This is a genomic window from Ulvibacter sp. 2305UL32-6 (assembly GCF_058148545.1).
In genome coordinates this window covers 1,152,748-1,210,418 of sequence record NZ_JBYVKA010000001.1, presented here as the reverse complement: position 1 = coordinate 1,210,418, position 57,671 = coordinate 1,152,748, and the positions used below count along the sequence as shown (strand labels likewise).

Below are 57,671 nucleotides of genomic sequence, written 5' to 3'. Positions count from 1 at the left end.
GCGATAGAAATAAAGAGCCATTGTATGGGTTTGATTTTTTCTTTAAGGAATAAATAGGCGAGTATCATGGCAAAGATGGGTGCGATATAGCGCAATGAAACTGCCGAACCCATGGGGAGTTCTTTTAAGGCCGCAAAAAAAAGACCCATAGAAATAAGTCCAGCCAAGCCTCTAAGGATCATGAGTGTTTTTTTATTTCCTAATGGAGATATGTTATGACGTATCAAGAATCCTATAGAAAAGAACAAAGAACCGGCAGATCTAAAAAAGATTATCTGCGAGACATCAAATTTGCCCAAGTGTTTTACAAATACATTGAGAAATGTAAAAGCAAAAGCACTAAGAATCATGTATTGCAAAGATTTTTTTAGCATATGATCAACTGCAAATCAATATTGTTTACTTGTACTGCCCTTAGTGACTAGATAAAAATTTAAGGACTAGGAAATTGCTGTAAGTAATTTTTTGAAAGTGAGAATACAAAATTTATCGAGATCATCAGTACTGGTCTTCTCTTTGCTTGACAAGGATACAATGGGAACCATATATTTTTTTGAGTTTACCTTGGTTCTTTTATCTGTAAATAAAATTACGCCATCAACACTTCCGTCACTGATAGTTTTTAAATGTTCTTCTTCTTTTTGAGGACACTCAAAAGATTGAAAGATCATTGTTTTATACCCGTGCTCGATCGCAATTTTTTGAAATTTTGATAAAATGGTACTGTAATGCTTTATGTCAATTTGGGGTAAAATAATGGCGATGGTACTACTTTTTTTATTTCGCAATCCTGTGGCAAAGCTATTTGGGATATAATTGTGTTTTTCTGCAACGCATGTTATTTTCCGCTTCGTTTTATCACTAATATCTACTTTATCATTTAAAGCTTTAGATACCGTGGAAATAGAAAAACCAGTTAGATGTGAGAGTTCCTTTAAGTTGATCGCGTTCATTGTGGGAGTCATTTTTTCAAGTCAGAAATTATCTTTAGAGACATTTTTGTGAGCTCCATAATTTTTGCATAATCATACATGCCCTGAGCATCTTTTACAATTAATTTTGAACCCATACCCACACAGGTGACACCTGCGTTAAACCAGCTTTCAAGGCTTTCTTTTGTTGGTGACACACCACCAGTTGGCATGATACTGGTCCATTGACATGGGCCTTTAATTGCTTTTACGAACTCAGGTCCATAAATTCCACCAGGAAAAAGCTTTACAATTTCACATCCTAGTTCCTCCGCTCGTGCAATCTCGGATAAGGAACCACAACCTGGTGACCAAAGCACTTTTCTTCTGTTACAAACAAGGGCAATATCTTCCCTTAGTACTGGGGTTACAATGAAATTGGCTCCTAGAGCCATATATCTTGATGCGGCTGCTCCATCGGTTATAGAGCCAACCCCTAGAATCATTCCTGGTAAGTTTGAGATCGCGTACTTGTTTATTTCTTTAAAGACCTCTTCGGCAAAGTCGCCTCGAGCAGTAAACTCTAATAATCTTGCGCCGCTATTATATAGGGCGTCTAATAATTTTTTACAAGTAGAAATATCACTTTCATAAAACAATGGTACTAAACCCGTTTTATTCATACTGTTTGCAACTTGAATTCTTGAGTATTGTGCCATTGTAATGTAATTTATCTTGATACTTTGCCAGATTCGGCTCCGCTTAATAGTTTTTCGATTTCGCTAAGGGTAATTAAATTATAGTCACCCGAAATGGTATGTTTTAGACAGCAAGCTGCAACGGCTATGTTTAATGCTCTTTGTTTATCGTTGCTGTCGTTCAGTAATCCGTAGATCAGTCCACCCATAAAGGCATCACCACTTCCAACCCTGTCAACCACGGGTGTTACTTCCTTTACATCTGCGTTATACAAGGTTTTACTATCGTATAAAATACCTCCAATTCGTTGATGAGAAGCACTAACAGAATATCTTAATGTAGTAGCTGCGATTTGTAAGTTGGGGCATAATTTAAAAATCTGATCGTAGAGAATAGGTAATGAGGTTTCATTTTGATAGTTAGGGTTCACTTTGTCTTTTCCCAACATAAATAATGCAGTATCAATATCTCCTAAAATAACATTACTGTATTTTAGAAGTTCTGGCATTACTTGATTTGGCTCTTTGCCATATTGCCATAGTTTAGATCTATAATTTAAATCTGAAGAAATTGTAACGCCTAATTTATGTGCAACCTTAATAGCTTCTAGGCATTCTTCTGCAGCAGATTGTGAAATAGCGGGAGTGATTCCACTCCAATGAAACCAAGTAACACCTTTTAATACAGATTCCCAATCAATAGACCCCTTGGGTATAGTTGCCATAGAGCTATTGGCTCTATCATAAACGACATTACTGCCACGAGTTCCGGCGCCAGTTTCGAGGTAATAGATACCTAATCTATCTCCCCCGTAAATAACGTTTTTAGACTCTACATTAAATTTACGCATTTCCTTTAGCGCACAAGCTCCAATCTCGTTCTCCGGTAATCTGGTTATAAACTCGACAGGAATTCCGTAATTAGCTAAGGATACGGCTACATTAAATTCTCCACCACCATAAGTAGCAGCAAATGTTTTTGCTTGAGAAAACCGTAAATGACGCTCGGTTGAGAGTCTTAACATGATTTCACCAAATGTGACAACTTTACTCATTATTTAAATTTTGTTACTAAACTTCACTTTATAAAAAGCCAAATAGCTTTATTTCTTTTATCTCTCCTAAATTAAACTTTAAAAGGGATACGTTAAAATAAAACTACTTGGCTATTCAATTTAAATTCCTAGAGCTTGTCCGCCACCAATTTGAATGGTTTCAGCAGTTATAAAAGCTGCATCTTCACTGGCTAAGAATGAAACGACTGAAGCTACATCTTCGGGTTGACCTAATCGTCCTAACATTATATTGTTTGCCCATGATGCAAAAACCTCTGGTTTTGTCGCTTTAATTTGGGCATGAAATGGAGTGTCAATGGTTCCGGGAGAAACGGCATTTACTCTAATACCGTATTCAGCTAGATCTTTTGCTAATGCTCTTGTGATTGCATGAACACCAGCTTTAGAGGTTCCGTAGATTCCTGCTCCAGGACCTCCAGCAGTCCATGCTGCATTTGATGTGTAATTAATAATAGAGGGGTGTTCTCCTTTTTTGAGGAATGGAATTGCGGCTCTTGAAGCAAAAAAGACTGAATCAAGGTTTAGGGCCATTACATTTCTGTAAAACTCGGTCGTCATTTCTTCAAACCTAGATCGGCCACCTAAGCCACCGGCATTGTTGACGAGTAGATCAATCTTTCCATGTTTTTTACCCATTGCCATTATGTTGGATGTGACGGCTTCTTCGTTGGTTACATCAAATCCGTAATATTCGGCAGTAATTCCTTCTGCAGTAAGCTCTTCAATTCTTTTGGCTCCTGCTTCATTGTCAATACCATTTAAAATGACTGTATATCCGTCATTTCCTAATCTTTTTGCTACTGCAAATCCAATACCTCCAGTTGCTCCTGTGATTACTGCTATTTTTCCTTTTGCTTTACTCATAATTTTTTATCGTTAATTATTTTTTCTTAATTGTCTGTGCTTACTACTAATTTTACTTTTTTAATTAAAAAGAAAATAGATAGAACGGCTAGTACTACAGACACAGTAATAGCTATAAATGCCGGCGTGTATGACGATCCTTGATCTGTTATTACACCGATAAACCAGTTCATAATTATTGGTGAAAATGCCGCAATTGTACCAGCTAATCCAGCTAATGTACCTACCGATGGGCCTCTAAATAGATCACTTGATAATGTTTGAATGTTACCTATGGCAAATTGAAATCCGAAAAGCGCTAACCCAGCTAGATATATAAAAGTCATATAGTTAGAGTCGTTTACAAATAATATAATGGAAACAAAACCAATTATTATTAAGAGACTTCCTAAAACGATACTTGCTTTTCTACCCACATCTACGGAAGTACGCTTAATGATTGCTTCAGTAAATAATCCTCCTAATATTCCGCCAGAGGCAGCCAATAGATAAGAGATCCACATTGTATTTCCAATCTCTTCAATGCTCATTTCGAATTTATTATGCAAGTATATTGGCATCCAACCTGCAAAGAACCACCAAATAGGTTCTATAAAAAATCTGCATAGTAAAACTCCCCACGGTTGTTTATAACTTAATATTTTTCCGACACTTAAACTTTTGGCGCCTTCAATTTCAACATCATTGTTTTTTATTCTATCATTCAGCAATAAATTTCTTTCGTCATCAGTAATCCAAGGATGAGCTTGTGGTTTTGATTTATTTAAAACAAGCCAAGGAATAACCCAAAGCAATCCTAATGCTCCTAATATTATGTATGTAGACTTCCATCCAAATTGTGCGTATAAAAAGACAATAACAACAGGTGCGATTACATTTCCTATAGAAGCTCCCGCATTAAATATTCCTTGTGCTAACGCTCTTTGTTTAACGGGAAACCATTCTCCATTGCTTTTTACGGCGCCGGGCCATAGTCCCGCCTCACCGAGCCCAAGGAGCCCTCGAACTATTGATAAGGAAATTACTCCTCTTGCTAATGCGTGTAATGCAGCTGCTGCAGACCATAATATGATAGACACAACAAAGCCCAATCGGGTTCCTATTTGGTCATATAATCTACCTGACAAAAATTTACTTGCAGCATAGGTAATCATGAAGACATTAAGCATTAATGCATAATCAGAATTATCCATTCCTAGATCTTCACCCATTTGAGGCCATAGTAAAGCAAAGGCTGTCCTATCTATATAATTTATTACGGTAGTCTATATAATTTATTACGGTAGCAATAAAGATAAGCCCAATAATCCACCATCTTAATCCTTTTACTTTCATGTTTTTTTAGTTCTATTATCTCAAGGGTATGGTTAGTTTGAGTAAAGAAATTTATATTCTATACTAGTTGCTCAAACTGTTCATTTAACTAGAGCATGGATAAGATTTAGGTTTTTAGAAACCTAAAAGGATCCAAAACAATATTATAAGTCCCTCCAAAGTTTTAATTGATTTAGAAATAAAGCGTGCAATTTATTTCTAATGTTATGTTTAGGCTACATTTTCACATTGTAGCAGTATCTATATAGTTCTTTAAAATGTTCTTTCATTTTCTGCTTTGCCAGTTGTGGTTCTCCCGCTCTTACTGCCTCATAGATGTTTGTGTGTTCCTCAATCCCTAAAAAGGCCGTGGTGTCATCACATACATGATATTTCTGAAAATTTGTAATAATTTCTGGAGTAATCATCAGCATAAAAGTGTTCATACTACTATTACCAGAGGCTTTTGCGATCGCCAAATGAAATAATAGGTCCTCTTGAACAGCATCCTCACTATTACGCACTTTGTTTGAATACGCGTCGAGAGCATCTTTCATTTGTTTTAAATCTTCGTCTGTTCTTCGTAAGGCTGCTAACCGTACTGTTTTTAATTCTAACAGTATTCTCGTTTCCACAAGGGATTTAAAATCGGGATCTTCAAGGCGTAAAATATCCTCAATCATACCGTTCATGGCAATAACACCAATATCGGCAACAAAAGTTCCACTTTGTGGGATAGAGTTTAGCAATCCATAGAATTCAAGTTTTTGTATTGCCTCGCGAATTGTACTTCTAGTAACTCCAAATTTTTCAGAAAGCGTTCTTTCTGAAGGTAACTTATCTCCCGGCTCCAAATTTTTGTAATTAATTAAATCTCTGATTTTTATAATTACTCCTTTTTGAAGCGTGTGTTTTTCATTTACATTAAGGATGTCTAATTTCATAAACGTAATATTCAACAATTGGTTAACCAAATAGATTTTTTTAAAGTTAAATAATTCTTATAAAAATTAAGTAACATCTCAATTCTTTATGGCAACAATATCAAGACTTTCTTTTGATAAATTTTACTGGTCATTGCTAATAGACCAGTAAAACGTATAATAAAATTTAAAGAATACTCAAATCATGGTCAATAGTTCTTAGTTTCCTTTGTCAATTAGTATCCAGAATTTTGAGTAATCACTCCGTCGCTCGCCAGAATTTCTGAAATTGGAATTGGGAAAATATAATAGTTTGGATTAACTGTTTCGCCCATTTCCGCATCAACGGTTCCTGTTCTAACCAGATCAAACCATCTTTGCCCTTCAAAGGCCAGTTCTAGTCTTCTTTCTTGTTGTATGGCCTGTCTAACCAAAGCCTGTGTATTCAAGACTGTATGATCAAGAGCAGCTAAACCAGCTCTTGTTCGTATGGGGTCTAAAAGATCAAGTACCATCTCGGGAGAAGATCCATTTTCATTTAATGTTTCTGCATATAACAGAATCATATCTGCTAATCTTAGTTCTATCCAATCGTGATCGGGACCACCCGTTTGAGGATATTTTGGAGACTTTAACTCTGTCTCATCAATAGTTACCGCTCTTCTTAAATCTCCCGGGCTTGCATCAAAAGCAGCAATTAGATCTGGGTCTAATGGCTCTAATGCTTTTGTGTCCTGCCCGAAGAACCATTCCCAAAACTCTGAAAAACCGTATTCATCTGATATGGAGCTTGATACTTGTGTTGCAAAGATGATTTCTGAATTCAAATCAGTAACAAAAATATCAGCAAAGTTTTCTTGTAAGCTAATTCCTGCAGCGGCAGATCCATTTACAACAGCAGCTAACTGTGGTTCGGCACTGCTAAAATTACCCATATGCATAAATACTTTTCCTAATAAGCCCTGTGCGGCAAGCTTTGAAGCTCTACCATTGACACTTGTGGTACTCAAAGCACTTATTGCGGCTTGTAAATCAGGTATGATAATATTGTTATAAATATCTGCAGCGGGTTGTCTTGTTAGGTCGAAAGTTGGAATGTCATCTATATTTGGTGTAGTTAGAATAACACTAACATCACCAAATGCTTGTACTAGTTTAAAATAAGACAAAGCTCTTAAAAATTGCGCTTCACCTACTTGTGTAACATCTGATGAATTTTCAATTACGTTATTCGTACTTAATATAGACTTGTATAAGGCTGTATAGAGCGGACCAAAAAACTGGTCTTCCATAACCGTTAATTCACTATTAAATCTATCAAATGCAGGATATGGTTCTTCGTCCATTAATGCATTGTCTGCTCTAAAGTCGCCCATTATAGCCATTGGCGTAACAGCGCCAAGTTGGTAGTAATATGCAGCGTTCAAAACTCCTTCAAAATCTGTCAGAGAATCTGAACTAGCAATATTGGGCGGAAATTCATCCAAATCGGTACTACATGATAGTGTCAAAAACAATGATCCTAAAAATAATATATATACTTTTTTCATTTCTTTCTTAATTTAAAAATTAACATTAAAACCAAACGTAAAGCTTCTAACTATTGGACTTGCACCTACCTGCACTCCGTATGTAGTAGGTCCTAAGTAATCAGGATTTGTCGTTTCTATACCTTCTGGATTAAAAGACGTATAATCATCGCCCCATAAATAAAGCAAATTAGTAGCTGCAACATATAATCTAGCCGAATTAACGCCAACCTTATTAATCCATTCTGGTTTAATAGTATATCCTACAGTTAGGTTTCTCAATGCGACATAAGAGGCGTCTTGTATCTGCGCGTCAAGTTGATTTCTCGATTGTGTATAATGCTCTCCATTATGATCAGCAATGCCGTCGTTGTCTGCATCAAAGCTATCTCGTAATCTTCCACCAAATTCTGAATTGTAGTAAATTGGGTCAATATTAAAGACATCACCTCCTTGAGCTCCTTGTAATTGGAATGACATGTCAAAATCCTTATAGCTCATTGAACTATTTAATCCCCAATAAAAATCTGGTGTGTTTTGTCCGATTTTCACTAAATCTCCACCTTCAGCAACTGTTTTTGTTCGATCAATTACTCCATCACCGTTTTGATCTTTGACATAGTATTCTGAACTATTAATACCAATGGCTCTCGTAGGGTCGGTTATGTATTTATCTTCAACTTTTCCAATGGTTTCTAATCCCCACATTTCACCAATTTCTCCACCTACATAATTTCTGAAAACAGGACCTCTACCGCTCTGGCCGTAAATTACTTGAGGTAATTCATCTAAACCACCTAGGTCGGTAATTTCAGTTTTCACTGTGGATAAATTAGCGCTAACATCCCAGTTAAAATTTTTCTTGCGTAAAATAGCTGCAGATAATTCAAGTTCTAAACCAGAACTTCTAACATCACCCGAGTTAAGTCTTATGGAAGTGGTACCAAAAACTTCGGAAACACTCTGATTAATTAGGATATCTTCAATATCAGAAGTATAATAATCTACACCCAATCTAATACGATTGTCTAAAAATCCTAAATCAATACCATAGTTAGTTTCTGTATTGGTTTGCCAGGTTAAATCTGAATTAGCTACTTCTGAAGGAATCAAAAATCCAGTCCCAAATACAGTTGGTTGAGGGTTTAAAAGACTCAATGAACTATAAGCTCCTAAATCGGAAGTAGTTCCTAAAGACCCCATACTAAACCTTGGTTTTAATAAACTCAAGAATTTTAAGTTATAAAAAGATTCGTTGTGTACATTCCATCCTAAAGACAGTGCTGGGAATGTGTTATATCTATTATTAGCTCCGAAACGTGAATCACCGTCTCTTCTTACCGATGCCGACAGTAAATAACGGTCGTCATAAGCATAGTTAATTCTTCCGAAAACACTCCATCTTGAGATAGTTTCGTCTCTTTCTGTTACCGTGATGTCTTCAGGATCTAATAGGTTGTAATTTATAATGTCGCTAAATGGAACATTTGTACCATTTAAAGATGTGCCTTTAAAATAGATCTTTTGAAATTCTATTCCAGCTACCGCAGAAATATCATGTTTTCCTATTTCTTTGGCGTAATTTAATGTCGTTTCACTTAGTGTAGAGGTTTGTTTTACGTTTGTTTGGTCTAAGGCCGTTTGATTACTACGTGCTCTAGAATCAAATTCAAGTCCTCTCCAGAAATAGTCTTGAGTATCTTTAAGGTCACCCCCAAGAGCAGTTTTGATGTTTAACCCCTCTAAAATGTTGTATTGTAAATATGTATTAACATTAGCGAAATACGTTTTTTGGTATCGGTCTGTGTTATCAAGCTTTGTTGCCGGACCAGCATCTCCCGTTCCGCCAATACCATTGCCACTTCTTCCATAGTGCCAGTCTTGTGCAGTATCACCAGGCTGTAGTGTATAAATACTGTTGTTAAAAGGTGCATCACCTCCTCTATAACCATCGTCAAATGGGTCAAGCCCTAGGTCTTGTGCTTGTTGGTCTAGTTGTTGAACAAATGCAATAGACTCTGCTGTATGGTAAATAGGGCTAATATTATACGATCTCAAGAGATCTCTCTGGTCATGACCTATAATATCTCTATCGGCTGCAAACCCATTAAAGCTTAAACCTGTTTTAAATTTGTCTCCCAATTCGGCATCAACATTCAAACGCGCATTCAGTCTTTCATAGCCTTCAGTTCTTACAATACCTTCGGTGTTTTGGTAACCAATTGAAGCAAAGTAATTGGCATTTTCTGTTCCGCCACTATAGCTAAAGTCATGGCTGGTAGTATTCCCGTTTTGAAAAAGCCAATCTTCAACGGCCAAAACATCTGGTGCATTTTTATAAGCATTTATCTTATAATTTAAAAAGGCCGGATCCAATTCAGAAACATCATACGTGCCATTGGCTATACCAGATTCCAGTTTGTTAGCCCATTCCGAAGCAGTCATATTGATATTGTCTCTCAAATATCTACTTGAGGTGCTATAGTATGTACTATATGTAAAACTTGGAGTACCTTTCTTTCCTTTTTTGGTTGTAACCAAGATAACACCGTTCGCTCCTCTAGAACCATAAATTGCAGCCGAAGCGGCGTCTTTTAATACCTCTATGCTTTCAATATCGTTCGGATTAACAGTGGCTAGATTCCCTGAAATAGGGTACCCATCTACAACAATAAGTGGATTTGAATTACCATTAATAGATGATGCCGCTCTTACTTGAATTTTAGGATCAGCACCTGGTGAGCCATCTTGATTTTGAATCAAGACACCCGCTAATTTACCAGCTAATGCGTCGTCTACACGAGTTGCTTGAATAGATGCAATATCATCTCCTCCTACTTTAGAAACAGCACCCGTTAAGTGACTCTTTTTTCTAGTACCATACCCAACAACAACTACTTGATCTAAAGTGTTGGTGTCTTCCGCTAATTCAACAACAAGTGTTTTTTGATTTGTTATTGTGATTGATTGTGATATATATCCTAAATAGGAGAATTTTACCACATCGCCCGTTTTTACTTCAATTTGGTAATTTCCATCAAAATCTGTTGATGTACCGGTTGAGGTTCCTTCAATAACAATGTTTGCGCCGAGAATGGGCATTTGATCTGCAGCGGAAGCTACTTTACCCGTTAAAAGGTAGTTGTCCTGGGCTACCATCATAATACTGCTGAAAAGCATAATTACTGCGGTTAGCGTTGTTTTTACATTCATAAGTTAGCTGTTTAGATTATTACTTGGACTTTCAAATAATGATTACTTAAAACAACATTCAATGCATCAATAATAAATAGTTTTATTACTTTTACAATACATGTTTATTAAGTTATTACGTGTATTATTACTTCCCTCCAAGGAGTAATTATTTAAAAGGATGGGCGTGCACCCGTCCTTTTTTTATTTGTTACAATGTGGTTTACCAAATTGGTTAACCAGACTGGTTTACCAAATATATTAACTTTTTGTTAACTTCCAAACTTTATTGTAAATAAATAGTAGTTATTCCATAAAATCCTCACGAATCGGACTGAATACGTCGATTAAAACGCCAGATTTCTTACAAATCGCTCCGTGTAGAACATGTGGCGGTATATAAAAAGCATCGCCGCCCTTCATGATTTTAGTTTCATCACCAATAGTTAATTCAAATTCACCACTTACCACATAGGTGACTTGAGAATGATAATGTTCGTGCATAGGGCCTATTCCGCCTTCGTCAAAATGGACATTGACTAACATGATCTTGTCGTCGTAACCCATAATTTTACGTTTTACGCCTTCTCCCACTACTTCCCATGGGATCTCATCTCCTAATAAAAATTCTTTACTTGCTCCAAATGTTTTCATACTGATATATTATTTAAAAAGATAAGCACCAGTCCATTGATGCTCTATATTATTTATGGTTATTGTGTGTTTTGCATTTTCTGAGGCATCATTATTTGCCATAATAAAAGTTTTAACCTCGCCAGATAGATCTGTTATACGAATCGCCAGATAGTCTTTTGTATCGAGAATAATTTTTACTTCGGAAATATTACTTTTCGCATTTTCTGAGAATTCTGATACAGCGCTATAGTGACCGTGTGATTCAATGGTGGATACAAAGACAGTGTTTTTAGTATTTTTTCGTCTGAAAATAATAGACGCATCTCTTCTTAAATTGAAATCTGGATCGTTGGCGCCTATTCGTGTAAATATAAGGTCATCTGTTTTTTCAGTTGCTGAAGTAAGGGTATAAAAGTGCCCATTGTTCAACCAAGAAAGCTTTGTGTTTTCTTCGGAAGGGCTGCCTAGTCCTTCCAAATACAAATGCTGATAGCCGTTTTTAGTGCCAAGTGCTTCAAGACTTTTCGGACTTTTATACTCGAAATTTGTGTCCATCATTTGTCCCATAAAATAATAGGGGAGGTCGTATTGATTGGCTGTGTTTGAAGTCAGCCTCATAATATCTAGTACAAAGGGCTTTTCAAAGTTTTTATCTGAAATAATCGCCATAGTACGATGCATCTCAGTACCCGGGTAGGCTGTTGTATCTTTTGCACTTACAACTTGTATCTTGTCATTATTCGTTTTAAAAAGATATAAGGAGGGGCAATGCTTGCTTCCAATTTCATATTTTCCTTGAAAATGAGAGGCTTCATTTATAGTAACCGTATTATGCGCAATACTTTGTTTTGCCCATGTGGTATTTTCTTTTAAATAATTACCGCCGCCTTTCTGTTCAATGTTGACAAAACGAGCCATTCCATAATCTTGAATGATCTCGTCACCATTTTCATAAAGTGAAAAAGATAATTTGTCATAGTGGCCATGACTAAGGCCTTGTGCAGAATATTTAAATACCAGAGAAATAGCTTCCTCACCTTGTCTCAAAATACCAACACCTCCCTGTTTCCCATCAGAACCATCCATGAGATTTATAGATTCCTTTTTAAATGGTTTTGAAGCTCCGTTTTTAACTCCGAGCGCCACAGACAAGCCTGTGTCATCTAAAAGGACGCGACCTTGTTTTTCGGCAATACTTAAAAGTTGAGGATCGTTTCCGCCGTAATAGTAAGCAATATCAACTGCTGTTACTAACTCTCTAGAATAATACGACATTCCTTTTTGGGCGTCGTTCAACGGGAAAAATTCACCATCTGCATCAGTAAGGTTAAGCAATGTATGAACCGATTTGAGTAAAACACTATCCTTGTGTTCAAAAATTTTCAGTTCTGGCTTTACATTTTGCAGTCCTTCAGCAAAGATCAAAAATGGATACATAGCATAACGCTGATAGTAAGGACCTTCGGTATAATAGCCGTCTGGAGAAAAGGGTTCCTCAAGGTTTGCTAAAAACCCGGCTTTGCCATCTTCATTTTTTATAAACCCACCGTCATTATCTTTCGCATTGGCCGCTAGGCCATCGTTCTTTATGCCGTATAAAGCACGATCAATTAGAACTTCATCTTTCATAACCAATCCGATCATTCCCACGGCTGCATTTCCCCAAGTGCTATGGTTGTGCACACGGTTGTAAAATTGTGGATTTTCTATTGAGATATAATCGGCAAAGGGTCTAAATAGGTTAGTCTCTAATTTTTCGCGTTCTTCCGCAGTTAAAAAATTATAGACACAATCATATGCCTGACTTACATAAACCAACCAATTGGAATCGTTTAAGCATTGCCAAAATAGCTTTCCTCTTGCATACGATCTCGTTTGGGGATGAACAGGTAGGGTTTTGTACATCGACTCATATTGTAATAACATATCGCGAACATATACAGCGTATTTTTCATCGTCTAAGATTTGATAGAGTACGCCTGCTTTCTGTAGTATTAAGAAATTGCGTTTATGGCGTTCGTGGGTATAGCCCCCAGAGAAATCTTTAGGTAGTGGGGTGTCAATTCCTAACGCGATCTCTGCGTCTACTTCTTCCTTTACAGTTTGAAGGGCATTATCGAAAAGGGGAATGCTTCCCAATTTACTTTTGATCTTTTCAACCCCAGCTTGCGTTAATATAAGAGAAGGGTGTTCACTAGATGTGACTTCTAAATTACTAGTAAGGGAAGTTTCCTTTTGATCACATGAAATGGCAAAAAAAAAGAGTAGTGCTAAAATAGTTCCGGATTTCAACGTTTTTACGTTTTTCATTAAAGTTTTTTTGTAACAACACCAAGGTTTAAGCCATCTGTTGCTTTACCTGTTAAGTTTGAATTTGGCATTAAGAAAGGAGTGCCCTCATTGAATTCTGGCGCAAGATTCCATTCGTTTTCAACAGTATATTTTTGGTCGCCTGTGACTTCCATTTTATCTGTATCATAAAAATCGTTATTTAAGATAGTAACGATGGGTTCACCCACAACCAAGTGCGTTTTAAGTCCTTTGGTTTTGTTTAGAATGTTGTTCTGAATTTCAATCACTTGAACACCATATAATGAAATAGCGGCATTGTATTTATTTCGTTGATCAAAACCTACATTGTTAAAGGTACAATGATCCATTTCTAAAAAGGGTCCGAAGGTACTTTCATCTTTTCCGCCTCTGTGCAGACGTAAGGCGGCACCACCAATATCTTCAAAATGATTGTTTTTCATTATTACATATTCGGCATTGTAAATTCCAATATCATCTGTCTCTCGATCTAGTGCAATTACATGCCCACTTACCGTTTTAAAGTTAGAGTTTTTAATACTGATGGTATCTGCAAATGTATTTTTATAAACTCTAAAGACATCAAAAGAATGATTCACATCGAGATTTACGAAGTCACAATCATCAACAAAAAGCTTGTAATTTTTGTTCATAGAGTATTTACTTGTTGTTACAACAGAGTTACCAGTTCTGTCAGGACAAGCTTCGCCATCGAACCGGATACCTTCAAGAGAGAGACTTCCACCGTTTTGAATTTCGAAGAGCGATTTCTTTTCAAATACAATTGTTGGTTTTTCTTCGGAATTGGACACAAAACTTAATGCGTGTTTGACAGGAATTGATTTTGAAAGGGAATATGTTTCCGAAGGGGTTAATTCAATAATATCTCCAGCCGAAGATCCAACTACTGCGTCATAAAGGGTATTTAATCCGGCTTCAACTTTGATTGTTTTTCCAGAATTTAAGGTCGGTGATGCTAGATCTTTAGAATACCATGAAACCCCTGTTTGTTCTTTCGTAAGAATAGTATCTGGAAGTTTGGCTCCTACATTTGAGAGAGCATCCTCTGGCACAAGTAATCCAGCGTTGTTTTTAACGAGCGTTAATTTTTGTTTTTTAAAGCCAGTAGGTGCGATAGGAACAATATTTTCACTTAAGATATTATTGTTAAAGGCTATTCCGCTTATATCATCATATACTGTAAAAAGATTGTCTTTGCTTTCATTGTAAAAAATATTGCTTTCCATCAATGAATTTACTGGGGGCGCATTTCTTTCTGCATCGGCTCCAGCACAAAGTTGTATATGGTCGCAATTAATAAAAGTATTATTTTTTACCACGGCGTCTTTTGCCTGATCGTAGCGATTGATGGGTGAATTATAAATACCATTCATGATAACAAACGCACCTCTAAATCTATATCCGGTTAAGCCAATTGCATAATTATTAGTTACGGTTTGCTCACCATTAATAATACGAATTCCGCCAGTGCTAGGTTTATTGTTTCCTATAAAAATATTACCATCAACCAATGTTCTATTTCCATGTCGCATGGTTAAGGTTCCGGTACATTCGTAAAAAACGTTGTTTTTATACGTATTCTCACATGACTTGTTAGAGATAATTTCGTGCTCTCCATTACAACGGTCAAAATAATTCGATTCAACAAGGGTATTTGAATTGGTTCTTGAATAATGACTTGTGCCTATTCGTAGTGTTTCACCACCATTAGAGCCCAAGTTTTGACGTGGACCGAAATAATTATGGTCAATACGATTATGGTTTTCTTGACTTTCCTTGGTATTCAATTTGACAATCATGGTAACACCTCTATTCTTTTTTCCCGCCAAATGATTATGATCCACGCGATTGTTCTTACCATAAATAGCAACCCAAGTATCGGGTTCGTGACGTTCAGGGTTACTAAAGTTGTCAATAACACATTCAGTTAAGCGGCAATTATTTGAAAGGGTTTCATTATCTTTTTTGAAGGTAATAACTTCGTTTGTTGGGGTAAAACCGTTTTTAAAAACAAGTCCCTTAACTATTAGATGATTTCCAGCGATGCGCAGATTAGAAGAGCCTTCCAAAGTTACTTTGCCTTTATCTTCTACTGTTAAAGTAATAGGTTTTTCAGCGGTTCCATTAGCCTCAAAAAGAAGTTCGGTATCTTTCCACACGCCGTTTTTTAAGATAATTATATCTCCAGGAACTGCATTGGCAATGGCTTGATCAAATTCGACTATGCCTTTTACGTATATACCCTCTTTTGACTCGGTCTTACAGGAAACAAAGGTTAAAAAAAGGGATACAAAGAAAACAACAAAAGATTTTAAAGACATAGTCGACTGATATAAATGGTTAGGTTATGGTGATATTTTTATCAACTGGTTAACCAGATTGGTTTACCAAATATAGAAATATTAACCTATCATACAAATTTTAGCTACTATTCTTTTTTAATTCATGGCGCAAATCAACAGTGCTATTAAGTGTTATAATGTTGTAAAAGTGCATGTTAACAGTATTTATGAAAAGCTTGCAAAGAAATAATCAGGCTAGATGATTTTGTTTCAAATTTGCTGAAATTACAGTATAAAGTGGTTTTTTTGCCACGATCTATGTCAATATTCTTCATAAATAAAACACGCATCAACAGAATTATCATCGTAAATACTGTCACTGAAAGACCAAATCAAAAATTTAAAAAGCTATGGAAGATGTTACTGTTTATAGATAATCAAAACCACACCCGCAAGGTTGTAAAGACTGGTTACTACCTATAAGCAGTCTTTTTTATGCGGTAAACTCTTTAAAAACTAGGAGTACTCAGTATTCAAGTTGTCCAGCATCACTTTTGTCATTTCATCGAGCGAAAAGGAGTGCTTCCAACCCCAATCTTCTCGTGCAGCCGTATCATCAATGCTTTGAGGCCAAGAGTCGGCAATGGCTTGTCTAAAATCAGGTTCGTAGCTGATCTCAAATTCTGGAAGGTGTTTTTTAATGCTCGCTGTGATCTCTTCAGGATTAAAGCTCATTGCAGCCAGATTATAGGCGCTGCGAATTTTTATATTGGCAGCAGGGGTTTCCATAATGCTCACGGTTGCCTTGATGGCGTCATCCATAAACATCATTGGGAGAGTAGTTTCGGCATTTAAAAAGCAAACATATTTACCATGCTTTAATGCTTTGTGGTAAATGTCTACAGCGTAATCTGTGGTTCCGCCACCGGGCAGAGTAGTATAGCTGATCAAGCCAGGATAGCGAATGCTTCGTACATCAACACCATATCTTTTGTGGTAATATTCACACCATCGTTCCCCCGTTTGTTTACTAATACCATAAACCGTTGAAGGCTCCATGATAGTACGTTGTGGGGTATTTGTTTTGGGTGTTGTTGGGCCAAAAACAGCAATACTTGATGGCCAGAATATTTTTTCAATTTTTCCGTCTCGTGCTAAATTAAGCACATTAAACAGCGATTCCATATTGAGGTTCCACGCACGCATAGGGAATTTTTCAGCTGTAGCCGAAAGCATGGCAGCCATTAGGTATACTTCGGAAATTTCATAACTAATAACCACATCTTGTACGGCATCAGAATCTGTTGCGTCCAAGATCTCGAACGGCCCAGATTCCATCATTTCGGCATTCCCTTCCTTAATGTCACTCGCAATTACTTTATGATTTCCATATTTCTTCCGAAGATATGCAGTTAATTCGGTTCCAATTTGCCCGGAAGCACCAATGATGAGTATTCTTTTTTTCATAAAAACGTAGCAAAAGTATGGTTATAGTGTGATTTCCCTAAAAAGGGACGTAAATATAGACATATTTCTAACCAATTCTTTGTGTTGCAACCGTTGCAGTTCAAGAATTCCATTTATATTTGTGACGTTTAAACAAAATGATGAAGAACACCCTGTGTTTCAAAATATTAGCTTGTATTTTTCTCTTCGGAAGTGTCTCCTGTCAAGATGCTTCGGAAATTTCCGAAGTAATTAAAGACGAGCCCGTCGATAATAGCATGCATTTTGGACTAGAAGGTGCTGCATTACCAAAGCTTTCAGAAGAAGTAAAGCTACAAATAACACAGTGGCCCATTTTTGAAGATTATATTTTTGAGGCAACAACCATGGGAGGAAAAACGGTTGAACAATTACGCACAAAAACCGAACGTCTTTTACCACAAGCCGATTCTCTTTCAAAACAACTTCCAGATACATTAAAAACGACACTAATATCATCTCGATTATTAGTGGTTGATACTCGACTGAAATTACTTCATCAAAAAGTACATAGAAATCGATTAGATTCATTGGCTGTGGCCTTGGATATAAACGAACTTAGAATGGCAGTGACAAACTTCGTTAATCAACTAAACGAAAAATTACAGAAAGACAATATAGACTTTCAACGTAAGGACGATGAAAAGAAGGAAATTGAAAAACAAAAACGTTTTTTGGATTCTGTCTATCGCGCCGAATTACAAGACAAAAGTCTAAAATGATGTAACAATAAGTACAAACGAGCGACTCATAACGCTAAAAGCAAAACTAAAAACCCGATGAAAAAACAAATTTTAAGATCCGCACTCGCAATTGCTGCCTTAGCCGTTGTGGTAAGTGCTTGCAAGGAGAAGGACGGAAAGATGGTGAAAGCCGATGATGTTGAAAGAGGAATTCTTCTTTCAAATATGGACACTACTGTGAGTCCGAAAGCTGATTTCTACAACTATGTTAATGGAAGTTGGATGAAAAATACGACAATTCCTGAAGATCGCTCAACCTGGGGCGGATTTAGCATGTTGCGTAAATCTACAGACGCGAATGTTCTTGACATCATTGACAGAGCAGAAAAAAGCGGAAAGTACAGTGCTGGAACAGATCAGGCAAAGGCCTTGGCAATTTTCAACACCAAGTTAGATACAGCAGCTCGAAATGCTGCAGGATTAAAACCATTACAACCCGCACTTGATGATATTGCAGCGATAAATACACTTGAAGATCTTCAAACGGTATTAGCTAAAAACCCTGCGGTTTCCTCACCGTTTTTCGGTCTTGGCGCCTCTGCAGACTTGAATGATAGTTCAATGAATGCGGCCTATATTTTTAACTCAGGTCTTGGCCTTCCAGATCGTGATTTCTACCTTGAGCAAGATCCTAAATCAAAAGAAATTCGCGAGCGCTATGTAGCGCACATTACGCTAATGCTGCAAAAATTAGGTGATGATGAAGCAACTGCGATGGCTTCTGCTAAAAAGATTCTAGCGATGGAAACAGCCTTGGCTGAACCTCGTTTAGATAAGGTGCAGAGTCGTGATATGCGTAACTTCAACAATCCAATGTCTGTTGCCGATATTCAAAAAATGATGCCTTCAATTGATATTAAGAAATTGATGGCCGACATGGGAATTAAAAAGCAAGTGGACACTTTGATAGTAACACAACCAACCTATATGAAAGCGTTGAATGCTATGTTAACAAATTCGTCTATTGAAGATATTAAGACCTTAGTTCGCTGGGATACTTTTAACAGCGCAGCAGGGCAATTAACTACAGATATCGAGACAGCAGATTGGAAATTTTACAGCCAGTATTTACGTGGTGATAAAGAGCAACGTCCTGCTGAAGAACGTGCATTAGCAACAGTAAACAACACTGTGGGTGAAGCGCTTGGTCAATTATATGTTGACGAGATGTTTCCTCCAGAAGCGAAAGCTAAAGCCGAAAAAATGATCGCAGATGTGATCGCAGCTTTCCAAAGCCGTATCCAGAATTTAGATTGGATGAGTGCCGAAACCAAAGATAAAGCAGTTGAAAAACTCGATAAATTTACGGTTAAGATCGGGTATCCAGATAAATGGGAAGACTATTCTAACATGGAAGTTAGTGCTGAAAATTCGTATTTCGAGAATATGGCTGCAGTGAATAAATGGGCTAGTGATAAGAATTTAGAAGAAATTGGTGAGCCGGTTGACCGAACCAAATGGGGAATGTCTCCTCAAACAGTAAATGCGTATTTCAATCCACAAAACAACGAGATCGTTTTCCCAGCGGCTATCCTACAACCGCCTTTCTATGATTACAAGGCAGATGATGCTGTTAATTATGGTGGTATTGGTGCTGTAATTGGTCACGAGATCTCACACGCCTTTGATGATAGCGGTGCGCGTTTTGACGGTGACGGAAACTTAGTGAACTGGTGGACGCCAGAAGATCTTGAGCAATTTACTGCACGTGGTAACGCTTTGGCAGAACAGTATGACCAAGTTGAAGTTATGGACAGTGTGTTTATCAACGGGAAATTTACGCTAGGAGAAAATATTGGTGACCTTGGTGGTTTATTAGGTGCCTTTGATGGACTCCAAAATCACTACAAAGAAACTGGTCGTCCAGAAGCTATTGATGGCTTTACGCCAGAGCAACGTTTCTTTATGTCTTGGGCTACCGTATGGCGTACACTTACACGTGATGATGCTTTACGTACTCAAATCAAAACAGATCCACACTCACCAGGAATGTACAGAGCAACAGAGCCTTTAAAAAACATTGATGCTTTTTATGAGGCATTTGATATTAAAGAAGGAGATCCTATGTATGTAGCGCCAGAAGATCGCGTTCGTATTTGGTAATCTTTTCTGAATAGAATAACAAAAAGGAGCTCAATCGAGCTCCTTTTTTTATATGTCATATTTAAACTGATAGTCTAGAATAGTCTCAATATGTACGCCGTGAACTTCCTTAAAGGTCTCGTCTGTTGTGGTTTCTGAAAATTGTGGCGGTTCTAAACCTAGCTCTAAAGCCTTTGCGTGATAATAGTCTTTTTTTATAGGATGATTGGGATGAACGGCATTGAAAACATGACCGAAAGCATCTTGCTTAATTATTTCTGAAAGAATCCGAATACAATCACCCCGTTGAATTAAATTCACGGGCGATAAGCCACCGCTCAGATCTTTACGGCCTGCAAGATAACGAACAGGTTGTCTGCTTCCGCCAATCAATCCGCCAAAACGAACGACCGCCGTTTGAATACCTGTTGCATTTTGAAACAGTTGTTCCACTTGAAAAAGTTGTTTCCCAGCCCCAGTATCGGGTTGCGGGATATCTTTTTCAGTTGCTCTTCCTTGATCATCTGCATATACTGAGGTACTGCTAACAAGAATTACTTTAGGGATTTGGTATTGTTGGAGTGCAGTTAAAAAATGCGACATTTTAAGTACATAATCTGCTCCCGTATTGCGCCGTAGCCCTGGCGGAATCATAATAACGAGTACGTCTACATCTTTCAGAAGCGCTCCTGTTACACCTTCAAGTCCTTTTTCGCCTGTTTGAAACGGGTAAGCATCAATACCAGCCTGTTGTAATTTTCCTGCCTTTTCGGGCGTTGTAACCGAACCTTTTACCGTATGCCCGAGAAATGATAAATGTTGGGCTAATGGAAGTCCTAGCCAGCCCAGCCCAGCGATTGCAATAACCTTACTCATTGATAAGCGTTGTTAATGTGATGCTATCTTTCTTTTTCTTCGGAAGCGCATCGATATCAATTGTACGATAAACCACAATGGCGTCTGTGTTGACAAAAGGTTTAGGCATTGTATTTTTAGGACGCTTATTGATACTAAACTGCGAATGTTTCAGTAGATCATAAGCATATTCAGATACCTTAAAAGAAACTTTTGTGTCTTTTGGAACAGTGTATCGCACTTCTAAGGAATCATCATGGGCAACAAAATAGCGCAGGAGTACATCGTTCTTTCGGTTATAAAATCGATTGTTTGCGGTGTCTTGCGAAACCATTTTTCCGTTAAAGACAAAATTTGAAAAAGGCAGGTCTTTGTCGGCATACAAATCTATTTCATGCACGTCACGACGCGGTAATATCGTAAAGACGGTGTGCCTTTCATTATTTATAATCGTGTCGTTTTCAAGGCGCACATCAAAGGGCGCAATGGTTTTTTTAGGTGCTTCTGCAGCAAAACTATATCCTGTGCTGTATTTACTTCCAGCGGCATTCGCAACGTAATCCTTAGCAGGTTTAGGATCGTCACCCAAATATCCTTTGGTCCAGTCATCTAAAATGTCATCATAAGTAACCCAATATTGCGATCCTTCATCGGCATTTTGATAATAGATCAAACTGTTTGGCTTCTGACGAGTTTCTGAAAAATCACTTCGGAAATGTGCTGTAATAAAGAAAGCAAGCGCAAATAGGAAACATGTGATCGATAAAATGTTTTTCCAGCGATAGCTTCCGAAGACAGGCAGCAACAATCCAAAAGTTAGTACCGTAAATACACAGCTAATAACCAGCATCTTTAATCCGAGTCCTACGGGAAAAAACTGAATAAGAGGTGCAAATAAGAATAGTGCTGGAGCGCCAAGGAGAGTTAGTATGATCAAGCTTGGATTTTTCTGCCGAATAAGTATAAACAAAGATATAAGTCCGAAATATACAGGAATGATCCAAAACGCCGCACCTTCTAAATAGATGGCAACTGCTGCGTTGATTATGATCCACAAAGTAAGTGGGGCAATAAAGAAACTGGCGACATTGTTTTTTGACTTAAACTTTCTGTATACTTTGAAGGTAATTGCCAAACAAAGCATAACAAAAAAGGCGATGTACCAATGGCCATTATAAGTGAATCCGTGCTGTATTTCGGTATATTGAGGATAAAGCCATTTTAGAATACTCCAGCTAAAGTATCCTATAACACCACAAATAAGCAAGGCAGTTAATATGGCAAGAAAACCTTTTCCAATTGCGGCGCCGTTGATTTGTCCTTTTTTAATTCCGAAGAAAATCAAAACAATAAATAAAGTGATAGCGATCAATAACATAGGTATGATCCAAGAAAATGGATAGGTGATCATTTTAATCAAAGGCGCATTTACATACACGTAATCTTCTTCAGCTTTTAAATTGGAAAGGTCTGCATCACTAAAATAGTGCAGCAATGGCAAGAGGTAGCTACCTTGATGTTGTAGTGTATTTCGGTCAAGATTCTCATAATTATCGTTTGCTGTATGGTAATCGAAGTGATCGTCTATAAAGGCGAAGAAAAAACTCTCTATATCTCCGTCTTCTCTAAAAACAGTAGAATCGGTATCATTTGGAAGCATTTTATAGACACTATACATCAATGAAGAAGCCACGGGATATTCGGGATTTGCAGCTACAAATGCTTTTACAAGATTTGCATTCCCTCCGTTGGTCTCTAAGATCATATTGCTAGGGCCACCGCTACCGCGGGCCTCAAAGTTAAGGACAAGACCTATGTTTTTCGCCAATGGATGTTCATTGACAAAAAGTTGCGCTCCATCGAGCCCAATTTCTTCCGCATCACTAAAAAGTACAATGATATCGTTTTTTGGTGTTTTACCGCTTGCTTTGTAGGCACGAAGACTTTCCAAAATAGTAACTACGCCACTTCCGGCATCACTAGCGCCAAAAGAGGGCACTTTTGCGCTGTCGTAATGTGAAAGTAGAAGAAGTGCCTTGCCAGAACCCGAACCTTTTAATACGCCAACAATGTTTTCAGGCTTATCGAGACCACCCCAACTTTCATTCAATACAAATCCTTCTTGTATCGAGGTTGTAAGTCCTAAGGCTTCGAGTTGAGTAACCAAGTAATTACGCACCTCTGTATGTGCTTCGCTGCCGTGAAAATGGGGCTCTTTCGAAATTTCTTTAAGAGGAATAAGGGCTCGTTCTGTTGAAAATTCTGTGTCAGGTACAGATGCCGACGCACCTTTTTGTGGCATTAAACTATAAAAGCTGTAATACGTTAAGCCTAATACGAGGAGGAGGGAAATGATTCCGGCAATTCTATTCATGTTATGTTTGGTTTGGTTTTTTAAAAGTACGGAGTTTTGGGCAATTGTTATACTTGTTGATAAAATTAGCCTTTTTGAATCTTGATTTTCACTATCTTTAAGAAGACTAAAAGCGTAGAAACATGGGAATTAAGAGTTTTATGGGCAAACGAGCCAAGGAAAGCAAAGGGGGTTCAGAGCAGATCACGGTTGCAGATTATATGAGTAGAAATTTGATCACTTTTAAGCCCGATCAATCGGTGTTAGAGGTAATGGAAATACTCATTAAACAGAAAATTTCTGGAGGACCCGTAGTGAATGAAAAACATGAGCTGGTTGGTATTATTTCTGAAGGCGATTGTATGAAACAAATTAGCGAAAGTAGGTATTACAATCACCCGATGGAAGACGTGAAGGTAGAGCAGCACATGGCTAAAAATGTTGATACCATTGATGGAAATATGAATGTTTTTGATGCCGCAAGTAAGTTTTTAGAATCAAAACATCGCAGATTTCCTATTGTTGAAAATGGTAAGCTTGTAGGGCAGATCAGCCAGAAAGATGTATTAAAAGCAGCTCTTCAGCTTAAAGGACAAACGTGGAAGTAGTTCTATGCTTAATTATTTATGATGTGTCTCTTTTTGAACATGGTGAGAAAGCACACCATTATTTTAGAACCTATCGTTTATACTGAAAAATAGAAGTTTTAAATCGATCCCTCCCGCTTTACTAATAAAAACCAGTTATTTTCTAGAGGAAGATAGCCTTGGTCATAAACGTAATTGTAGACCGCACCAGCCTTGGTTGTATACTGACTTGTATAAAACTGAAAACTAAAACCTTCACGTTGTAATCGCTCTTTGGTCACTTTAGTTTTGTCTTTGGCATTCAGCTTTTCTAGAATTCGGTAATTCTTGCGTAAGCGATTGTTGATATTACGCACTAAATTCTTAGAATCTTTGTTGAGAGTGTTATTATGCTCATTCCGACAGGCATCACTGCAGAATTTTTTATCGGCTCGGCCAATAATTTTTTCTCCGCATTGTGGGCATAATTTTTCCATGGTCAATAGTCAGTGATATGACCCCAATTTTCACCAGATTTGATACGATATAGTTGCATTTCTGAAATGCCAAACTGTTTGGCTATTAGACGCATACGCGTTTTTCGATTCGGGTCAAATATTTTTCTCTTTATAAGGCGGACACGCCCTGGCGACAATTTTGAATATTTCGGATTTTGACGTGCTTTTTTCTTTGACTCGATCACTCGAGGGTTTAGCATGTTATGTGCAGAAAGCCCTTTGCGATCTACATACATCAGATTGTCTGCCTTATTGTTCTTTTTATCATAATCTTTATGCACTACAAATGGCTTAATTTCTTCTTCCAAAAAAGCTTCGGCCACCACACGATGTACATACGTCATAGCCGCTCTACCCTTTTTAAGGGCAACAGGAAAAACAAAATAACCGCCAAGGTCATAAGGATTAAGCAGTTGACCTTCAGGGTCTTTATTAAAAACTATAATTCGGCCGTAATTCGATACCTTAAAGGCCGCGTTGTCGCGCCAAATAGGTTTTGAAAGTGTTTTCCACACTTCACCTCTTAAATTAATTATCATCAACTGGGGAGTTTGATGTAAATATAAAAAAAAATATCAATTCGCTTCGGAAGATTGCTTTGTAGGAATTTTAAAACGATAAATAGCTTCAAATTTAAAGAAGGCACCGCTGCTCACATCGGGATTGATTTGTCTGCGATCATCACCGAAATTAAATGCAGAAATACGAAGGTCTACTTTTTCGGAACGTTCATATAACTCAAATTGATTGGTGGCATACCCAATTTTGGCGCGTAAAAGAACACTGTTATCTAGAAGTCCGTATTGATAATAACCTGCAAATTCTAAGGCTCCGTAGTCAACATAAACCGCTGGGGCTGAAGCAGTTTTTAGGTTAAAGCTGCGCCCAATTCCGAAGTAATCAAAACCTACAGCCATCTTGTCAAATTTATAATTTACATCGACCGCAACGGGAAGGGAAACGTCCATTTCAAAGCGCTTATTCGGACTCATATAATAAAACCCAGCGATGGGTGTAGTAAAAAGGCCAAAGGCTTGCCCCATTGCATACCAACCAAAGCGATAGGTAAGATTCTCCTTCTTCTGATATTTAAAGAGCGCTACACCACCCATAAAAAAATCATCACCAGAGACATCTTGATAATCTGACGCCAATTTCGGCAGTACCACAAAGGTGCCGCTCCATTTTTCGTTAAAGGTAGTTACAAGTCCAAGTTTTAGAATAGTTGTATAAACATTCCTTGGATTGGTAAGCTCTGGATAAAGAGCCGCGGGATCTGGTGAATCTATTTCAGGCAGAAAGGTCACATTATTTCGGCTAAATAAAACACCAGTTACTAAAGCATTATCATCATTTAACACTACCGGAAAGGTAAGGTCAATGTCTAAAGACTTGGTTTGAGTCTCGTCTGGATATCCATCAAATTCATTTGTAAATGTTTGTCCGTAGCCAACTTTTAAAAGGTCGACATAATTTTGACTCAGCCCAAACAAGGGTAGAAACAAAAGGAAGAGCAGATATTTTTTCAATCGTATAGGGTTTGGTTGTAGCTAAAGATACATAAAATGAACTATGCGCTAATAATTTATGTTGGTGTTAAGCGTTTCTATTAATAGTATATATTTGCAAAAAAAAATTAAAACATGAAATTATCTAAAATCCTACTTATCTTATTTGTAAGCGTATCTGTTCTTAGTTGTAAAAAAGACGATGATAGTAAAACAAATTACACCTTAAACAATGCTAATCTTGCAGGTGATTATGACATCACATACCTAAAAGCTGATGTTGATCAAGTTGTAGAAATTAACGGAGTTCCTGTTACTTCAACAATTAGAGCCGTTGGTTCTGTATTTCAGGCAACTGTAAGTTTTACCGAAAATGGAACCTATACTGCTAGTGGAAACTATTTATTAACTACAACAGTTACCGCTGGTGGAAATTCTGAAACTGATGAGGAGATCATTACACTTGATGACAGTGGCACTTATTCAGTAGATGCAAACAGCGAAACTATTTCGCTAAGTGGCGCTACCGATATTGGTGATGGGACATACGAAGTAACTTTGTTCAATGAAGATGAAATTCGTTTTGTTTTAGAAGACTCTTATTCAGATACAGACGGAAACACAACAGACATTAGAAGCGAATATCGTTTCAGAAGAAAATAATTAAACCTATTTTATTCAATCTAGAAGCCACTTTTTAAGTGGCTTTTTTTGTTAATTTTTCTTCGGAAGCAGCTCCCGTCTTTTTGGAACGGTTTTTTTAGACAAAATTCCTTAAATTCGCAGCCTTAAAGCGAGCGAAAACGGAATGTGATCGCTTCAGCAATAGCAACTTAAAATAAGCCTTCTTTTGAAGGAAACAGCCATGAGCAAAGCATTTAAAGAATACAAAGGATTAGATCTTCCCAAATTGGGCGAAGACGTACTCGATTTTTGGAAACGTGAAAACATTTTCGAGCAGAGTATTGCCATTCGCGAAGGAGCAACACCTTTTGTGTTTTTTGAAGGACCACCATCGGCAAACGGACTGCCCGGAATTCACCACGTAATGGCACGTGCTATCAAAGATATTTTTTGTCGCTATAAAACTCAAAAGGGTTTTAAAGTAGACCGAAAAGCGGGATGGGATACCCACGGGCTACCTATTGAATTAGGGGTTGAAAAAGAATTAGGAATCACCAAAGAAGATATTGGGAAGAAAATTTCCGTAGAAGATTATAACGCTGCCTGCCGAAAAGCCGTAATGCGTTATACCGATGTGTGGAACAAAGTTACCGAAAGCTACGGCTATTGGGTTGATATGGAAGATCCATATATCACCTACAAACCCAAATATATGGAGACGGTTTGGTGGTTGCTTAAAGAGATCTACAATAAAGATCTACTTTATAAAGGGTATACAATTCAGCCGTACTCGCCCAAAGCGGGAACAGGTTTAAGTTCACATGAATTAAATCAACCAGGAACCTATCAAGATGTAACCGACACCACGGTGGTTGCACAGTTTAAAGCCGTTGCGCATAGCCTGCCAGACGTACTTGCTGAGGTGTCAAATGATATTTATTTCTTGGCTTGGACTACCACACCTTGGACCTTACCTAGTAATACGGCCTTAACCGTTGGACCAAAGATCGATTATGTAGTGGTTAAAACCTTTAATCAATATACTTTTTTACCTGTCAATGTAGTGTTGGCTAAAAGTTTGGTTGGAAAACAGTTTAGTGGAAAATTTGAGGAAACTGAAAATGAAAAAGCTTTAGACGGTTACACTCAAGGCGATAAAAAAATACCTTTCTATATCGCAGCCGAATGTAAAGGTTCCGACTTATTGGAAATAAAATATGAACAGCTACTTCCTTATGCAACACCAAATGCGGGCTCGGAAAATGCTTTTAGAGTCATTGCAGGTGATTTTGTCACCACCGAAGACGGTACAGGAATCGTTCATACCGCTCCTACTTTTGGAGCCGATGATGCCTTGGTTGCAAAACAGGCTGTACCTGAAGTGCCGCCCATGCTCGTTAAAGATGAAAATGACAACCTAGTGCCGTTGGTTGACCTGCAAGGGAAATTTCGTCCCGAAATGGGCGAATATGCTGGAAAGTATGTAAAGAACGAGTATTATAATGACGGCGAGGCTCCAGAAAAAAGCGTCGATGTAGAGTTGGCAATTCAGTTAAAAACAGAAAACAAAGCCTTTAAGGTTGAAAAATACGTACACAGTTATCCAAATTGCTGGAGAACCGATAAGCCTATTTTGTACTATCCATTAGATTCTTGGTTTATTAAAGTGACCAACTTTAGAGATCGTATGTTCGAACTCAATGAGACGATCAACTGGAAGCCTAAGGCAACGGGTGAGGGTCGCTTCGGAAATTGGCTTGCCAATGCGAACGATTGGAATTTGTCACGATCGCGTTATTGGGGAATTCCACTTCCGTTGTGGCGTTCTGAAGATGGTAAAGAGGAAATGATCATTGGTTCGATCGCCGAATTAAAAGAAGAAATGGCCAAGTCGGTTGCTGCGGGTCATATGACCCAAGCACTTTTTGAAGACTTTATTGTCGAAGATTTTTCCGAAGAAAATTATAACAAAGTTGATCTTCACAAAAATATTGTAGATGAGATCATCTTGGTTTCTGAAAGCGGAAGACCGATGAAACGTGAAGCCGATCTTATTGATGTTTGGTTTGATAGCGGAAGTATGCCGTACGCACAATGGCATTATCCTTTTGAAAATAAAGAGAAAGTAGAAAAAACATGGCGTAAAGCCGATTTTATAGCCGAAGGTGTTGATCAAACACGTGGTTGGTTCTATACCTTGCACGCTATTGCTACCATGATCTTTGATGATGTGGCGTATAAAAATGTAGTGTCAAACGGACTCGTTTTAGACAAAAACGGACAAAAAATGTCAAAGCGTTTAGGCAACGCTGTTGATCCGTTTTCTACCTTAGATATGTACGGTCCTGATGCAACACGTTGGTATATGATAAGCAACGCCAACCCTTGGGATAACCTAAAATTTGACTCAGACGGAATCGCGGAGGTGCGTAATAAGTTCTTCGGAACCCTTTACAACACCTATAGTTTTTTCAGTTTATATGCTAATTTAGACAACTTCAGTTATGCTGAAGCAGATATTCCGTTGGAAAAGCGCCCAGAAATTGATCGCTGGATCCTTTCAGAATTACATACGCTCATTCAGCGTGTTGATGAAGCTTTTAATGATTATGAACCTACCAAAGCGGCGCGTGCAATTAGTAATTTTGTACAAGAAAATTTAAGTAACTGGTATGTGCGTCTTTGCCGAAGACGCTTTTGGAAAGGTAGCTATGCTGAAGATAAGATCTCAGCCTACCAGACGTTGTATACCTGTTTGTTAACAGTTGCAAAATTAGGTGCACCAATTGCACCGTTCTTTATGGATCGCTTGTATAAGGATCTTACGGCTGCAACCGAAGAGGGAGGAAAGCTCTCTGTACATTTAAGTGATTTTCCAGTGGCAGATGAGCGCTTTATCAATAGTAGCTTGGAACGCAAAATGCAAAAGGCACAAACAATTTCAAGTTTGGTGTTATCCTTACGTCAAAAAGAAAAAATCAAGGTTCGTCAACCCCTGCAGAAGATCATGATTCCTGTTTTAGATGATGTTTCCCGCAAGGAAATCGAAGCTGTGTCTGAATTGATCAAGAGCGAGGTGAATGTAAAAGAGGTTGAACTCATAGACGAAGGTTCAGGTATTTTGGTAAAACAAATAAAACCAGACTTTAAAAAATTAGGGCCACGTTTTGGTTCAAACATGAAATCGGTAGCGGCTGCCATACAGGGATTTGGACAAGAAGAGATCGCTGTATTAGAAAAAGATGGGGAAATATCGCTTCTCATTAATGAAAAAAATACTACATTGACCCTTGACGACGTTATTATTAACTCACAAGATATTGAAGGTTGGCTTGTGGCAAATGCAAACGGAATTACCGTGGCACTTGATGTAACTATCACAGAACCCCTAAAAAATGAAGGGATTGCTCGTGAGTTGGTCAACAGAATTCAAAACCTTCGCAAAGACAGTGGATTTGAAGTAACAGACCGTATTGAGGTACAGATTGAGAACAATGCCGCATTAGAGCATGCTGTTAACGCAAATCTGGAGTATATAAAACAAGAGACACTAACTGACAAATTGCAATTTGAGTCGGAAGTAAAGAACGGTACGGAAATTGCCTTTGATGAGATAACGACCAAATTGAGTATTAATAAATAAAAAATTATGGCAAACGAAATAAAAAATAGATATAGCGATGCGCAATTAGAAGAGTTTAGAGTAATTATTCTGGACAAAATGCAAAAGGCCAAAGAACAACTTGAGCTTATTGAAAGTGCATATCGAAATGATACCAATAATGGTACAGATGATACATCGCCTACGTTTAAAGCCTTTGATGAAGGAAGTGAAGTAATGAGTAAAGAAACATCCTCTCAGTTGGCAATTCGTCAAGAGAAGTTTATTCGGGATCTTAAAAATGCGCTTATTCGTATTGAAAATAAAACGTACGGAGTATGTAGAGTTACTGGAAAATTGATCAATCCAGAACGCTTAAAACTTGTGCCGCATGCAACGCTCAGTATTGAGGCGAAGAATATGCAAAAATAAGTCTGAATATTTATTTCAAATCATACAAAAAACCCTCCTTCGTGTGGGTTTTTTATGTTTAAACCATTTTCTAGTGCGATACCTTTTTATACTTTTTGTGGTTTTTATTTCTTCGGAAGCGATCTGTCAAAAGACGCTACAGAAAACGTATGACGCCGCAGCGCTTTCCTCCTTAGTTTTAAAGGCGGACGGGGTTCACGCCATTGCGATCTCTTCCGAAGCAAGAGAAAATATTTTGATCACCACCATAATTCATGGAGAAACCTATGAGAATGTAGTGTTAGATATTGTTCAAACCCAAAATACTTTGATTATCACACCCGGACTCACTCCTTTTTTTGTGCCGGAGAACGATAAGCTTGCCGCACACAAGGTTTTAGCCATTGAAATGACCATTGTTATGCCCGAAGATTTTGAAGTTATTATAGCTTCAAATATGGCCCAAGTTAAGGGAAAAGGAAAATTTAAAACCTTTAACGCTTCTTTAGAACGAGGTAATTGCAGGCTCTCACAGTTTTTAGGTAATGCTAAGTTGTTGTCTAAAAGTGGATCTATTACGGTAGAAACAGTGGGTGATGTAAGAACAAGAAAGGCGGTTTCTAAACAGGGGAAAGTGTTTGATAGCTTGCCAAAAGGAGGAAGTTTTTCTATAGTCGCCGAAACAATATCGGGTGATATTACGCTAGAGCAAACCAAATAATATCATTATTTTTGCCAGGTCTTAGAGATGAGGAAAGATTTTTAAACGATTATAGACTAGGGCCCTATTATATAAAAAATGAACTTGAAAAAAGCTACGTTTCTGATCATTATAGTCTTGTTGATCGATCAGGTATCTAAAATTTATATCAAGACACAATTTCAATTGAATGAAGAGATCGAAGTTTTTGATTGGTTTCGAATTCTCTTTATTGAAAATGAAGGAATGGCCTGGGGAGCAAAAATTCCTGGATCGTATGGAAAACTGATCCTTACCTTATTTCGTTTAGTTGCAATAACGGCCATTGGGTATTGGTTGTGGGATGCTGCACGCAAAAATGCACCTAAAATCTTGCTTACCTCTATCGCTTTGATTTTTGCAGGAGCCTTCGGAAACATTATCGACTCTGTTTTTTATGGAATTATTTTTAATGATAGTCATCATCAAGTAGCGTCGTTTATGCCTGAAGAAGGCGGTTACGGAACGCTTTTTCACGGAAAAGTAGTTGATATGTTGTATTTCCCTCTTTGGAAAGGGTATTTGCCAGAGTGGCTACCCATATGGGGCGGAAAGTATTTTACCTTTTTTGAACCGGTATTTAATATCGCCGACATGGCTATAAGTACGGGTGTAGGGATTCTTATTTTCTTTAATAAGCGCGCTTTTCCTCGAAAAGAAAAAGAAGAAGAAACGAAGGTAACGGTTTAGGCTATCTTTGAACGAAAGAGCATTTCAAAATCATCCAAATTTACAGGTTTAATAAGGTAATCCTTCACTAAGAAATGTGCTTTTGCGCGTTCTATTTCGTAGGGATCAATAGACGAACTCACCACGTATAAGGTGGTTTTTAATCCGCTAGGTGGTGAAATCTGTGTAAATTCTTTTAAAAACTCCCATCCGTCCATTATAGGCATATTGAGGTCTAGTAAAATAATCTCCGGAAAAAGGGGAGAATCAATATTAGCTAGTAGGATCTTAAAATAATCTAGTGCCTCACGTCCGTTTTTGAAGATCAATAGATTTTCGGAAAGAGATTTGAGATCAATGATCCTTCTAATTAAGTTAACGTAGACATCGTCGTCGTCGATGATGCAGGATAATTTGATGTTAGATGGGGAGCTGCTCAAGTTTTCGTTTTTTAGAAGACAATTTTAAAGGTGGTTCCAACACCAACTTTGCTAGTAACATTAATATGGCCGCCAAGAGCCTCTACCTGATTTTTAGTCATAAATAGACCTACACCTACGGCATCTTGATTGTGATGAAAAGTTTGATAGATATTAAAAAGCTTATTTCCGAAAAGTGTTAGATCTATACCCAACCCATTATCACGAACCAACAAACAAGGTCTACCATCTTCTGTAAAGGTGCCAATTTGAATCTCAGGATCTCTGTCTGGATGTCTATACTTAATGGCATTCGACATTAAATTCATGATAATACTTTCTAAATAGGCTTCGATATATTCAATTTCAGAAACCTCCGAAAAGTCGTCGAGAATATCGGCATTGGTTGTATTGATCGCATAGCTCAATGAACTACAAACGCGGTTATAAACCGCTTGAAACGAAACTATTGATTTTGCTGAACTGGCTGAATTTTGAATAGAGACAATTTCGTTTAGATGCGTAATGGTTTCATTTAAGCTCGTAGAAATATTGTATAAGCTCTCTTTTAACTCGGTCTCTTCTGTGCTTTGTCCACTCTTCCGAATGGTTCTCAGTAATTCAAGAGTTAGTTGAAGATTACTTGCATGAGAACGGAGGTTGTGAGAAACAATATGGGCAAAGTTTAGCAATTTTGAATTCTGCGACTCAATCACCCGAATGGATTTTTCGAGACTTAGTTCTTTTAGTTTTTCTTCATTTATATCTTGAAAGACCCCTTGAATACCAATAATAACATTGTCTTGGTCATATACAGGTCGCCCTGATGCACGTACCCAAAATTCTCGACCGTCATAGGTGATCATTTTAACGGTGGTATTAAAAGCAGTTCCTTCACTACATGAAAGAAATGTTTCAATGGCTTTATCTCGATGCGGACCTTCAGGGTAAAATTCAGTGAGTGCATAAAGGGAAGCTTTATACCCATCAGGAGTGTTTAAAATTCGCCTGGCGGCAGGATCAAGAAAACTTGCTTTTTCAACAAAATTCACATTCCAACCCCCAGCAGCTGTTAATTCTGCTATTTCCTGATAATAGTAATTTTCTGTTAAATCTTCCAATGGCACAGAGTTTTTATTCGTACCAAAAAGATATCTCGATCTTTTCGCGGGAATACTATTCATTTACATAAAATTTGGGGAGATCAATATAGGTAAAAATTACTTAGGATAGCTTTGAGCACTATTTAAGTAAGTTCGGTTGGGGCCAGCAGATTAAAAGGATAAACGGGAATGTTTCTAATGATCCAATATAAAATCGCAATTCCGAAGTAACCAAAGATAAAGAATTTGTTATAAAAAATTGTTACGCGATGACTTCTTTCTAAAATGTAATTGTAGAGTTTAGTTCCAAACCCGTATATAATAAGGGGTAGCGACAGTAACATTAGAGGGTTAAGCCTAAATGCAGCAATAAGATCACCGTGAAATAATTGATGCAGAGCTCTTTGCGAACCGCAGCCCGGGCAATGATATCCTGTAGTGTATTTAAAAGGACAAGGAAGAAAGAAAGAATGATTTGAAGGGTTAAACATAAAAAATAACAGTACAATTCCCGCTATTCCTAGAGTTCCCAATAATACAAAGCCTAAACGTTTATAAATTGGTTGCACCTTCTATAATTATAATAAATATTGCAAAAACAATATACAGTATCACTAGAATCCCCACGCTCACCGCACTATAAATAGACCACTTCTTTGCGTCTTCGGCGGCTTTAATGGCTTCTTGGTGTCTACCCTGATACCATAGTTGGTCAACTTTGGAAGCTTTGATGATAGCAACAATACCTAAAGGCAGGCAGCAGAGCACTGTGCTTAATATAGCCCAAACAAGATTGTTTTCTGGTGGTGGTCCGTATGAATTATTCATTTGGTAAAGATAAAAAAAGCCCCCTACGTTCTGTAGAGGGCTTTCAAAATTATATGATTTTCTTAGAATCCTCCAGATGCACCCATCACAACGAAGAAAAGAATATAAATGATTAAAAAGGCACCACCTGCTATAGCACCCCACATGGCGTACTTTTTGGCGTCAGCAGCAGCTTTTTCAGCACCAGCGTGATCGCCAGCCATCCAAAGTTCTTTTACTTTAGTCGATTTGATAATGGCTACGATACCCAATGGTAAGCAGCATAATACGGTACACAAAATTGCCCAAACTAGATTATTGTCTGGTGGAGCACCTGCTGGATTTGTTGAATTTTCCATGATTTAGTTGATTGTTGATTAATATTGGTTCAATATAATGCGTTTTTTTCAAACTAGGATATATTGAGGCCTTTAATCACCAATTTTCGTCTTAAATTCTATGAATTCATATAAAAGTCGGATAAAGGAACTCATTCAAAATCAGGCCTTAGAAGCGATAAATGGTTGTGGGAGTAACACAAAAGTCTAAGGGGATATCTGTAGTATCTGCCTCTATTTTATCTTCCGCAGCAAAAAAAGATAGCCCAATTATTTGGGTATTTGGACTGCATTTTGCTAAAAATCGGTCATAAAATCCTTTGCCATAACCAATTCTAGTTCCTGTTTTGTCGAAACATAATAAGGGTACAAAAACTACTTCTATATCTTTTGGAGTCACAGTAATTCCAGAGACTGGTTCAGGAATCCCGTGTTTTGAAAGTGATAGATGCGTATTTTCCTGAAGTATATAATGTATCATTTCACCCGATTCAAAATCTGCTTTAGGCACAATGACGGTCTTGTCCTTGCCATGAAGAATGTGCAGGAGGTATTCAGTATTTATCTCTTTCTTTTCTGAAATAGGCAAGAAGATATGATAGTTCGTTTTATCCCAGATAGGCAGCCTAAGCGACATATTTGCAATTTTTAAGCTGAGATCATGAACCGCTTCTTCCGAGAGTTCATGTCGAAGGGCTTTGTATTTTTTTCTAAGGATACTTTTTGAAATCATCCTTTCCGGTATTAATTTTCAGAAACTTCTTTGATGGGAGCCTTTGTGTCTTCCACTGAAATATGGAAAATTGCATCGCCTTGATTTACAATTGGTGCTTGGTTCACATTAATAATATACCCAGCATTTGGAGCAGTGACTTTAAATCGCATGGTGCCGTAAGGATCTGTAATGGTGGCTAAGAATTCTCCTTTTTCAACATATTTGTTGCAATCGATCTTTATGTGTAATAAACCGCTGTAATGTGCTCGTATCCATCTGCTTTTGGAAATGATCACTGGCGGCTTTGGCGCTTGGTTAAGCGCGTGTTTTTTATCTAACATATCAAGATGATCAAGTACTCGAAGCACACCATCAACACCTTCTTTTACTATATACTTGTTGCTTTCTAACGATTTTCCCCCCTCAAAAAGCAAGATAGGAATGCCCATTTGATGGCAAGTAGAGCGGTAAGTTTTGCTAGAATTGTTAGAATAAACCGTGAATGGAGCGTTAAAAAGAGTCGCAAGTTTTAAAAGGGTGGGGTCATTTGGACTTATCCTAATTTGTGACGCATTAAAGCGTTGTGCACCTCCCGTATGAAAATCCAAACAATAATCGGCATGGGGTAAAATTTCTTTGGTAAAATGATAAGCTACTCGGCTGGCAAGGGAACCTGTTTTTGTTCCTGGGAAGACCCTATTGAGATCTCTCCCATCTGGAAAGGCTCGATCGGCGTTTAAAAAACCAAAAATGTTGAGGATAGGAATACAAATGATAGTGCCCTTAGTAGGTTTGTTGATCTTTTTAGCGACTATCTGACGAACTATTTCTACACCATTAATTTCGTCACCATGAATGCCGGCTGTCATTAAAATTGTAGGTCCAGGTAGTTTTGCTCGTTCAATAATAACAGGAATTTCAACTTTGGTCGTCGTATATAGTTTGGCAAAGCTAAAATTGATGATCTTGCTTTCGCCAAGACCTATCCTTTCATTCATGATGATCAAATCGTCCTCTTCTGTGGCCATTAGTCTACGTTACGTTCAATATATTTAATAATTGCTCCCGCAATATCTTTGCCAGTTGCTGCTTCAATACCTTCAAGTCCGGGAGAAGAATTTACCTCAAGAATGAGCGGACCGCGAGATGATTGCAGCATGTCAACACCCGCAATTCCCAATCCCATAGCACGTGCAGCTTTAAGGGCCGCAGTTTCTTCTTCATCACTTAATTTGATCACTTCTGCGGTGCCTCCGCGATGCAAATTACTTCTGAATTCTCCTTCTTTGCCTTGTCTTTTCATGGCGCCAACGACTTGTCCGTCAACAATAAAAACGCGAATATCTGCGCCTCCAGCTTCTTTGATAAACTCCTGCACAATAACCCGTGCCTGAAGATTGTTAAAAGCTTCAATGACAGACTCGGCGGCTTTATTGGTTTCGGCTAAGATCACACCAATACCTTGTGTTCCTTCCAACAATTTAATGATCACTGGAGCACCTCCGGCTTGGGCCACAATTTCTTCAACACTTCTTGAATAATTGGTAAAAATAGTTTTTGGGAGTCCAAGACCTGCTCTTGAAAGGATTTGCAAACTACGCAACTTGTCTCTGGAGCGAACCAGGGCCTGAGATTCGGTTGTGGTAAAACATCGCATCATTTCAAATTGGCGCACTACGGCAGTTCCGTAGAAAGTAACAGAAGCTCCTATTCGCGGGATCACAGCATCTACGTTCTCAAGTTTTTTACCTTTATAAATGATCCAGGGATTCTTTTTTTCGATTACGATATCACATTTTGTGTGATTGATCACCTCAATATTGTGCCCTTTTTTTTGTGCGGCTTCCATAAGGCGACGAGTGGAATAGAGATTCGGATTTGCCGAAAGAATTTTTATGTTCATATTGAAACTTCGTCTTTGCGAAGGGTTTTTATTGCTGTTTTGATTTGCGTTGAAAAGACAGATTGGTCTTGTTGATGTCTACAACGAAACGTTTTGTTAGAAATTTACGGCCTATAAGTACGGGAAATTTCATTTCTTCCCGATCACTTAGCGTTAAAAAAATAGGGTATACTTTTCCAAAAAGTTCTATTTCAGTAAGAATTCTATAACGTGCCTGTGTTTGCCCATTACTACTTTTAACTACACGCACATCATATTCACTAAAGATAAATTCTTTTTCGTGATATGCCGCATGTTCAGGGTCTAAAAACACACATTTAAGGTAGTTGTCTTCAACAGTTACATTTTTACAATGTATGGTTGAAGTATACGCACCGGTGTCTATTTTGACCTCTACGTCATATAATTGCAGCAAAGGGAAATCTGCTTTGTCTGTTCTTCCTATTTTCTTTTTCAAAAAGCGATCTTTATTAATCGGGCAATATACTAAAAACACTATTTAATGCCCCGTAATACAAACAGAATAAGACAAAATGTTATCGCCTATTTCGCTCAATGTAACCTATGATACTTTTAGAGATGTTCTTACCTGTTGTGGTTTCAATTCCTTCGAGGCCTGGCGTCGAATTTACTTCCAACACAAGAGGTCCTCTATTTGATTGAAGAATATCTACTCCACACACACCCAAACGCAACACCTTTGCCGTTCTAATCGCCAAACGCTCTTCTTCATGTGTTAATTTGATGGCTTCGGAAGAACCGCCACGATGTAGATTTGACCTAAAATCACCTGCTTTACTTTGTCTTTTCATTGCAGCAACCACAACACCATCAACTACAATAGCTCGTAGATCGGCACCATTCGATTCGGCAATGAATTCTTGAATAACAAATGATATGTTTGAGGCACTAAGCGTTTCTATTGTTGAGAGTGCAGATTGGTACGTTTCGGCCAAGATCACGCCATGTCCATGAGTTCCTTGTGTTAGTTTAATAATTACGGGAAAATCTTGAAAACTATTCAGCAATTCTTCCATGTCATAGGCTACACCGTAAACCGTATTTGGGAGAGCGATAGATGCTTTTGCGAGTATTTGAAAGCAGGTCCATTTATTTCGGGATTGCCAAATGGCTTCCGAAGTAACAGTGCAAAACACACCCATAGCTTCAAAATGTTGTACAACCGAAGTTCCTAAATTTGTAGTAGAAGAACCAACTCTGGGAATCACGGCGTCTATGCCTAACAGTGGCTCGTCCTGATATTGCAGTACTACTTTACCTTCAAAAATTGAAAGCTTACAATAGGCTGGATCGATCACTTCCATGCTGTGATTTCTAGCTTCACCCGCACTTATAAGGCTTTGGGTAGAGTAAAGGTTTTCCCCGCGGGAAAGTATCGCAATGTTCATATATGGTTCTTACTATTGCAATGTAAGAAAAAGAATATTCCAATTTGAAATTTTAGTAGGTGTTCTATTTGATCTCTTCGGAAATATTTCAAAAGCATTAAAAAAGAAGTCGATTTAAACATAATTTGACGGTAAATGGGATGGCAAAAAAACTAAATGCTAGTATCTTTACAGTATATGGACAAGGCCTCTGTAACATTGCAAATTTCAACACTCCCAGAAGCACCTGGTGTGTATCAGTATTATGATGCCGACGGGAAAATACTGTATGTAGGGAAAGCGAAGAATTTAAAGAAACGAGTAAATTCATATTTCACTAAACAACACGATAATGCGCGCACGAGGCTGCTGGTTCGGCGGATCGCAAATATCAAGCACATTGTAGTTGCTACCGAGCAAGATGCCTTGCTGCTTGAGAACAACCTGATCAAAAAGTATCAGCCTAAGTACAATGTTTTATTAAAAGATGACAAGTCGTATCCATGGATCTGCATTAAAAACGAACGCTTTCCGCGAGTTTTTCCAACGAGGCGTTTTATTAAAGATGGATCTGAATATTTCGGTCCGTATACCAGTATGAAAACGGTTCATACCCTGCTTGATCTTATTAAAGGGTTGTACCCACTTCGCACTTGTAATTTTGATCTTTCCGAAGAAAAAATTAGAAAAGGAAAGTATAAAGTGTGTCTAGAATATCACTTGGGCAATTGTGCGGGCCCCTGTGAAGCAAAATATAGTGAAGCGGAGTATCAAGAGAATATTGAGGCCATCAGAAATATTGTTAAAGGTAATTTTAAGGATTCCCTAGTTCGTTTTAAAAAGCAAATGAAAACGTATGCCGAGCAAATGCAGTTTGAAGATGCACAGCGTGTCAAGGAAAAAATTGAGGTGCTTGAAAATTATCAGGTTAAATCGACCGTTGTAAATCCGAAGATCAACAACGTGGATGTTTTTAGCATTATAAGTGACGAAAGCTACGCCTATGTTAACTTTTTACAACTTTCATACGGCTCGATCATCCGTTCACACACGCTGGAAATAAAGAAAAAGCTGGATGAACCCGATGATGAATTGCTTCAGTTGGCCGTTGTGGAAATGAGACAGCGCTTTAATTCGCAGTCTAAAGAGATCTACGTACCTTTTAAAATTACTACGGAAGAAGGTATAAAAGTTCATATTCCGAAGGTTGGTGATAAAAAACGCATCTTGGACCTTTCTGAAAGAAACGCAAAATACTATAGAATGGAGCGTTTTAAGCAAGCGCGGATCGTTGACCCAGATCGTCATGAAAAGCGTATCATGGCTCAAATGAAAATCGATTTACGTCTTAGCGAAGAGCCGCGGCATATTGAATGTTTTGACAATAGTAATATTCAAGGAACCAATCCTGTAGCTGCTTGTGTGGTTTTTAAAAATGGCAAGCCAAGTAAGAAAGACTACCGGAAGTTTAATATAAAAACGGTTGAAGGGCCAGACGATTTTGCCTCAATGGAAGAGGTGGTGTACAGGCGTTATAAACGACTATTGGATGAAGAGCAACCTTTGCCGCAGCTAATCATCATTGATGGAGGAAAAGGTCAGTTGTCGTCTTCTCTAAAGAGTTTGGATAGACTTAATTTACGCGGAAAGATCGCTATTATTGGGATTGCTAAGCGACTGGAAGAATTATTTTATCCAGATGATCCTATTCCCTTGTATTTGGATAAAAAATCTGAAACATTAAAGATCATTCAACAACTAAGAAATGAAGCGCATCGTTTTGGGATCAGCTTTCATCGTGATAAGCGAAGCAAAGAAGCACTTAATACAAGTTTGGAAACCATTCCTGGAATAGGTGAAAAAACGGTAATTGAACTTTTAAGTCATTTTAAAAGTACGAAGCGTATTAAAAATGCAGATTTCGACACCTTGGCGAAAGTGGTAGGGGCTAGTAAGGCAAAAAAGATCGTAACATATTTTCAAAGCGAAAAAGAGTAATAAACCAAATATAAATACAATAGGAATCTTGTTTTTAAAAAGATATATCATATTCATAGTATTTTTTCATGTCATTTGTACATTTTCTCAGAATAAAGAAGCTGTTCAGGAAGATGTAAAAGTTGGCTTGGTACTCAGTGGTGGCGGGGCTAAAGGTTTGGCGCATATAGGCGCGATCAAAAAAATTGAAGAGGCAGGAATTCGTATCGATTATATTGGTGGAACTAGCATGGGTGCCATTGTAGGAGCCCTTTATGCATCGGGTTATTCGGCAAAACAATTAGATTCAATTTTTAATTCACTTAATTTTTCCACTTTAATTCAGGATGATATTCCGCGAAGCGCAAAGACATTTTTTGAAAAAGGAGAAAGCGAAAAATATGCGATTTCACTTCCGTTTGACAAATTTAATATAGCATTTCCGTCGGGGTTATCTCGCGGACAGAATGTGTACAATCTACTGTCTAATTTAACAGCCCATGTTAACGATATTGACGATTTCAGCAAACTCCCTACACCTTTTCTTTGTATTGCTACCGATGTAGAAAAAGGGAAGCAAGTGGTTCTTGAGAAAGGCTATTTGCCACGTGCCATCACAGCAAGTGGGGCGCTTCCTTCTATTTTTAGTCCGGTGTTTATTGACGACGTGATGATGATTGATGGTGGGGTACTTAATAATTATCCCATAGATGAAGTGCGTGCCAAAGGCATGGATATTATTATTGGTGTTGATGTACAGGATACCTTACGCAATCGCCAAAATTTAAAATCAGCTTTCGATGTGTTAGTGCAACTCAACAACTTCAATTCAATTAAAAGCATGGTCGACAAGCGCAATAAGACCGATATCTACCTCGACCCCAATATTGATGATTACACTGTTATATCTTTTGATGATGGTGGTAAAATTATTAAATCTGGTGAAGAAGCAGGTGATAAGGTCATGTCGCAACTTGAGGCTGTTGCAGCACGACAAAAACCACATGTTATACCCCCTATTACATTTATAGAACGTAAAAAACTAAATATTAGCTTAGTGGAGATTGAAGGTCTTGATCGCTACACACGCGCTTACATATTGGGTAAGCTGAAGCTACGTGTGCCCACGGTCATAAGCTATAAACGTTTTAATGAAGGTATCAATAATTTATCGGCAACAGGAAATTTTCAAGACATAAACTATCGCTATGAAAAACTTGAAGACGAAACCTATAAGGTGACCTTTAACCTACGTGAGAATCCTTCCAGATTACAACTTCGCTTGGGAGCGCACTATGATGACCTGTATAGAACAGGGGTGTTAATTAATGTGACACGAAAACGGCTATTAACTAATAACGATATTGCTTCGTTTGACTTTGTAGTAGGAGATAATCTTCGGTATAATTTCAATTATTATATTGATAAAGGGTATTACTGGAGTGTTGGATTCAATTCTGTTTTTAACTATTTCGGTAAAAACGTACCAGTCGAATTTTTAGTTTCAGAAAGTCTTTCTCAAGAGAACACGCAGTTAAATCTAATTGACCTAGAATATGGCGATCTCACAAACCAACTTTATTTTGAGACGCTCTTCCAAAGAAGTTTTTTACTTGGGCTTGGAGCAGAACATAAATGGTTGCGGTATCTTTCAGAAACGATTGGAATAGACGACAACCAAAATCCACGAACTATTTTTGAAGACACGAACTATTTGAGTACCTATGGTTATTTGGTGTTTGATACCTTAGATAATAAATTTTTCCCGAAAAACGGACTTTATTTTAAGGGAGATTTTCACCTGTATTTGATCGCAAACGGGCTCAATAAAGACTTTGATCAGTTTTCTATTGCCAAGGCGGAAGCTGCCTATGCATATTCTTTTTCGAATGCTTTTTCTGCGGCAATAAGTACAGAAGGTGGGTTTAAAATTGCAGGTGAAAATACAGAATCTTTAGATTTTCTTTTAGGCGGATATGGCTTTAAAGGACTTAATAATATTGTGCCTTTTTACGGATATGAAGCGATCAGCTTACGCGGAAATACATATTTAAAAACTACCCTTACCTTCGATTATGAATTTCTTCGGAAAAATCATTTGAATGTCTTCGGAAATATAGCTAATATTGGCGATGATCTCTTTGAATCTAAAGCTTGGATAGATGGTGTTGATTACAGTGGTTACGGATTTGGCTACGGACTAGAAACGTTTTTAGGTCCTATTGAAGTAAAATACGCTTATTCTCCCGAACGTGCCGCAAGCGAATGGTATGTGACTGCTGGATTCCGCTTTTGATAAAAGGACATGCAAAGCCGCATTATTTTTACGATATTTGTGTATAAAATGAACGCATATGCCACTTTATCATTCACTTGGAAAAATTCCACCAAAACGTCATACACAATTTAGAAAGCCAGACGGAACGCTTTACGCAGAACAACTATTTGGAACCATTGGTTTTGATGGAATGTACAGTAATTCATATCACGAACACAGACCAACACAAGTTAAGGAGATCAAAAAACAATACAGTGTTGCGCCTAAAATTGCTAAAGGCAATAATATCCAATCGTATCGTTTTAGAGGTTTTCAGGTACCTCCTGAAAAAGATTATTTAGAAAGCCGAAAGGCCGTACTAACTAATAGTGACTGTACGATCATTCTAGCAGCGCCACAAACGTCGCAAGACGATTACTTTTACAAAAATACAGATGCTGATGAACTTATTTTTATTCACAAAGGCACGGGTACATTAAGAACACATTTAGGGAATATTGATTTCAAATATGGTGACTATCTATTGATACCTAGAGGTATCATTTATAAAATGCAATTTGACGATGATAACAATAGATTGTTTATTGTTGAGTCTCGCAGACCTATTTATACCCCTAAGCGATATCGCAATTGGTTCGGTCAGCTATTAGAACACAGTCCGTTTTGTGAACGAGACATCAGAAAGCCACAAACCCTAGAAACTCATGACGAGAAGGGTGAATTTCTTATCAAAGTAAAAAAGCAGGACGAGATCATTGAAATGGTGTATGCTACACATCCTTTTGACGTTGTTGGTTACGACGGATATAACTATCCCTATGCTTTTTCTATTCATGATTTCGAACCTATTACGGGTCGAATTCACCAACCGCCACCAGTACACCAAACTTTTGAAACTGATGCTTTTGTAGTATGTAGTTTTGTGCCACGCTTGTATGATTATCATCCAGATAGTATTCCGGCACCCTACAACCACAGTAATATTGATAGCGACGAGGTGCTTTATTATGTAGATGGAGATTTTATGAGTAGAAACGATATTGACGCGGGTCATATCTCACTGCATCCAGCAGGTATTCCTCACGGGCCGCACCCAGGAGCTACTGAAAGAAGTATTGGGAAGACAAAAACCGATGAATTGGCCGTAATGGTTGATACTTTTAAGCCACTTCAGGTGACCGAAGAAGCAATGAAAATTGCCGATGAGAGCTACTACAAATCTTGGTTAGAAGAAGAATAGATCGATTTTGGGGTGTTTGCAGTGCTTAACAAGTGGTTTTTTCTATTTTTGCGGCTAATATCCACACCGCTATGAATGACCAAAAATTACCAGCAGATCCTAATGCCATGATTCTTGGCATTTTAAGTATTGTTCTCGTTTTCGGAGCTTGTTGCTGTGGTTTAACGGTGGTGCCTGCATTGATCATGGCAATATTTGGTTGGGTCTATGCCAATCGAAGTATAAAGTTATTTTATGATACACCTGAAAACTATACACCACAAAGTATAGGTAATGTAAAATCTGCACGAATTATCAATATTGTTGCAGTGATCATTTCAGGACTCGCCACTCTCGCATATCTTTCGTATGCAATTTTTTATGGTGCCGCTATTTCCGATATTCTATTAAACGATTGGGATGATCGCACGTTTATAGAAGAATTGGATGAAGGTAACTGGGACGATTCCGTAGAAATAATGGAAATTGAAGAGCAGGATAGCATAGAAATTGCTTCAGACACGCTCCGGATAGATTCTCTTCGTATTGATTAAACGAAATGCTTGAAAAAGTTAGTATCTTTAGCTAACCATTTATAAAACACCACACAATGACACAAAAAAGAATTGATATAACGCCTCACTTGAGAGCTATGTGGTAATTTAATTTTCCAAGTATACTAGGGAGAGTATAAATATATTGATCAAAGAACATTTCAGAAAAGAATAAAATTCGGTTTTCAATTCGTTGGAAACATAAATAAAGCTATCATGGCAAGAGAAATAAAGAATTTAAAAGATTTACAAAATACAGAATACGGCTTAAAAAAGCTTTTTAAGGAAGCCGAAGATTTTCTTCCACTCCTAGGCACAGACTACGTAGAACTATATGTAGGAAATGCAAAACAAGCAGCATTGTTTTATAAAACGGCCTTCGGATTTCAATCTGAAGCCTACGCAGGCTTAGAAACAGGACTTAAAGACCGAGTTTCGTATGTGCTGAAACAAGGTAAAATACGTTTAGTGCTTACATCTCCTTTAAATAAAGGCGGTGATATAAATAGACATCTTGATGAACACGGGGACGCAGCCAAGGTGATCGCCCTTTGGGTGGATGACGCTACCAAGGCTTTTGAGGAAACGACTAAGCGCGGTGCTAAACCATTTATGGAGCCTACGAAAGAGGAAGATGAGCACGGCCATGTGATCAAATCTGGAATTTATACTTACGGAGAAACCGTTCACATTTTTGTGGAGCGAAAAAATTATCACGGTTTATTTTTACCAGGATTTGAAAAATGGGAATCACACTACAATCCAGAACCTGTTGGTTTAAAATTTATTGATCACATCGTTGGAAATGTAGGTTGGAACGAAATGAACAAGTGGTGTAAATTTTACGGTGAAGTAATGGGCTTTGCTCAAATTATTTCGTTTGCCGATGACGATATAGCCACTGAATATACCGCACTCATGAGTAAAGTGATGAGTAACGGAAATGGTCGGATTAAATTTCCTATAAACGAACCGGCAAAAGCGGAAAAGAAATCGCAAATAGAGGAATATCTTGACTTTTACAATGGTCCTGGAGTACAACATTTAGCATTGGCAACCGATGATATTGTCGCTACTGTTTCTGCCATGCGTGATCGTGGTGTAGAGTTTTTATACGTACCTGAAACCTATTATGATGATATTCTAGAGCGAGTGGGCGAGATCGACGAAGATGTGGAAGTGCTTAAAAAACACGGAATCCTAATTGATCGTGATGAGGAAGGATATTTGTTACAGTTGTTTACAAACAATGTATTAGATAGACCAACCATGTTTATTGAGATCATTCAAAGAAAAGGAGCTCAATCTTTTGGTGTGGGTAATTTTAAAGCCCTTTTTGAAGCCATTGAAAGACAACAAGCAAAACGCGGAACATTATAGAAATTGATGTAACAAATTAAAAACTCCATCGTTAATAGGGGTGGAGTTTTTAACTTTTGGAACAGTCCTTGTATTTACGTTGCTGTAAAGCAAAATGAACAACATGAAAAATTTTTTAACCCTTATACTATTACTTTGTATCACCATGGTTTCTGCACAGCAGCGAGCTTATGGAGATGGCGAATTTTTTAAATTTCGGGTACATTACGGTTTTGTGACCGCTGGATACGCAACCTTGAAAGTAAATAATACCATGCTTGATGGGAGAGAGGTCTTTCACATTAAGGGGCGAGGGGTTACAACAGGAATGTCTAAGTTCTTTTTTAAGGTAGATGACAATTATCAATCGTATGTTGACAAGGAAAAAGATGTGCCTTATCGTTTTATTCGGAAAATAGATGAAGGTGGATATACAAAGGATATACAGATCGATTTTAACCACAACAGTAAACTAGCAACGGTTAATAATAAGGAGCACAACAAAACAGATGTAGTTTCTTTTCCGAAGGATGCACAAGACATGGTTTCTGCTTTTTACTATCTACGGAATCATCTTGACACCAAAACCATTAAAAAAGGCGAAACAGTAGACATGAATATGTTTTTTGATAAAGAAAATTATAAATTCCGTCTAAAATTTTTGGGTAGGGAAACTCTAAAAACTAACTTTGGCAAAGTTCCTTGTTTGGTATTTAGACCCTATGTAAGTGCTGGTCGTGTTTTTAAGGAGAAAGAAAGCCTCACTGTTTGGGTGAGTGATGACGACAATAAAATGCCAGTACTTATTAAAGCAGATCTCGCTGTGGGATCACTAAAAGCTTCATTGACCGAATTTAAGGGACTACAAAATTCTTTTAAAATTGTAGTCGACTAGTGTATGAATATAGATGCCGAAACCAAGGAACTCTTAGCTAAACTTTCAGAAAAATACAATGCCATAGATCAAGATCTGAATACACATCTTGAAGGCTTGCTGCATGGCAAACCTATTACCTATTGGGACTATATACAAACCGATGCCTTGCTTAATCTGCAAACACAGCGCACCAATTTGCCAGACGAAATGGTGTTTATCATGTATCATCAGATCAATGAACTACTGTTTAAAATGATCTTATGGGAAATTGAACAAGTATCAGAAAAAGATCAAATTACGGTAGAGTTCTTTTCAGCAAAACTTATGCGAATTAGTCGCTATTTCGATATGCTGACATCTTCATTTACTATCATGGGTGATGGTATGGAGCGAGAACAGTACATGAAGTTTAGAACTACACTTACTCCGGCTAGTGGATTTCAAAGTGCGCAATACCGAAAAATTGAGTTTGCTTCAACAGATCTCATTAACCTGATTGACGCTCGTTTCCGCGATACTATTGATCGCAATACGCCTTACGAACACGCACTTGAACACCTATACTGGCAAGCGGCGGGTAAAGACTTTAAAACAGGTACTAAATCATATTTGTTGAGTTCTTTTGAAGAACGATATAAGGATGAGTTTATCATTTTTACTCAAAAGTACAATACCACCAATTTGTACGCCAAGTTTAAACAGCTTCCTAAAGAGATTCAGGAAGATCCTACACTTCGAGATGCAATGCGTCATTATGATTACACCGTTAACGTCACCTGGGTTATGTCACACTATCACGCGGCCAATAAGTATTTGAACAGCAATAACGAATCTGTGGAAGCAACTGGTGGAAGTGAATGGACCAAATATATGCATCCAAAATATCAACGTCGTATCTTTTTCCCTTCGGTTTGGACCGAAAAGGAACTGAAAGAATGGGGCCACAACGTATAATCTACAAATAGTAAGTAATCTTGAAAAAATACCTAGTACTCCTCCCCTTATTTAGTTTGCTGTTTGCCTGTTCAGACGATGTCAAAGATGACGCCGAAACCGTAGAGATCATTGAAGAACCTTTACTTATAGAGGAATATGGCTTTAGGCTAAATGATTTTAATGTGGTGCGTGATACCATTCGTTCTGGTGATACCTTTGGTGATATTCTTGATGCCAATGGCGTATCGCAAGGAAAGATCTTTGAAGTTGCAAATAAGTTTCGCGATAGCTTTGACGTGCGTCGAATTGTAGTAGGAAAACCATATGTGCTACTAAACTCTAAAGACTCTTTGAATAAAACTGAAGTCTTTATTTATGAAAAATCGAGAGTGGCATATGCCGTGGTTGACTTAAGAGATTCTCTAAATAGCTATAATGCTACCAAACCGATAAGTTTTGTGGAAAAGGAAGCTTCAGGAATTATTACGAGCTCTTTGTCCCAAACCATGTCTGAGAATAACTTAAGTGCTAATATGACCGATCGATTGGCGAATATCTATGCGTGGACGGTTAACTTTTTTCATCTTCAAGCAGGTGATCGTTTTCGAGTCATTTATACCGAAAAATATATAAACGATACCATTCCAGCGGGTCTAGATGAAATAAAAGCAGCCTATTTTGAACACCGCGGAAAACCTATTTACGCTTTTAATTTTGAAACGGATAGCATTAATAGAGTAGTTGACTACTACGATGAAGATGCAAATAACTTAAGACGCGCCTTTTTAAAGTCGCCTATCAAGTTTAATTTCAGAATATCTTCTAAATACAATCTTAAACGCAGGATCAAATATTACGGTTATAAATTGCGTCCGCATAAGGGAACCGACTTTGCCGCTCCGTTGGGAACTCCAATTTTGGCTACAGCAGACGGAACCGTTACCAAGTCGGAACGCCGTGGCGGAAATGGGAATTATGTTAAAATAAGACATAATGGAACCTATGAGACTCAATACCTTCATATGAAGAGCAGAAACGTAAAACAGGGAGATTTTGTGCGTCAAGGGGATGTAATTGGCTGGATAGGAATGACCGGAAACACTGGTGGGCCGCACGTTTGTTATCGTTTTTGGAAGAACGGAGAACAAGTAGATCCATTTAAACAAGATTTACCTGCTTCAAAACCGCTTGATGAAGCGCTTCGTAGCGACTATTTTCAACATATTGCGCCTCTAAAAGAGCGATTAGATTGTATCTCATTTGAGTAATTTTATATGTTAATAACCTTGTTATTAATTAAGCTATTAATTTTCAAGCCGTTATATTATTCCTTGTAACTTTCAGTTATCTTGAAATTGTTAACAATTTCACAACAAAAGAATTTGCAAAGTAGTATGCATTCATAGTACTTTTGCAAAAATATTTTAACAAAACAAACAGATATGAAAAAACTACTACTCATGTTCTTCTTAGGAAGCCTTACGGCATTTTCTCAAGGAGTTGTTACCGGTACTTTGGTTGACGAAACCCTTGGTGGGCCGTTGTCTAGTGCCAATGTTGTCGAAACAGGCACTACAAATGGTGCTATTGCAGACTTCGACGGAAACTTTAGCCTAACTGTTGGCAAAAATTCCGGTACAATTACTGTGACCTACGTAGGTTACACGTCGCGTAAAGTTCCTTTCACTTTAGTAAATGGAAAGGCTGATCTTGGGAACGTTCCTATGACAGAAGATGCTAACTCTCTTGGAGAGGTAGTTATTATTGGTACTGGGGTTATTGATCTTGCAGGTGGACGAAATACTCCAGTTGCAGTATCTACGATCAAAGCCGATGAAATTCAAGAAAGAGTTGCAGGTAACGTTGAACTTACTCAAGCACTTAAAAACACTCCTTCTGTACACGTTTCAGGACAATCTGGTTTTGGAGATTCACAATTTTACTTACGTGGTTTCGACCAAACAAACATCGCTGTATTATTAAACGGACAGCCGGTGAATGGAATGGAAGACGGACGTGTATACTGGTCTAACTGGGCAGGTATTGCAGATATTGCAAGTGCTATTCAGGTACAGAGAGGTCTTGGAGCTTCAAAATTAGCTATCTCATCGGTGGGTGGAACAACAAACATCGTGATGAAAGCTGCTGATAGATCTGAAGGTGGATTTGTGAGATTTTTAGGAGCAAACGACAGCTATTTTAAAGGTACTGTTTCTTATGACACAGGTGTAAACGAAAAAGGTTGGGCGTTTTCTGTATTGTTAGATCACTGGCAAGCACATAGAAAATGGTCTAAGGGTACTTACGGGGAAGGTCAAAACTATTTCTTTTCTGTAGGTTATAAGCCAAATGACACACACAACTTCAATTTCTTAGTAACAGGTGCTCCACAATTGCACGGTCAAAAATGGTCACAATCTAAAGAAATTATTGAAGCAGATCCAAAATATAACCAACATTGGGGTTATACTTCAGACGGAATCGAGTCTGAAAGACAAAACTACTACCACAAACCAGTAATGAACTTAAACTGGGACTGGAACACTGGTGAGAATACAGAACTTTCAACAGTAGCTTACGCCTCATGGGGCCGCGGTGGTGGAACTGGAGATAGAGGTAATGGTCGTATTAGAACCGCAGATCCTGACGGAGATGGTCCATTAGGAGGACAAATTGATTACGCTGCTACACAAGCTCAAAATGAGATGATTGGTATTGGTGGAGACTACGGAAATGATCTAGGAGCTGGATATATCAGAAGATCTTCAGTTAATAATCACGAATGGTATGGAGTTGTATCAAATTTCAATATTGATATTTCAGACAACTTTACTGCTAACGTTGGTGTTGATGGTAGAATGTATACAGGAGACCACTTTAGACAAGTAGCAGATTTTTATGGTTTAACAGGTTGGTCTAATGACCGTCCAGATGACGCTATCGTTACTACTTCTTTTGCTCCAACACCTTGGGCATCACTTACAGATTTTGCTAGTGAAGGTGAAAGAATTAACTACGATTATTCTGAAGACATCAGTTACCTTGGTGGATTTGGTCAAATTGAATATGCTACAGATTCATTTTCTGTATTTTTCCAAGGAGCTTATTCAGATCAATCTTACCAGAGAGAAGATAGATTTGCAGAAAAAACTTCAGAAAAAGTTAACCGAGATGGTTATAACCTAAAAGGAGGTATTTCTTATTCATTAATTGAAAACAACACTGTGTTCTTTAACGGTGGATATTACTCAAGACAACCGTATCTAGACAATATCTTTTCTTTTAACGGATCAAATGCAGATCTAATTACGCCAGAAGTAGAAAACGAAATTATCCGAAGCATTGAAGCTGGATACCGTTACAGAGGAAATGATCTAAGCATGAACTTTAACGCTTATATCACTGATTGGGATAACCGTACAATTTCTAACATTGACTCAAGTGATAACGGAACTCCTGATGATGATTCAGATGATTTTGATATCTCAACACTTCAACGTGGAATTCGTCAGTATCACACTGGTGCAGAATTTGACCTTAGCTGGAGAACTACTTCTTGGTTGACATTAAATAGTTATGTTTCTGGTGGAAGTTGGATATTCAGAGGAGAATCTAACAACGAAACTTACAACCTAGATACTCAAGAATTAATTTCAAAAGAGGACGGTGTAAATAGAGATGGTGTTAAAGTATCAACTGCTCCACAATTTACTACAGGACTTCGTGCTAAAGCGAAAATTATGACTGGATTATCTGTTGATGGAAATATCAACTATAGCGATCGTCATTACGAATTCACTGATCCAGGTACAAGTTCTGCAGAGTATGATCCTAAAAGATTACCTGCTTACTCTATTACAGATTTAGGACTTACCTATAAATTTAATCTGGGCAATAGCAACGACTTGACCTTTAGAGCAAACGTATACAACGTATTTGACTATATTGGACTTTCTAATACTGATGCTTTCGGTTACTATACTGAAAATGGAAGAACTTATAATGGAAGCCTTAGATATTCATTCTAATAATTCTATTTAGTTTTTATACAAAAGGAGTTGTTCTATGAACAGCTCCTTTTTTATTTTGAATATTCCTACCTTTACCCTTAGCATAATCCATCTAACAAAAGAAAACGTATGTATCAAGCAGTTCAACATTTACACTCCTATTGGGCGTATTTAGTTCTTTTAGTGGTAACACTTGCCACGCTCAATGCCTTAATTAAGTATTTCTCCGGAAAAGAGTACGGCCCAAAAGATTTTCGAATCTCATTGTTCGCACTTATTGTAACACATCTTCAATTAGTAATTGGTTTGGTGTTGTATTTTATCTCTCCTTTAGGACTTCAAAATATCACCCAGAATGGGATGGCCGAAGTTATGGGAGATTCACTTTCTCGCCTTTATGCCGTAGAGCATCCGCTAGTAATGATTTTAACAGTTGTCTTTATAACTATTGGTTATTCAAAACACAAAAAGAAACTGGTTTCTACGCCTAAATTTAAAACACTTGCTATTTTCTATACAATAGCTTTGATTTTAATGTTGAGTCGAATTCCATGGGCTCAATGGTTCTAATGGCTTCGGAAGAAAACCAAAAAAGGCGTTTCAGTAACCACTGAAACGCCTTTTTTATACCCTTGTTTTATTTATTCTTCGGAAGTGGTCTCTTTAATTAAATACAAATACACTGGAAAGTGATCACTGTATCCACCTGTAAATCCGCCATCAGCAAAGCTTCGGTAGGGATACCCTTTATATCGTCCGCGCGGATTTGCTAAATAAGTCTTATTATAAACACCTGCTTTGTACAAACGGTACGAACTGTAGTCTTTCTTCGTCAATTCCGTAGAGATCAACATCTGATCAAATAAATTCCAGCCATCACGCCAAGCAAGCGTTCCAATGCCCTTTTTATACATTTCCTCCATAGGATTGTATAGTTGCTTCATTTTTAAACCTTCGCGCTCTCCTTGAGCATCGAGAACCTCTTTTACACTCGGACTCGTGGGATCATCGTTAAAGTCGCCCATGCTAATAACTTTTGCATATGGATCATCACTCCACAACGAATCAATAAGTCGCTTGTTCAATTTAGCCGCCTTCATGCGCTTAGGTCTGCTACGCGCTTCTCCACCACTTCTTGATGGCCAATGATTTACAATAAGATGAATTTTTTCACCATCAAGCATACCGCTTACCAATAACTGATCTCTGGTGTAGATTCGTTTTGTTGGATCGTTATCGTCATATATATACAGCGGATGTGCCTTATAATGAGTTGGCGTAAATAACTTCTTTTGATAGAGTAATGCAACGTCAATTCCTCGTCGATCTGGCGAGTCAAATTGTATGATTCCGTAGTCTTGTTTTATAAGCGATTCTTGGTTGACAAGATCTTCCAAAACGCGTCTATTTTCGGTTTCACAAATTCCTACAAGTGCCGGAGCGTTACCCGTAACATCGGAGCCAATTTCAGCGATCACTTTTGCCATGTTTTTCACTTTCGCATAGTAGATTTCTTCGGTCCAATGATCCTTTCCGTCAGGCGTGCGATCGTCGTCAAAAGTAATAGGGTCATCTTCAAAATCGAAGAGGTTTTCTAGGTTGTAGAACGCAATGGTGTTGACTTTGTAGGTCTTCTTTTGTTGGGCAAAAAGAGTTGTTGAACTTAAAATTAGAACGGCTAAAAAACAGCAGGTCTGTTTCATGAATTACGGTATTAAGTTTATGTAAAATCCTTTACAATTGACGCGCCAAAAATAGGATTTTCATTTAAAAAATGTAGCTTTGCTCGCATTTTATAACAATTAATTAATCTATAAAACAACACATTACAGAATGAAAAAATTCATTTTTACTTTATGTATTGGTTTGTTGAGCAGTTTTACATTACTTGCCCAGGAAGCTACCGTAAAGGGGAGGGTCGTGGATACTAACTCTAGTGAAGTCATTCCAGACGTTGAGGTGCAAATACAAGATAGTAATTTTAATGCAGAAACGAATGCATTAGGATTATTTGAGTTTACAAGAGCAGATCTTCCTCAAGGAGAACAAGTACTTTTGGTAAGCAAATCTGGTTTTATTTCACAGCGCATTCCTATCACGATCCAAGGTGGTAAAACAATCAATTTAGATCCTATCCTGCTTCAGATCGATTTATCTGAAGTTGAAGCACAAATTGGGATTATTAGTCTTTCTGATAACGAATTAGATCAAGACGAAGGAACATCTTTTAATATCTCCGGATTGCTACAAGCATCAAACGATGTCTTTCTAAATGCAGCTGCCTTTGATTTTAGCGCGACCTTCTTTAATCCACGAGGATTAGACAATGCCAACGGAAAGGTTCTTATCAATGGTATTGAAATGAACAAGCAATTTACGGGTCGTCCGCAATGGGGTAACTGGGGAGGCTTAAATGACGTACAGCGTAACCGTGAATTCTCTATGGGTCTCAAAGCAAATGACTACACTTTTGGTGATGCTGCAGGAACAACCAATATGATCATGCGTGCTTCTCAATATCGCAAAGGGGGTCGCGTTTCGTTTGCTTCTGCCAACCGCAGCTACCAAGGACGAATTATGGGTTCTTACCATAGCGGTCTAACTCAAAATGGCTGGGCATACTCGGTGTTAGCGTCAAGACGTTTTGGAGATGAAGGATATATTGACGGAACACTATATGACGCAAATTCATTTTTTGGTTCCGTAGAGAAAAAAATTAATGATGATCATAGCGTAAACTTTACGACATTTTATACGCCAAATCGGAGAGGGCGAGGAACGGCAATCACACAAGAAGTTCGTGATTTAAAGGGTATTCGATACAATCCTAATTGGGGATTTCAAGATGGAGAACAACGCAGTAGCCGTATTCGTGAGATCGAAGAGCCCGTTGTGATGTTGAATCATTTCTGGAATATTTCAGAAAAAACAACCTTAAATACCAATGTTGCATACCAATTTGGGAAAGTAGGAAATACACGTTTGGATAACGGCGGAAACCGAAACCCAGCAGGAAATTACTATCAACGACTTCCAAGTTACTTTTTAGGCGATCCAAATCCAACGTCATTAGACTACGAAAATGCGTATAAAGCAGAACAGGAGTTTATCAACGACGGACAACTAGACTGGAATTCGTTTTATGAAGCTAATGCGAATCCAACATTAGGCGGCTTAGCGACCTATTCGATCCAAGAAGATCGTGTAGATGATAAACAGTTAACGTTTAACTCGATCATTAACTCAAGTATTTCTGAAAATATAACGCTTTCTGGGAATTTGAACTATCGTACTCTAACGAGTGAAAACTTTGCTGAATTGGCTGATCTTTTAGGCGCCACAGGATATGCAGATATCGATAATTTTGGTGATGGCGGATTAGAATCGCAAAGTGATCTTCAAAATCCAGATCGTATTGTAACAGTTGGAGAACGTTATAAATACAATTATGAAATTGACGCAGACGTTATTTCAGGGTTTGCACAAGCAGTCTTTAAATATAACGTCGTAGATTTCTTCGTTGCTGCAAGCGCAAGCAACACAAAATACCAGCGTACAGGATTGTATGAGAATGGATATTTTCCAGATGCGCTTGAGTCAGGACGTTCCTTAGGAGCTAGTGAAGAAATTGATTTTACTAACTTCGGTGTGAAAGGTGGATTCACGTATAAGATCACTGGACGTCATTTAATTGATGTAAATGCAGGATATCTTACCAAGGCACCAAACATTCGTAATTCGTTTGCTAATGCCCGTCAGAATAATGATATCGTAGTTGGGTTAACAGATGAAAGTATTCAATCTGTAGATGTAAGCTATATTTTTAGATCACCCATTGTTAAATCGAGACTGACAGGGTACTATAACGGAATTAAAGATCAAACCGACATTGGATTCTTTTTTACTCAAAACGCTTTAGGAAATGATGAAAATGATGCTTTTGTACAAGAAATCGTTACAGGCATTGATAAAAGAAGTATGGGTGTTGAATTTGGTATTGAAGCACAAGTGTTGCCAACTGTGAAATTAAAAGCTGCTGCTTCTGCCGGACAGAACATCTACACAAGCAACCCTAACTTATACTTAGCGGGAGACGATTTTGACGATGAAGCAACACCATATCTTGATGGTAATGATATTTCAACTCAAGGAATTCGTGAGGTTTCCTTAAAAAACTATCATGTTGCTGGTGGCCCAGAGCAAGCTTATCAAATTGGTTTTGAGTATCGCGATCCAGAGTTTTGGTGGGTAGGCGCTACAGCGAACTATTTCTCAAATGCGTATGTGGATGTAAGTAACTTGCGAAGAACATCCGATTTCTATACAGATTTTGACGGTGTTCCTTTTGTAGAATACGACGAAGCAACGGCACGCCAATTATTGGAACAGGAACAGTTAGACGACTATATGTTGGTAAATGTTGTTGGTGGAAAATCTTGGAAGATCAAAGATTACTATGTTGGTTTCTTTGCAACCATCAACAATGTATTAAGTGAGGATTACAGAACCGGTGGTTTTGAAGATTCACGTCGTGCGAGCTATAGACAGCAAGTTGAAGAGCAAGGAAGAGACACTCCTATTTTTGGTAATCGTTATTTCTTCGGAAATGGAACTACCTATTACGTAAACCTTTACGTTCGATTTTAATAAGAAAAAGAAAAATAAATATATTAGTAATTATGAAAGCAAATACAATTTTTAAGTTATGTACCCTAATCCTAGCGCTTGTCGTAACGGTTTCATGTGTACAGGATGACGAATTCGACGTTCCAAAAATTGAAGTAGAATCGATTGAAATTCCCGCAGATCAATTATTAACAATTACCGGAATGCGTGCGCTTTACGAGCAAGCGTTAGTTGATAACGAACAAGTATATACGTTTCCTTCCGATGTTGAGCAATATTTCGAAGCCTATGTAATCTCAAGTGATGCCACAGGAAATTTCTTTGAGGAACTTATCTTACAAGATAAAGCTGCCAATCCAACGATTGGGATTAAGGTATTGATCAATACCAGCCCCTTATCTAATACCTATCAAATTGGCCGCAAGGTATTTGTAAAAGTAACAGGTTTAACAGTTGGAGTAGAAAATGGTGTATTTACTATAGGTTTACGTGACGGAAACAGTGTTGAGCAATTAGCCGAAGCCGATTTGCGCAATGTGATATTACGTGATGATGAGGTAGAAGAGATCGTTCCATTACCAATTGCGATTTCAGATTTTTCGGATGCTAAAACAAATCTATTTGTGCGTTTAACGGATGTTCAGTTTAACCGTAACGAAGTTTTGAATAGTCAAAAAACATACGCTGCTGAACCAGAAGACGAATTTGATGGCGAGCGTGTGCTAGAGAGTTGTGCTTCAGGTGCCAGCACAATTTTTAGCACTAGTACTTTTGCAGATTTTAAAGGCCTTTTGCTACCTGACGGAAGAGGAACAGTGGATGCGGTTCTTACTAGAAATTTCTTCGGGGATACATTTAACCTAGTAATAAACACACCAAACGATATTAACTTTGATAGTACGGATCGGTGTGATCCAGACGAAATCGACTGTGGACTCGCTACAAGCACAGGATCAAACATCTTGTTTAGTGATTTCTTTGAAACACAGAATGAAGGATCACCAATTGCTGGTAATGGTTGGACAAATTTTAGTGAAGAAGGAACTAGATCTTGGAGAGCTTATTTTGACGATGGAAGTAATGCTTCCTTAGGAATTTCAGCAAATATCGGCTCATTTATGTCTGGTGATGATAGTACGGTCAACTGGTTAATTACGCCACAGATCAATTTTGATGCACAAGACGGCGAGACGCTTAACTTTAAGACCTCAAACAGTTTTTCTGATGGAAGCACACTAGAGTTATTGATCTC

49 protein-coding genes (2 of these 49 only partly in view) are annotated in these 57,671 nt (G+C 37.9%); 20 read left to right on the top strand and 29 right to left on the bottom strand.

The window, feature by feature from the left end:
* From ACY2RU_RS05710 to ACY2RU_RS05650, 13 genes are all read right to left on the bottom strand, one after another.
* Nucleotides 1–350, bottom strand: the beginning of a protein-coding gene (locus ACY2RU_RS05710; RefSeq protein ID WP_490137446.1) for a DMT family transporter. Its footprint begins 463 nt before the window's first position; only the first 350 of its 813 coding nucleotides appear in the window; the start codon lies at nt 348–350; the stop codon falls past the left edge of the window.
* A 90-nt stretch (nt 351–440) separates the two neighbouring features.
* On the bottom strand, nt 441–965 hold the full coding sequence (locus tag ACY2RU_RS05705) for a LacI family DNA-binding transcriptional regulator (protein ID WP_490137445.1): 525 nt from the start codon (nt 963–965) through the stop codon (nt 441–443).
* On the bottom strand, nt 962–1,630 hold the full coding sequence (locus ACY2RU_RS05700; RefSeq protein WP_490137444.1) for a bifunctional 4-hydroxy-2-oxoglutarate aldolase/2-dehydro-3-deoxy-phosphogluconate aldolase: 669 nt from the start codon (nt 1,628–1,630) through the stop codon (nt 962–964). Before ACY2RU_RS05700 ends, ACY2RU_RS05705 begins: the two co-directional genes overlap by 4 nt.
* An 11-nt stretch (nt 1,631–1,641) precedes the next feature.
* Nucleotides 1,642–2,664: a PfkB family carbohydrate kinase gene (locus tag ACY2RU_RS05695; RefSeq protein WP_490137443.1), complete on the bottom strand. Its 1,023-nt coding sequence runs from the start codon at nt 2,662–2,664 to the stop codon at nt 1,642–1,644.
* A 120-nt stretch (nt 2,665–2,784) separates the two neighbouring features.
* On the bottom strand, nt 2,785–3,549 hold the full coding sequence (locus ACY2RU_RS05690) for an SDR family NAD(P)-dependent oxidoreductase (protein WP_490137442.1): 765 nt from the start codon (nt 3,547–3,549) through the stop codon (nt 2,785–2,787).
* 26 nt (nt 3,550–3,575) lie between these two features.
* Nucleotides 3,576–4,760, bottom strand: coding sequence for an MFS transporter (locus ACY2RU_RS05685; RefSeq protein WP_490137441.1), 1,185 nt, complete (start codon nt 4,758–4,760; stop codon nt 3,576–3,578).
* Nucleotides 4,761–5,099: 339 nt separating this feature from the next.
* Complete coding sequence (locus ACY2RU_RS05680) at nt 5,100–5,807, bottom strand: FadR/GntR family transcriptional regulator (protein WP_490137440.1); 708 nt, start codon at nt 5,805–5,807, stop codon at nt 5,100–5,102.
* 215 nt (nt 5,808–6,022) lie between these two features.
* Nucleotides 6,023–7,336, bottom strand: a complete 1,314-nt coding sequence (locus tag ACY2RU_RS05675) for a RagB/SusD family nutrient uptake outer membrane protein (protein WP_490137439.1) — start codon at nt 7,334–7,336, stop codon at nt 6,023–6,025.
* A gap of 12 nt (nt 7,337–7,348) precedes the next feature.
* Entirely contained in the window at nt 7,349–10,528 is a 3,180-nt protein-coding gene (locus tag ACY2RU_RS05670) for a SusC/RagA family TonB-linked outer membrane protein (protein WP_490137438.1), read from the bottom strand.
* 285 nt (nt 10,529–10,813) lie between these two features.
* Nucleotides 10,814–11,161: a cupin domain-containing protein gene (locus tag ACY2RU_RS05665; protein WP_490137437.1), complete on the bottom strand. Its 348-nt coding sequence runs from the start codon at nt 11,159–11,161 to the stop codon at nt 10,814–10,816.
* A 9-nt stretch (nt 11,162–11,170) separates the two neighbouring features.
* Complete coding sequence (locus tag ACY2RU_RS05660; RefSeq protein WP_490137436.1) at nt 11,171–13,453, bottom strand: alginate lyase family protein; 2,283 nt, start codon at nt 13,451–13,453, stop codon at nt 11,171–11,173.
* The gene (locus ACY2RU_RS05655; RefSeq protein WP_490137435.1) at nt 13,453–15,795 is read right to left on the bottom strand and encodes a chondroitinase-B domain-containing protein; all 2,343 of its coding nucleotides are present in this window, start codon (nt 15,793–15,795) and stop codon (nt 13,453–13,455) included. Before ACY2RU_RS05655 ends, ACY2RU_RS05660 begins: the two co-directional genes overlap by 1 nt.
* Nucleotides 15,796–16,272: 477 nt before the next feature.
* Nucleotides 16,273–17,223, bottom strand: a complete 951-nt coding sequence (locus ACY2RU_RS05650) for an NAD-dependent epimerase/dehydratase family protein (protein ID WP_490137434.1) — start codon at nt 17,221–17,223, stop codon at nt 16,273–16,275.
* A 137-nt stretch (nt 17,224–17,360) separates the two neighbouring features.
* Between ACY2RU_RS05650 and ACY2RU_RS05645 the strand changes: the two genes are divergently transcribed.
* Nucleotides 17,361–17,963 carry a hypothetical protein gene (locus ACY2RU_RS05645; RefSeq protein WP_490137433.1) on the top strand — a complete coding sequence of 201 codons (603 nt, stop codon included), beginning with the start codon at nt 17,361–17,363 and terminating at the stop codon, nt 17,961–17,963.
* A 57-nt stretch (nt 17,964–18,020) separates the two neighbouring features.
* Entirely contained in the window at nt 18,021–20,087 is a 2,067-nt protein-coding gene (locus tag ACY2RU_RS05640; protein ID WP_490137432.1) for a M13 family metallopeptidase, read from the top strand.
* A 48-nt stretch (nt 20,088–20,135) separates the two neighbouring features.
* Here the strand turns inward: ACY2RU_RS05640 and ACY2RU_RS05635 are convergent, their stop codons facing one another.
* The gene (locus ACY2RU_RS05635; RefSeq protein WP_490137431.1) at nt 20,136–20,942 is read right to left on the bottom strand and encodes an NAD(P)-binding domain-containing protein; all 807 of its coding nucleotides are present in this window, start codon (nt 20,940–20,942) and stop codon (nt 20,136–20,138) included.
* Nucleotides 20,935–23,295 (bottom strand): M20/M25/M40 family metallo-hydrolase, encoded by a 2,361-nt coding sequence (locus ACY2RU_RS05630; RefSeq protein ID WP_490137430.1) that lies wholly within the window; start codon nt 23,293–23,295, stop codon nt 20,935–20,937. The genes ACY2RU_RS05635 and ACY2RU_RS05630 overlap by 8 nt, the downstream gene beginning before the upstream one ends.
* A gap of 122 nt (nt 23,296–23,417) precedes the next feature.
* Here ACY2RU_RS05630 and ACY2RU_RS05625 point away from each other — a divergent pair, with 122 nt between their 5' ends.
* Entirely contained in the window at nt 23,418–23,882 is a 465-nt protein-coding gene (locus ACY2RU_RS05625; RefSeq protein WP_490137429.1) for a CBS domain-containing protein, read from the top strand.
* Between the two features lie 98 nt (nt 23,883–23,980).
* Here the strand turns inward: ACY2RU_RS05625 and ACY2RU_RS05620 are convergent, their stop codons facing one another.
* The 3 genes from ACY2RU_RS05620 to ACY2RU_RS05610 are packed head-to-tail and all read right to left on the bottom strand — an operon-like array spanning nt 23,981 to nt 25,887.
* Complete coding sequence (locus tag ACY2RU_RS05620; RefSeq protein ID WP_490137428.1) at nt 23,981–24,337, bottom strand: hypothetical protein; 357 nt, start codon at nt 24,335–24,337, stop codon at nt 23,981–23,983.
* A gap of 2 nt (nt 24,338–24,339) precedes the next feature.
* Nucleotides 24,340–24,897, bottom strand: coding sequence for an HNH endonuclease family protein (locus ACY2RU_RS05615; protein ID WP_490137427.1), 558 nt, complete (start codon nt 24,895–24,897; stop codon nt 24,340–24,342).
* Nucleotides 24,898–24,933: 36 nt separating this feature from the next.
* On the bottom strand, nt 24,934–25,887 hold the full coding sequence (locus ACY2RU_RS05610; RefSeq protein ID WP_490137426.1) for a DUF6268 family outer membrane beta-barrel protein: 954 nt from the start codon (nt 25,885–25,887) through the stop codon (nt 24,934–24,936).
* Nucleotides 25,888–26,001: 114 nt separating this feature from the next.
* On the opposite strand from ACY2RU_RS05610, the gene ACY2RU_RS05605 reads away from it, so the two are divergent.
* The 5 genes from ACY2RU_RS05605 (at nt 26,002) to ACY2RU_RS05585 (ending at nt 31,931) form a co-directional block, all read left to right on the top strand.
* Nucleotides 26,002–26,529, top strand: a complete 528-nt coding sequence (locus tag ACY2RU_RS05605; RefSeq protein WP_490137425.1) for a hypothetical protein — start codon at nt 26,002–26,004, stop codon at nt 26,527–26,529.
* A gap of 202 nt (nt 26,530–26,731) precedes the next feature.
* The gene (ileS, locus tag ACY2RU_RS05600) at nt 26,732–30,133 is read left to right on the top strand and encodes an isoleucine--tRNA ligase (RefSeq protein ID WP_490137424.1); all 3,402 of its coding nucleotides are present in this window, start codon (nt 26,732–26,734) and stop codon (nt 30,131–30,133) included.
* 6 nt (nt 30,134–30,139) lie between these two features.
* On the top strand, nt 30,140–30,523 hold the full coding sequence (locus tag ACY2RU_RS05595) for a TraR/DksA family transcriptional regulator (RefSeq protein WP_490137423.1): 384 nt from the start codon (nt 30,140–30,142) through the stop codon (nt 30,521–30,523).
* Nucleotides 30,524–30,596: 73 nt separating this feature from the next.
* The gene (locus tag ACY2RU_RS05590) at nt 30,597–31,223 is read left to right on the top strand and encodes a hypothetical protein (protein WP_490137422.1); all 627 of its coding nucleotides are present in this window, start codon (nt 30,597–30,599) and stop codon (nt 31,221–31,223) included.
* A gap of 78 nt (nt 31,224–31,301) precedes the next feature.
* Nucleotides 31,302–31,931, top strand: coding sequence for a lipoprotein signal peptidase (locus tag ACY2RU_RS05585; protein WP_490137421.1), 630 nt, complete (start codon nt 31,302–31,304; stop codon nt 31,929–31,931).
* Here the strand turns inward: ACY2RU_RS05585 and ACY2RU_RS05580 are convergent.
* The 10 genes from ACY2RU_RS05580 to ACY2RU_RS05535 form a co-directional block, all read right to left on the bottom strand.
* A complete protein-coding gene (locus ACY2RU_RS05580) occupies nt 31,928–32,350 on the bottom strand; it encodes a response regulator (protein WP_490137420.1) in 423 nt (140 codons plus the stop codon). The two genes, ACY2RU_RS05585 and ACY2RU_RS05580, sit on opposite strands and share 4 nt — an antisense overlap.
* Before the next feature lie 11 nt (nt 32,351–32,361).
* On the bottom strand, nt 32,362–33,513 hold the full coding sequence (locus ACY2RU_RS05575) for a sensor histidine kinase (protein ID WP_490137419.1): 1,152 nt from the start codon (nt 33,511–33,513) through the stop codon (nt 32,362–32,364).
* A 62-nt stretch (nt 33,514–33,575) separates the two neighbouring features.
* The gene (locus ACY2RU_RS05570) at nt 33,576–34,001 is read right to left on the bottom strand and encodes a DUF2752 domain-containing protein (protein WP_490137418.1); all 426 of its coding nucleotides are present in this window, start codon (nt 33,999–34,001) and stop codon (nt 33,576–33,578) included.
* Nucleotides 33,985–34,260 carry a CD225/dispanin family protein gene (locus ACY2RU_RS05565; RefSeq protein WP_490137417.1) on the bottom strand — a complete coding sequence of 92 codons (276 nt, stop codon included), beginning with the start codon at nt 34,258–34,260 and terminating at the stop codon, nt 33,985–33,987. The genes ACY2RU_RS05570 and ACY2RU_RS05565 overlap by 17 nt, the downstream gene beginning before the upstream one ends.
* A gap of 62 nt (nt 34,261–34,322) precedes the next feature.
* Nucleotides 34,323–34,598, bottom strand: coding sequence for a CD225/dispanin family protein (locus tag ACY2RU_RS05560; protein ID WP_490137416.1), 276 nt, complete (start codon nt 34,596–34,598; stop codon nt 34,323–34,325).
* Between the two features lie 148 nt (nt 34,599–34,746).
* Complete coding sequence (locus ACY2RU_RS05555; protein WP_490137475.1) at nt 34,747–35,307, bottom strand: 5-formyltetrahydrofolate cyclo-ligase; 561 nt, start codon at nt 35,305–35,307, stop codon at nt 34,747–34,749.
* Between the two features lie 14 nt (nt 35,308–35,321).
* On the bottom strand, nt 35,322–36,320 hold the full coding sequence (locus ACY2RU_RS05550) for a succinylglutamate desuccinylase/aspartoacylase family protein (protein WP_490137415.1): 999 nt from the start codon (nt 36,318–36,320) through the stop codon (nt 35,322–35,324).
* Nucleotides 36,320–37,195, bottom strand: a complete 876-nt coding sequence (rimK, locus tag ACY2RU_RS05545; RefSeq protein WP_490137414.1) for a 30S ribosomal protein S6--L-glutamate ligase — start codon at nt 37,193–37,195, stop codon at nt 36,320–36,322. The genes ACY2RU_RS05550 and rimK overlap by 1 nt, the downstream gene beginning before the upstream one ends.
* Before the next feature lie 28 nt (nt 37,196–37,223).
* Nucleotides 37,224–37,652: an ATP-dependent zinc protease family protein gene (locus tag ACY2RU_RS05540; protein WP_490137413.1), complete on the bottom strand. Its 429-nt coding sequence runs from the start codon at nt 37,650–37,652 to the stop codon at nt 37,224–37,226.
* A gap of 79 nt (nt 37,653–37,731) precedes the next feature.
* The gene (locus ACY2RU_RS05535) at nt 37,732–38,604 is read right to left on the bottom strand and encodes an ATP-grasp domain-containing protein (protein WP_490137412.1); all 873 of its coding nucleotides are present in this window, start codon (nt 38,602–38,604) and stop codon (nt 37,732–37,734) included.
* Between the two features lie 156 nt (nt 38,605–38,760).
* Here ACY2RU_RS05535 and uvrC point away from each other — a divergent pair, with 156 nt between their 5' ends.
* The 10 genes from uvrC (at nt 38,761) to ACY2RU_RS05485 (ending at nt 52,363) form a co-directional block, all read left to right on the top strand.
* Nucleotides 38,761–40,581, top strand: a complete 1,821-nt coding sequence (uvrC, locus tag ACY2RU_RS05530) for an excinuclease ABC subunit UvrC (protein ID WP_490137411.1) — start codon at nt 38,761–38,763, stop codon at nt 40,579–40,581.
* A gap of 28 nt (nt 40,582–40,609) precedes the next feature.
* Complete coding sequence (locus tag ACY2RU_RS05525; protein ID WP_490137410.1) at nt 40,610–42,856, top strand: patatin-like phospholipase family protein; 2,247 nt, start codon at nt 40,610–40,612, stop codon at nt 42,854–42,856.
* Between the two features lie 58 nt (nt 42,857–42,914).
* On the top strand, nt 42,915–44,078 hold the full coding sequence (locus ACY2RU_RS05520; protein WP_490137409.1) for a homogentisate 1,2-dioxygenase: 1,164 nt from the start codon (nt 42,915–42,917) through the stop codon (nt 44,076–44,078).
* A 71-nt stretch (nt 44,079–44,149) separates the two neighbouring features.
* Nucleotides 44,150–44,611 carry a CCC motif membrane protein gene (locus ACY2RU_RS05515; RefSeq protein ID WP_490137408.1) on the top strand — a complete coding sequence of 154 codons (462 nt, stop codon included), beginning with the start codon at nt 44,150–44,152 and terminating at the stop codon, nt 44,609–44,611.
* A gap of 216 nt (nt 44,612–44,827) precedes the next feature.
* A complete protein-coding gene (hppD, locus tag ACY2RU_RS05510; RefSeq protein WP_490137407.1) occupies nt 44,828–45,991 on the top strand; it encodes a 4-hydroxyphenylpyruvate dioxygenase in 1,164 nt (387 codons plus the stop codon).
* A 103-nt stretch (nt 45,992–46,094) separates the two neighbouring features.
* Entirely contained in the window at nt 46,095–46,865 is a 771-nt protein-coding gene (locus ACY2RU_RS05505; protein WP_490137406.1) for a DUF3108 domain-containing protein, read from the top strand.
* 3 nt (nt 46,866–46,868) lie between these two features.
* A complete protein-coding gene (locus tag ACY2RU_RS05500; protein ID WP_490137405.1) occupies nt 46,869–47,801 on the top strand; it encodes a tryptophan 2,3-dioxygenase family protein in 933 nt (310 codons plus the stop codon).
* A gap of 20 nt (nt 47,802–47,821) precedes the next feature.
* Entirely contained in the window at nt 47,822–49,051 is a 1,230-nt protein-coding gene (locus ACY2RU_RS05495; protein ID WP_490137404.1) for a M23 family metallopeptidase, read from the top strand.
* A gap of 174 nt (nt 49,052–49,225) precedes the next feature.
* Nucleotides 49,226–51,811 (top strand): TonB-dependent receptor, encoded by a 2,586-nt coding sequence (locus tag ACY2RU_RS05490; RefSeq protein ID WP_490137403.1) that lies wholly within the window; start codon nt 49,226–49,228, stop codon nt 51,809–51,811.
* A gap of 111 nt (nt 51,812–51,922) precedes the next feature.
* A complete protein-coding gene (locus ACY2RU_RS05485; protein WP_490137402.1) occupies nt 51,923–52,363 on the top strand; it encodes a hypothetical protein in 441 nt (146 codons plus the stop codon).
* 71 nt (nt 52,364–52,434) lie between these two features.
* Here ACY2RU_RS05485 and ACY2RU_RS05480 read toward each other — a convergent pair whose 3' ends face one another.
* Nucleotides 52,435–53,496 (bottom strand): endonuclease/exonuclease/phosphatase family protein, encoded by a 1,062-nt coding sequence (locus tag ACY2RU_RS05480; protein WP_490137401.1) that lies wholly within the window; start codon nt 53,494–53,496, stop codon nt 52,435–52,437.
* A gap of 130 nt (nt 53,497–53,626) precedes the next feature.
* Between ACY2RU_RS05480 and ACY2RU_RS05475 the strand changes: the two genes are divergently transcribed.
* Both ACY2RU_RS05475 and ACY2RU_RS05470 read left to right on the top strand, forming a co-directional pair.
* On the top strand, nt 53,627–56,440 hold the full coding sequence (locus tag ACY2RU_RS05475; protein WP_490137400.1) for a carboxypeptidase-like regulatory domain-containing protein: 2,814 nt from the start codon (nt 53,627–53,629) through the stop codon (nt 56,438–56,440).
* A 32-nt stretch (nt 56,441–56,472) separates the two neighbouring features.
* Nucleotides 56,473–57,671 carry the 5' portion of a DUF5689 domain-containing protein gene (locus ACY2RU_RS05470; RefSeq protein ID WP_490137399.1) on the top strand. It continues 232 nt past the right edge of the window, so only the first 1,199 of its 1,431 coding nucleotides appear in the window; its start codon is at nt 56,473–56,475; its stop codon lies off the right edge, out of view.

Excerpts from the sequence above, each read along its gene's own strand:
- ACY2RU_RS05705 (WP_490137445.1), bottom strand. The coding sequence starts at position 965 with ATGACTCCCACAATGAACGCGATCAACTTAAAGGAACTCTCACATCTA.
- ACY2RU_RS05700 (WP_490137444.1), bottom strand. The coding sequence starts at position 1,630 with ATGGCACAATACTCAAGAATTCAAGTTGCAAACAGTATGAATAAAACG.
- ACY2RU_RS05695 (WP_490137443.1), bottom strand. The coding sequence starts at position 2,664 with ATGAGTAAAGTTGTCACATTTGGTGAAATCATGTTAAGACTCTCAACC.
- ACY2RU_RS05690 (WP_490137442.1), bottom strand. The coding sequence starts at position 3,549 with ATGAGTAAAGCAAAAGGAAAAATAGCAGTAATCACAGGAGCAACTGGA.
- ACY2RU_RS05685 (WP_490137441.1), bottom strand. The coding sequence starts at position 4,760 with ATGGGTGAAGATCTAGGAATGGATAATTCTGATTATGCATTAATGCTT.
- ACY2RU_RS05680 (WP_490137440.1), bottom strand. The coding sequence starts at position 5,807 with ATGAAATTAGACATCCTTAATGTAAATGAAAAACACACGCTTCAAAAA.
- ACY2RU_RS05675 (WP_490137439.1), bottom strand. The coding sequence starts at position 7,336 with ATGAAAAAAGTATATATATTATTTTTAGGATCATTGTTTTTGACACTA.
- ACY2RU_RS05670 (WP_490137438.1), bottom strand. The coding sequence starts at position 10,528 with ATGAATGTAAAAACAACGCTAACCGCAGTAATTATGCTTTTCAGCAGT.
- ACY2RU_RS05665 (WP_490137437.1), bottom strand. The coding sequence starts at position 11,161 with ATGAAAACATTTGGAGCAAGTAAAGAATTTTTATTAGGAGATGAGATC.
- ACY2RU_RS05660 (WP_490137436.1), bottom strand. The coding sequence starts at position 13,453 with ATGAAAAACGTAAAAACGTTGAAATCCGGAACTATTTTAGCACTACTC.
- ACY2RU_RS05655 (WP_490137435.1), bottom strand. The coding sequence starts at position 15,795 with ATGTCTTTAAAATCTTTTGTTGTTTTCTTTGTATCCCTTTTTTTAACC.
- ACY2RU_RS05650 (WP_490137434.1), bottom strand. The coding sequence starts at position 17,223 with ATGAAAAAAAGAATACTCATCATTGGTGCTTCCGGGCAAATTGGAACC.
- ACY2RU_RS05645 (WP_490137433.1), top strand. The coding sequence starts at position 17,361 with ATGATGAAGAACACCCTGTGTTTCAAAATATTAGCTTGTATTTTTCTC.
- ACY2RU_RS05640 (WP_490137432.1), top strand. The coding sequence starts at position 18,021 with ATGAAAAAACAAATTTTAAGATCCGCACTCGCAATTGCTGCCTTAGCC.
- ACY2RU_RS05635 (WP_490137431.1), bottom strand. The coding sequence starts at position 20,942 with ATGAGTAAGGTTATTGCAATCGCTGGGCTGGGCTGGCTAGGACTTCCA.
- ACY2RU_RS05630 (WP_490137430.1), bottom strand. The coding sequence starts at position 23,295 with ATGAATAGAATTGCCGGAATCATTTCCCTCCTCCTCGTATTAGGCTTA.
- ACY2RU_RS05625 (WP_490137429.1), top strand. The coding sequence starts at position 23,418 with ATGGGAATTAAGAGTTTTATGGGCAAACGAGCCAAGGAAAGCAAAGGG.
- ACY2RU_RS05620 (WP_490137428.1), bottom strand. The coding sequence starts at position 24,337 with ATGGAAAAATTATGCCCACAATGCGGAGAAAAAATTATTGGCCGAGCC.
- ACY2RU_RS05615 (WP_490137427.1), bottom strand. The coding sequence starts at position 24,897 with ATGATAATTAATTTAAGAGGTGAAGTGTGGAAAACACTTTCAAAACCT.
- ACY2RU_RS05605 (WP_490137425.1), top strand. The coding sequence starts at position 26,002 with ATGAAATTATCTAAAATCCTACTTATCTTATTTGTAAGCGTATCTGTT.
- ileS (WP_490137424.1), top strand. The coding sequence starts at position 26,732 with ATGAGCAAAGCATTTAAAGAATACAAAGGATTAGATCTTCCCAAATTG.
- ACY2RU_RS05595 (WP_490137423.1), top strand. The coding sequence starts at position 30,140 with ATGGCAAACGAAATAAAAAATAGATATAGCGATGCGCAATTAGAAGAG.
- ACY2RU_RS05585 (WP_490137421.1), top strand. The coding sequence starts at position 31,302 with ATGAACTTGAAAAAAGCTACGTTTCTGATCATTATAGTCTTGTTGATC.
- ACY2RU_RS05575 (WP_490137419.1), bottom strand. The coding sequence starts at position 33,513 with ATGAATAGTATTCCCGCGAAAAGATCGAGATATCTTTTTGGTACGAAT.
- ACY2RU_RS05565 (WP_490137417.1), bottom strand. The coding sequence starts at position 34,260 with ATGAATAATTCATACGGACCACCACCAGAAAACAATCTTGTTTGGGCT.
- ACY2RU_RS05560 (WP_490137416.1), bottom strand. The coding sequence starts at position 34,598 with ATGGAAAATTCAACAAATCCAGCAGGTGCTCCACCAGACAATAATCTA.
- ACY2RU_RS05550 (WP_490137415.1), bottom strand. The coding sequence starts at position 36,320 with ATGGCCACAGAAGAGGACGATTTGATCATCATGAATGAAAGGATAGGT.
- rimK (WP_490137414.1), bottom strand. The coding sequence starts at position 37,195 with ATGAACATAAAAATTCTTTCGGCAAATCCGAATCTCTATTCCACTCGT.
- ACY2RU_RS05535 (WP_490137412.1), bottom strand. The coding sequence starts at position 38,604 with ATGAACATTGCGATACTTTCCCGCGGGGAAAACCTTTACTCTACCCAA.
- uvrC (WP_490137411.1), top strand. The coding sequence starts at position 38,761 with ATGCTAGTATCTTTACAGTATATGGACAAGGCCTCTGTAACATTGCAA.
- ACY2RU_RS05520 (WP_490137409.1), top strand. The coding sequence starts at position 42,915 with ATGCCACTTTATCATTCACTTGGAAAAATTCCACCAAAACGTCATACA.
- ACY2RU_RS05515 (WP_490137408.1), top strand. The coding sequence starts at position 44,150 with ATGAATGACCAAAAATTACCAGCAGATCCTAATGCCATGATTCTTGGC.
- hppD (WP_490137407.1), top strand. The coding sequence starts at position 44,828 with ATGGCAAGAGAAATAAAGAATTTAAAAGATTTACAAAATACAGAATAC.
- ACY2RU_RS05505 (WP_490137406.1), top strand. The coding sequence starts at position 46,095 with ATGAAAAATTTTTTAACCCTTATACTATTACTTTGTATCACCATGGTT.
- ACY2RU_RS05500 (WP_490137405.1), top strand. The coding sequence starts at position 46,869 with ATGAATATAGATGCCGAAACCAAGGAACTCTTAGCTAAACTTTCAGAA.
- ACY2RU_RS05490 (WP_490137403.1), top strand. The coding sequence starts at position 49,226 with ATGAAAAAACTACTACTCATGTTCTTCTTAGGAAGCCTTACGGCATTT.
- ACY2RU_RS05485 (WP_490137402.1), top strand. The coding sequence starts at position 51,923 with ATGTATCAAGCAGTTCAACATTTACACTCCTATTGGGCGTATTTAGTT.
- ACY2RU_RS05480 (WP_490137401.1), bottom strand. The coding sequence starts at position 53,496 with ATGAAACAGACCTGCTGTTTTTTAGCCGTTCTAATTTTAAGTTCAACA.
- ACY2RU_RS05475 (WP_490137400.1), top strand. The coding sequence starts at position 53,627 with ATGAAAAAATTCATTTTTACTTTATGTATTGGTTTGTTGAGCAGTTTT.